Source organism: Bacillus sp. S/N-304-OC-R1, assembly GCF_019749375.1.
Classification (GTDB): domain Bacteria; phylum Bacillota; class Bacilli; order Bacillales; family Cytobacillaceae; genus Cytobacillus.
The window spans coordinates 115344-173014 of sequence record NZ_JACWFE010000004.1 but is presented as its reverse complement, the minus strand read 5'-3'; the positions used below and the strand labels follow the sequence as shown (position 1 = coordinate 173014).

The following is a 57671-nucleotide window of genomic DNA, read 5'->3' as shown; positions in this document are numbered from 1 at the left end:
TATTTTTATATCCATACTTTTAATATGGTGAAAGCCGTATTCAGGAAAAAAACACTTACTGTTACTTATATTTATTTAAAGAATAATGCACTGCTATATAAATCTTGTTAAACCCGGTCTTTATATGACTTTAGTTTTTCCATTACAGGATTTATTCCCCTTCCAAAATAATCGTGTAACTTACAATATTCTTTATACAAATCATTATATATGTTTACATTTTTTTCATTTGGAATAAATAAATCTTCAGGTGCTTTAGCCATTACCTTGGCAGCATCAAAAATAGTATCATATCCCCCATTATCCTGACCTGCAGCTACTGCCCCAAACATAGCGGCCCCAAGTGCTGATGCTTGAACAGTTTTACTTACTTTAATTTCTCGATTCAGTACATCCGCATAAATTTGCATTAATAATTTGTTTCTATGTGGAAGGCCTCCGCTCGCAATAATCTCATTAACTTTAATTCCTTTAACCTCAAATGCTTCAATTATTTTTCTTGTACCAAAAGCTGTTGCCTCTAGTAATGCACGATATACTTCATTTGGTTTCGTTGACAAAGAATAACCGATAATTACACCAGAAAGATTCCCATTAACAAGCACTGATCGATTTCCATTCCACCAATCCAATGCTAAAAGTCCAGAATCACCAGGTGATTCTGCTGAAGCTGTTCTTTCTAACCATTCATGTACAGTAATCCCCTCTTCCAAAGCCAATTTTTCAACTGTTTTTGGAACTGCATTTTCAGTATACCATGCAAATATATCACCTACTGCAGCTTGACCAGCCTCATATGCAAATAGCCCTGGAACAATTCCATCCTCAACAACACCTGAAACACCCTCAACCATTTCTTCACGTTCAGATAGAAGAAGATGACAGGTTGATGTACCCATAACCATTAGCAGCTTACCCGGTTTAGTGATACCAACAGCTGGTACTGATGCATGTGCATCAATAACACCAACGGCTACAGGGGTACCAGGTACTAATCCTAGTTTATCAGCCATTTCCCTTGTTAAGTAGCCCGCCCGCTGACCGATAGTTTTTACCTCTCCACGCATTTTGCTCTCACTAATCCCTCTTAAGTCTGGATGAAGTGCTTCAAAAAAAATTTCGTCAGGATATCCACTCTGTTTATCCCACATCGCTTTATAACCAATCATACAACTACTTCTTATCATCTTTCCTGTTAACTTATATGTAACCCAATCACATGCCTCTAAAAATATATCCGTTGCTTCATATACTTCAGGTGCTTTATTAACAATCTCTAGTATTTTAGTAAACATCCACTCAGATGAAATTTTTCCACCATACCTTGCAAGGAAAGGCTGATTTAGCTCTTGTGCTTTGCGATTTATCATATCTGCTTCCTCTTGTGCTGCGTGATGCTTCCATAATTTCGGCCAGCTATGCGGATTCCTACTCCAATCCGCTTTTAAACAAAGCGGTTCCCCACAATTATCTAGTGGCAGCATGGTACATGATGTAAAATCAATACCGATCCCAATGATATCACGTCCGTCCACGTCTGCTTGTTCCAAAACCTTAGGAATAGATTGATATAAGACTTCCAAAAAATCATCAGGGTGCTGCAGAGCCCAATCTTTTTGTAGCGTAATATCTGATTCAGGAAGTCGCTCACTTATGACTTTGTGTTTATATGGTGTAACATGAGTTGCAATCTCTTCACCAGTGGATACTTCTACTATGAGAACACGCCCTGATTCTGTTCCATAGTCAACACCAATTGAATATTTTCTCCCCAATGCCTATACCTCCTTAGTGGTTTTCCTAAAAAAGATTGGTCCTAAAAAGGACCAATTTTCAAAATTTCTATTTATATAATGGCCCATACTTTTGACATGCTCTATAATCTGCTCCTTGAAGATCCATAGAACCAAAAGCACTCCATGTGCTAGGTCTGAAAATACGTTCTTCCGACACATTATGCATAGAGACCGGAATCCGAAGCATAGATGCTAATGTAATTAATTCACTTCCAATATGTCCATAGCTTATGGCTGCATGATTTGAACCCCAGTTATTCATAACAGAATAAACGTCACGAAAGGGTCCGCTATCTGTTAAATTCGGAACAAACCATGTAGTTGGCCATGTAGGATTTGTTCTTTCATCTAATTGGTCATGAACTTCATTAGGTAACTCTACAGTAACCCCTTCTGCTAATTGTAAGACTGGCCCAAGACCATCTACAAGGTTGATTCTTGCTAATGTAACAGGCATTCCTCCTTTGGTCGTATAATCTGTTGAGAAGCCCCCACCTCTAAAAAAATCAACAGCTGCACACCATTTTGTTGCCTCTAGAGATTTCCGAACCTCCTCTTCTGTAATTTCCCAGAACGGTTTCATTACCGGGCAACCATCTTTCTCTTGTTGTCCAGTCCCATCCAATGTAGCTGGTCCGGAATTAATTAAATGAATAATACCATTCTTAGAAATTCCCGTTAACTCATGTCCTGTAGTACGTTTAACAGCTTCTGGACTCCAATAGGTACGAACATCGGCAAAGATCTGTGCTGAATTTGTAAGTAAATGACCGAATAGCATTGTGATTGCATTTAATGTATCATTTTCTGTTGCTAACATATATGGTTCTCTAATGCCATTCCAGTCAAATGATGATGTAAGAATTGCTTCCATAAAATCACCAGTTGGGAAATAATCCGTCCACGCACGCTGTCCTTGGAAACCAGCTGCAACCGCATTTCTTCCTAACGCCTCTTCTCCAAATCCTTTTTCTGCAAGTTTAGGATTTCCTACCATTAAGTCTCTCGCAATTAACGTCATCTTTACAATCGTCTCCCAGTCTTTTTCCTTTTGCTCGACTGAGCGTTTAAGTTCCGGAGGATTTACATCTCTTCCTTCATTACAATGCTCTTTAACCCATATTAAAGCTCTATTTAACTCTTCTTCATCATAAATTTTTAATTCCATTCTTTTTATAAATTCTGTCATATCAACATATTCATTTCGCATACCTAAATAGTTCTGAAAGAAACTTTCATCAACAATACAGCCAGCAATCCCCATTGAAACAGAGCCCATTGAAAGATATGATTTTCCTTTTATTAACGAAACTGCAAGTCCTGCTTTCGCAAACTGTAATATTTTCCCCTGTACATCCTCTGGTACTGTTGAATCATTCAAATCTTGTACGTCTTTACCGTATATGCTAAATACAGGGATTCCTTTTTGATTATGTGCCGATACTGCAGCTGCTAAGTAAACAGCCCCAGGTCTTTCCGTCCCATTAAATCCCCAAATTGCTTTAATTGTATGTGGATCCACGTCCATTGTTTCTGTGGGGTAACACCAGGATGGGGTAACTGTAATTGTAACTCCAACACCTTCTTTTTTGAATTTTGCTTGAGCTATCTCTGCTTCCATAACTCCACCAATTGTTGTATCTGCTATAACACATTCAACTCGTTCTCCGTTGGGATAACGTAAATTGTCGCCAATTAAGTCGGACACATTTCGTGCCATTTCCATTGTTATGTCTTCTAGGGACTCACGAATACCACCTCTTCGACCATCAATAACTGGTCTAATCCCTATCTTGGGCAAACTTCTCCATCTTGTGTCTATCATAATTGTCACCCCAGTCTAGTTAGTTTTTTCTAATGATACAAATTCTTTAACAATATGCTGAGTAAAAATATACAATTGTTCAACTTCTAAACGATTGGATTCAGTTAGTTGTGTATAATCCTGTACTCGGCAATTGATATTAATACCTTTACCTTCTAGACTGTGGTAATACTTCGCATTAGTTGGATATAATTGTTTTTCAATAACAGATGCAATTCCTAGGTAAGCCTGTAATTTTGTTGCTTTCTTTTCGTACTTTTGCCAATTATTAAACAACCAAGAGTATAGCTCGGGGTGAAAATTGGCCATAATTCCGCTATATCCACTCACACCTCTTTTTAATGAGTCAAGTAGTGTCGGAGCATTCGCATTAAATATTTTTAAATTAGAATTTTTACAGATTTCTAGTTTACGTTCCATATCTGCAACCTTACATGAAGTATCCTTTAAGAAGTAAAATCGTCCTGATTGAGCACACCATTTTGTTAGTTTCTCACTCAATAATCGCTTATAGGGGTATGGACATTCATATAATCCAAATTTAGTTTCAGGAAGTGCTTGTAGAAGTTTTTGAACATTTTCTATCCAGACATCATCTGATTCATCTTCCTTAGCAAGCCTATTTGTAACAATTACAACTGCGTCTACACCCGAGTTATCAATTGCTTGTAGTTCTATAATCTGATCTTCATTTTTATCGGATACATGACCCGATGCCACTACGGATACTCGTCGATTCACTTTTTCAACTACAAATGTTGATAGGTTAGTTCTTTCTTCTAAACTTAACTTGAACATTTCACTTGATTGACAAACTGCAAATAATCCATCAACTCCACGTTCTATATACCACTCAATTAATTCTTCTAGTGCTTTATAATCAATCTTGTCTTCTTGTGTAAAAGGGGTGATCATTGTAGGCCAAATGCCATTTGGAATATTTAACAAAGTAATTCATCTCCTTAAAATGAAAATACTTATACATTATTTTATTGAATTTGGTATGAATAATGTAATTTCTGGAATTAAGGTTACTAATAATAGGACAATTATCATAACAACTAACATCGGGGCTATTTCTTTAATAACTTCCATAAGTGGGGTTTCTCCCACTTTAGAAACAATAAAAAGCAGCATTCCAAATGGCGGTGTTGATAGGCCAATCATCATATTTAGAACGATCATTACACCAAAATGAACTAAGTCTATCCCTAGTGATTCTACTAATGGTAATACTATCGGAATGAATACTACCATGATTGTAGAAGTATCCATGACCATACCTAGTAGTAAGAATAAGAGATTAATTACCAACAATAGAACAATCTTATTTTCAGTAATATCAAGCATATAGGTTGCAATCATTCCGGGAATTTGTTCACTAGCAATAATATAAGAGAAGACAAAGGATGCACCGACAATTAAACATAAGCTTCCTGTCGTACTTACTGTGTCTACGAATAGTTTAAATAAACCTTTTCGTCCTAAAGTTCGGTACACGAAAAAGGAAATAATGAGAGCATAAAATGCTGATACAGCTCCAGCTTCTGTTGGAGTCATTACCCCCGCATATATTCCAACTAGCAAAATTACAGGGGTTAATAGTGCAGGGAAAGCCCTTAAAGTAACCCTTAGAAAATCTTTAAATTTATATCGGTCTCCAGTAGGGTAATTTCGCTTTCTTGCTAAAAAAGCTACGTAAATCATTAGTGCAATAGCTAATAATATTCCAGGAATTATACCTCCGAGGAATAATGCTCCAACCGATGCCCCTGAAAGCATTGCGTAAATAACTAAAGGAATGCTAGGTGGAAAAATTGGTCCAATCGTAGCTGAAGCAGCTGTGATTGCACTACTGAATCCTCGATCATAACCTTGTTTCCTCATAGCCTCTATTTCCATTTTCCCTAATCCAGATGCATCTGCTACTGCTGACCCTGTCATTCCCGAAAAAATCAAGGAAGCTGCTACGTTGACATGCCCCATCCCACCCTTATATCTTCCAACAATAGAATTAGCGAAAGAAAATACACGGTCAGTAATTAATCCACTATTCATTACATTGGCTGTAAATACAAATAAAGGAATAGCTATTAATACATATGAAGAATACAAATTATAAGCAACATTATCTACGACAATTCCTATATCAAGCCCACTAGCCATAAAATAATAGATACCAGCTGCCACCATTCCTAAAGCAATTGGAATTCTTAAAATAAATGTTAGTATAAAAACAAATAAAGGAATAAGCACCATAGCACTCATATGTTGTCACCACATTTCTTTTAAATATCTAACTTTGTATCTTTTTCAAATGACTCGTTAAATAGTAATTTTCTAATATCAATGATTAAATCGTAAATGCAGTGAAGTGCAGTTATAACGATAAAGATGATAAAAGGGAAAAAAGCAACATTGAAAGGAATTCTTAATACAGACGTTTTCTTTATAGCGAGGAATTGAATATAATCATAGATTGGGTAAATAGAAATGATAAATGCCACGGAAATTAGTAGATTCCCCAAAATACGAAACATTGCTTTTCCTTTTTCACCAACTAATTCATAAAAAATTGTAAATTCAACATGCTCCCCAGTATGCCTTGCATAGGATGCGCCTAAAAATATTGTCCATACAAAACATATTGTCGATACTTCATATGACCAGGTAATTGGTTGATTTAAAAAATAACGAAAAAATATTTGAAGAATAAATACTATAAACATTACTGTGAAGGTAGCAATCGGAACATAAAGTTCAAATAATTTCAAAATAAATGATCCAATTTTTTTAATCTTCATCCAACTCATCCTTTTTAACACCTGACCCAAAAAATGGGCCAGGTATTGAATTAGTCTGCCATATCTTGAACTTGTTTAAATAAATCCATATCCCAATTTGCTGTTATTTCTTTATTATTTAAGTATTGATCTAGAACATGTGAACTAAATGCCTCTAAATCAGGCTCGGTTACTGTTAAACCTTCTTGCTTAAAGAACTCTACTAATTCTTTTTCAGCTTGAATATTTGTTTCATCTGTTTTCTTCTGAGCTACAGCTATTGCATCATAAATTTTTTGTTGAAGTTCAGGTCCCATTTCTTTCCATAATTTCTCATTAATTGTCGGCCAAACTGTATCAATAATATGATTTGTTAAGCTTAATGATTTTGTAACCTCATAAAATTTTGCATTTTTTACTGTTGGCATTGGATTGTCTTGGCCATCTACAGTACCAGTATTTAAGGCCATATATAACTCTGTGAAAGCGATCGGTGTTGGGTTAGCACCTAAAGCTTGCCCTAAGAATAACCACGATGGACTGTCAGGCATACGTAGTTTAACACCTTTTAAATCATCAGGAGTTTTTACTTCTTTATTATCAACTAAGTTGATTTGTCTTGCTCCTAAATAGAAGGCACCTAAAGGTCTGACTCCTGTTTCCTTTGCAATTTGCTCAAAAATCTTTTTTCCAATTTCGCCATTATACACTTTTGTCATATGATTGTAGTCTTTGAACATATAACCAGCTGTAAACATTGAAACGGATGGAACAAGTTCAGCTAACCACGGAGGAGAAGTATATGCCATTTCTAAGTTACCTCTCATTAACGCTTGTAGCTCACTATCTTGGTTATAAAGTGCACCTGAATTGTGATTTTCTACTTTCACTTGACCATTCGTACTTTTTTCAATTTCTTCTTTAAAAATATCAATTGCTTTTGTATGGGCATCATTTGGAACACTTTGAGTTGAAAACTTAAGGGTATAGATCTTATCATTGCTCTCTTTTACTTCTTCTTTTGTATCATTTTTTTGTTCGTTATTTGCATTACCTTGTGATGCTGGCTCATTTGATTTTCCCGCACAACCCATTACCAAAAAAACAAGACCAATTAATAAAAAAATGAAAGTAATTTGTTTTTTCATAAATGACATTCCTCCTTGTTTTGTATTAGAAATGACAGATGAATAGATTGCTTAATTTTGTACAAACAAGTCTATTAACATTCCGCCATTAATAATTGATTTTAGGCTTAATTTTCTCATTGAACGGTCCACTCTCTCCCAATACCAAACGCTTTAATAAAACATTTCCCACTTTAGTACCTATGTTATAAGGGTCTTGAGTGATTGATACGATTCCAGGTGGATCTAATAATATTTCAACATCAGTTTCACCATAGGATGCCACATCGAAATCCCGGGGCACCTTAAATCCTTTTTGAAATAACCGACAAATAAACCCATAGGTCATCAAGTTATTGAATGAAATAATTGCCTTTGGACTTTCTTCCAAACCCAAAAAGTAATCCGCCGCATTTTGTCCACTAATTCCAGTAAAATCACCACAATAAATATTTTTATCATCAAAAGGAATATCGTAATCTGTAATCGCTCGCTTGAATCCAATAAAACGATCAGAACCTGTGCTAACGTGTAAGGAACCAACAATTGCCCCTATCTTTGTATGACCTTTTTGAATAAGTCTTTCAGTAAGCAGATAGGCTCCTTCAACATTATCCTCTTCAATTAAATCAAGATCTGATAATTTTTCATTAAACCTTCTGTCAACAAGAATAACAGGAGTACCAGAAGAATTTATTTGGTTAGCTAATACATTTTCGCTACCCGCTGTTCCTAACACAATCGCATCAACTCGTTTCTCAACAAGCAGCTTTAATAACTCATTTTCCTTTTCAACCTTCCCATCAGAGCTAGAAAAAAATAAATTGTAACCTGCATCCCATGTTTGATCTTCAATCCCCTTTGCAATTTTCATAAAATATGGGTTAGAGATATCAGGTATAATTACACCTATTGTATTTGTTTTACTTTGCTTTAAGCTTCTAGCCACTGCGTTAGGTTGATAGTTTAGTTTTTTGATAACATTCAGTACACGATCCTTTATTTCATCGCTTACATAACCAGTATTATTTAATACTCTTGAAACAGTTGCAGTTGATACACCGGATTCTCTAGCCACATCCTTAATGGTTACTTTTTCCATAGAATTCATTTAGTCTCTCCCTATGCATGTAAACGTTTACGTAATCGTTTACATATATTTATTCCAGTTTTAGCATATAAATGTCAATTTTATTTTATAAAATTTAGAATAGTCACAATATAAACATTCCAAAATATTAAATCCATTCGTATAAAACGGTTAGGTTTCTTTTGTGGAAAGGTTTTGTTAATCCCAAATTCATTCTGAAATTTTCATCATATTTTTTGTGTGTTCATTTATTCTTCACTTACTTTATTGTTTATTCAAAAAACATCTAACATCTAATACTATCCAAGCCTATTCTTTTATTAGCAAAATAGTTTTACTGATTGTATAGTAGATTTAATTAGTCTCTATGGCTCCTAAATAAATTCCAATAATACTAAATGAAAGGGTTTTCGAGATGAATCAATATGATAATGACGAAATCGAAGATCACTACGAAGAACCACCATTAGAGGATTTCTTGCCAAATGAAGAGGATGAGTGGTTAAGAGAAAAGCAGAAAAGGCGTCATTTAATTGTAAAAAGAATCATATCAGTTGGTGTAGCGATTGCGTTATTAGTCAGCATGCTTCAAATCTGGCCTCAGCTTTTTAATATTTCTTCTATAAATTTTTTAAAGAAATCTGCTGAGCTTTCAAAACAGGAGGAAATTATCAAATATAAAGAAGCTGTGGTTACGGTACAAGACCAGAATTCCAAAGGTACAGGATTTAATATATCTAAAAATGGGTTAATCATTACGAATTATCATGTTGTTAATAACATGTATCCCATTACGGTTACATTTCCGAACGGAGACATTTTTCAAGCAACCATTTTACAAGCTGATCCCGATAACGATCTTGCTTTCTTAGATATTAAAGCAGAAAACCTGCCTGTGCTATCCTTAAGTCAGCCAAATCAATGGTCTGTTTCTGATGGAATTTATGTGATTGGCAACCCCCTTTTACATAATCAAATTGCTATGGATGGAGAAATACTCCAGGGATCAGATAAGAATGGACTTCTTTTGCTATCAGCACCTATTTATAAAGGAAACAGCGGAAGTCCCGTCATTAACGGCGAAGGCCATGTTATTGGAGTTGTGTTTGCCATTTCTGTGCAGGATCAAACAGGTCTTGCTGTTCCGATAGAGAAGGTGCTGGAGAGATTACCTGAAGGATATTAAAAAAGGTGCCAGTCCCCCAGTAAACTAAAGTATTACCGTACCGAGGGACTCGCACCTATATTTAATTAAGAATAATAAAATACAATATGAGCCATTAAATAGACTAAATCCTATATTAGTCCATTGAATGGCTCATATTATTCTAGAAAAACCCTAAAGCAATTAATAATGTTTTAGTAGTTTCAGTAGTTTCTCCATCCATTGTATATTTAAATCAGATTGACTGAAAGCATATTCAGTAATAAATCTGACGGATTGCTTTGTTTTTTCATCGAGTACCTCGTGATGTTTATTGAATTCTTCAATATTCTGTGCTGCCTCTTTATATTGATTCCATCTCTTCTTTTCGCGCTGAATCGACTCTTCCAAAAACACAGATGCTTTTATCGGATCGATAAATTTCATAAGATAGATGGCTACATACAATTCTTTTATTGTAGTGCTTTTTTTAAAACTGTTGTAAATCTCCTGTTCCAGATGTTCCTTCCCCTCATTTGTGATAGAATATATCGTTTTATTCGGACGGTTCTCTATATGAACGGATTCAACAGCTTCTATATATCCTTTTTTAACTAAAGATTCTAAATTATAATAGAATTTTCCTTCACTAATTTTCACACCTGGTACTAAGTCGAGGAATTCTCTCTTCATCTTGTATGGATGACTATTTCCATTAACCAGAGATCCCAGTATATACAAAGAAATTGACAATTTGAGTTCTCCCTTCTAAAAATCTACTCGTATAGCCAGCTCCCTTTATCATATCAAAAAACAAGCTGGCTATACATTTCATTTTAACGAATAGAGTCACAGGAGCAGTTGATTCGATGTCGTTTAAGCTACTGCATTTGTCATCTTCTTATTTTTTGGGGAGCGGACTGCTACAAACATGTTTATTGCAAAAGCAACTAAACCGATTAAAGCCAAGTGCACTTCATAATTTGCTAATTGGCCTCCTCCGAAAAGAACCGTAAAGTCACCTTGAATACTATAATACATTGGTGAAATATAGCTGATGACTTTAAAAAATCCGTACATCATATCTCGATTCATGACGGCACCGCCAGCGATTGTTTGGGTTAATAACAATGGCAGGTTCACTAGCATTCCCGATTGCCCAAATAAGAACGTAAAAATCATTGTAAACTGAAGGGCAACAAACATCTCTAACGAATGGTGCATCCATAACTGAATAAAGGTTTCTCCTCCATATCCATGAACGAGATAAAGAATAGCAATCCCTATTATTGGAGCAATCAGTGCCATTAATGCAGACTTTAGTTGCAAGTTGCCAAACGTTTTCCATTTTCCGAACGTTTGACTCTCCGCTTTAAAGGCGCCTACTAGCATCATAGAAGCAATCATCGCTCCAATATAAGACACCATAGTCATGAACATCGGTGCCATCTGATTGTGCATTCCATTTGGCATTTTATTAATTGAAATTAAGTTGGCATTTAAGCTATTGCCAATAGATTTTGCTAATTGATCGGCCTGTTTTTCCGGAACATTAAGATTTGCTAGTATACCTTTTGCTTTATTGAATGAGAATTCTTCGCTAAGCTTTGAATCAATTTCAGATACAACCATCTTCACTGTGCTTGTTATTAAAGCAGGGTTAGATTCATTTAAATAATAATTAATAGTTGGAGGGGTTTTTCCGCTTTGCAAGTTCGATGAAAAATCATTCGGAATATGAATGATTAATTGTACTTCTCTATTATTTAACTCTTCTTTACTATCCTTTAATGATTGTCCTAAATCGATTGTCTTAAAAGGAAGTTGTTCCTTTAATTGTTCCGCGATTGTTTTTCCATATTGATTATCTTCATTAACAATTGATATATGCAGTTTGTCTATATTTTTAGGAACAGCGCTATAGCCGGGAATAAATAATCCTATCATAATAACTTGATAGAAAATAGCCATAAATATAGCCCCGGTGACTCCTTTATTTTTTAGAAACTTTTTGAAGCTCATTTCATCACCCTTACGTATTATTTACTCTGATTAGAGTACTTTTTTCAAAGTATAATATTACTGGGCTTCTCGCTTCTTGTCAATTTCTTTATTTGGATCATATTTAAAACTTATAGTGTTATTACTTCTAATAATCTATCTCCTAGTCGTTCCCCTTTTCCCTGTTTATCCATTCCGAACCATTTCACACAAATACGAATTTGGTAAAAGCAAGTAAATTGGAAGTTATATTATTTTTCATAATGTGATACCATGAAATAAAGTTTTTTCATTATCAATAATATATTTCACTCAACTTATTAAAATCAGGAGGATACATACATGATTCCCAGATCAAGGTTAGCTAAATTTATTTCCATAGTTACACTTTCTTTTGGCCTCTCCTTAGCCTGCCCTCTTCCTAGCACAAAAGCAGCAGCACCAGCCAAAAATAACCCAATCACAATCAAGATAAATGGAGATAAATTTCAGACCAAAGATCTCCCTTTTATTAATAAAGGCACTGTTTATTTGCCATTACGAGATATTGGGGAACTGCTTGGCACAGTTGTTTTCTGGAATTCTTCCAATAGAACAGTAACTATGACATATCCGAAACTAACCGTTCAGCTAACGTACGGTTCGATGAATGCAAAAATCAATGGGAAAACGGTGAAATTAACAGCACCGCTTCAAAATGTGAATAGCCGCATTTATATTCCATTACGATTTCTTTCGGAGTCTACTGGGGCCACTGTCGATTGGGATAACACTTCTAGGACAGTGAGCATTACACAAAATGGGGATGTTTATATTCAATCTTTTGGTGTCAATTCGACGACATGGCTAAACCGAAAGACTGGGGAGTTCTACTTTGCATATCCATTTGAACAAGCACCGACACTTGCTGGAACTATTAATAGTGATTTTAAAGGAAGTCTATCATTTGAGTTTGGTGAAACGGATAGAAATAATTTCGTTATTACGGTCTTGGACAATTTTGGAGAACCCCATATCGGATTTGATGCATATAATTTTCTAATTCACAGTAATAAAATCATAGACCAGAAGAAAGCTAGCTACTTCCAGCGCTATGAACGTAATAAGACTAATTATTATTTCCTTGATCCAAAAACAAATTTGTATGTGACTAACAGTTTACTTACAGATGGAAAAATCGTATCGGTATACAATAAAAATGGCGAGAAAGTGAAAGAATATAATCTCCCTGAATTGACAGGCAAAGATGAAAACTTTGCTGTTTTAGGGGCTTCTAATGATTATTTGATTGTACGCCCGAATCGGACTGGATTCTTGACACTAATTGACTTTAAAAATAATTCTGTTGTGGAACTATACGAAAAATTGTTAACTGGCAAGGATTTAGAATATGCGAAAACCAACGATATTCCCTATCGCGGTGATGAACTGAGATTCTCTTTTGCATCAAGTGATGAGAACGAGTTGTATTTTTATTACATCAGTCCATTTGATAGTAAGGATGAATATAAAAAACTTACTTATTATCGTGGGTCAAACTAGTTTCGAATAAAAATGCAAGTCCCTCAGTAAATTAGGATACTGAGGGACTTGCACTTATGCTTGAAAAAATCACACTAATATGTTGAAAGACTATAAGTGGGGGATGGACTTTGAATCCAATCCAAAAATAGAAATTATAGGTTTCTCTTTACTGTTTTGAAAATTCCTCAATAATTTCAGGAAATCTCCCTTTAAGATTTTCCATATATTCATCACTAAATAAACCCGTTCCACCCCGAATGATTTCTTCTAAATAGTGGGCTGGAGGCGGCAGCTCTGATTGTTTATTTACGACAATAAACGTTAATGCTTCTATAACTCTTTCATTCTCCATCTTTATTTCAACAATTGCCGGTCGATAGCAGCTTGTTTTCACACCCTCTCGAGCGTATAAATACGGAATAGCTTCAGAAGGAACTTGATAAACCTTACCTTCGACAACGCCTTGCCCCTCTACAATATCAGCGCGGCCTCCGTCATGTGCTTTATAAGTGAAGCCTAATGAATAACCTTCTAACATTCCTCGGCCAATTAGGTTTTGAAAATAATGACTGACATTAGCTATTTTAAAACGGGCATCGTCCATACAGCTTCCATATGCATAATAATAAAGTGTTTCTTCATTGAGATAACGATACACTTTCCAGTCACCAGAGCTAATTTCATTACTGTCCGGATCTATCGTATCCATAATATAAACGTATGCTTCATAGTCACCGTGGTCAGTATAAATTTTTTGAATAGCACGATCATATAGGTTGTTTTGACCTTCGCCATTATATCCTTCCAAATTATCTAAGTTTGCCAACTGCTGCCAGGTTATTTCATAAAGTTCACCATAAACGCGACCTTCACTATTTCTAATTAATGCTGGGTAATTTTTTCCTGTATCGAACATTATGCCTGCAGTCCATGCTTGTTGTGCAATGCACGTTGATCCCCTTAATAATTCATGGTTCCTCTCGTTCGCCCTCAAGGTTCCATATACAAAAACTAAATATTTCTGTTCCATTAAACCACTCTCTTTTCTTAAATTAGTTTAGAACTAAAGTACGTCCTCTCCCCCAATCGACCATAGATCCAGTAGACTCTGAGATAAATCGAAGCGGAACAAGAGTACGGCCATTTAGGATCGTTGGTGGAACCTCTAATTCAATATTTTTTCCATTCACAGTTGCACTCTTTGAATAAATGGTCATTACAATGGATGTATCAGATGAACTTGCCTGGATTATCTTGTTTTTCTGATCCCAATGAAGTGTTAATCCCGCCTTCTCAAAAAATGATTTTATCGGTACTAGCATTCTATTATTCTGAATAATCGGTTGATCCTGGACTAATGGTAAAAGCTCTTGATTAAAACTCGCTTTCAGTGTTGCGGTTGTACTTACTTGAACATTTGATATTTTAGATGAAAATTCCTTCATTAAATCAGTTGATATGTACATTTGATCATCTTTGATAAACATATCGGAATTCTTGTTATTTTCTTTACCATTAATATATAAATTTTTAGTAAATGGCATGATATTCAACGTTGTTCTCGTTTCAGTCTTTATAGGCTGTTTCGCTTTTATAGCTTTAACTAAGTTTATCGTATCTTTATAGCCGTGATCTTTTTCACCTCGTAGCAGGACAATAGTATAATTATTGCTGCCAATTGCTGCTGTGGTTACAAGATTATAACGCGCTTCACCTGTGTAACCTGTCTTTCCAGCCTTTATGGAATCTAAATAGAATGGATTCGCTGCCTGGATATGTTTATTCGTATTTTTCCATGTCTTTGTCATTGTCTTTCCATTCTTATCTTTATAATATGCTGTGTAAACTGGAGTACCGGCAATCTTTTTATATGCTTGATTTGCAGATGCTTCCCTTACAATGAGAGCAAGATCAGAAGCTGTTGTGTATAAATTAGGATGATGATATCCGTGTGAATTAGTATATGAAGTATTCATTGCCCCAAGCTCTTTTGCCCGTTTATTCATCATTTTAACAAATTGATCTTCTGAACCTCCAATATGTTCTGCAACAGCTACCGCAGCATCATTCCCTGAAGGTAGTATTAACGCATAAAGAAGCTGTTCAAGCGTCATTTGATCTCCCTGTTTTATTCCTGCTTTCGAGCTATCGAAAGGTATCTTTGAAACACTTGAACCAATCGTTACTACTTCATTTAAATTCCCGTTTTCAAGTGCAAGCAGCATCGTCATAATTTTTGTCGTGCTGGCAGGGAACAATTTTTTATGAGCATTTTTTGAAAAAACAGGGGTGCCAGGATTCCTATTATCAATAACGAATCCTGCATTTGCATTAATGAGTGGGTTAACTTGCAATGGATGTATGGTTTCAATTGATTCTTTCGGTAAAGCATTTGCATTTCCAGTTAGAGTTATCACTGGATCACCAGAAAAATAAATATTTTCATCGCTATCATCTATTGTTAAACCTAAAAGCTTTGAAACATCTAATATAGAAATATATGATTTCCCATTATATGAGATTAGTTTTCCTTCAGCTAACGTTTCTTTTCCTTTATGTGAAATAAAATATGGTTCCTCAAAACCTTGAATAACTATTGGATTACCCATTGCTTTCGTAGTTCCAGACGAAAAAAGAAAGATTCCTGCAACGATGAACGAGAAAATAAATCTGATTTTAGGCATTACTTTAAAGCTCCTTTCCAAAAAGCCTTTATTATCCAAATTAAATAATTTATCCTATATTATCATATTTCCAACTTTATTAACTAAATCATAATATTTTAATAGTGCTGGAAATTTTTATGAATTGACAGGGATTTTTTAAGAAGCATTTGGGGACTGGTTTTGATATATACAATCCCTTTATTATTTAGTACACCTATCAAAGGACAAGGCTATCATATTTCACTTTTGGCAAATATATAGTTTGAAAAATATCTGTTAATTTGATATTTCGAAATCAAATTAATAATAAAATTATATTGACATATTATTTTTCATTTGGTAAATTATCGTTAATATACAAATCAGTGACGAGAAAGAGTAAGATAAGCTCCCTGTTCTACAGAGAATCGGTATTGGGTGAGAGCCGATGTACAGAACTTAACTGAAAATCATCTCCGAGATGCAAAGCTGAAATTTAGTAAGCTTTGACGGGTTTCCGCCGTTACCATGGATCACGTATGATTGTACGTTGACTTAAGAGCCGTATTTTTTTTGATGATCTTTACGGAATTAGGGTGGTATCGCGAGCACAAACTCGTCCCTTCTATAGGGACGAGTTTTTTTATTTTAATATAAAATTAAAAGGAGAGAGTTAAATGAAAAAGTTAGACACATTATTTATTGGGCTTATGTTGTTTTCAATGTTTTTTGGTGCCGGAAACCTGATTTTCCCACCAGTTTTAGGATCTCAATCTGGTACTGCTTTTTGGTTTGCCATGGGAGGATTTATTTTAACAGCTGTTGGTCTTCCGTTTGCTGTCCTTTTTGCCGTATCTCTTGTAAAAGATGGAGCTACAACTATCGGGAATCGTGTACATCCTGTATTCAGTACGATTTTCATGGTGGTTGTCTACTTATCAATTGGACCTTTTCTTGCCATTCCTAGAAACGCCAATGTTGCGTATGAGATGGGTGTAAAGCCATTTTTACTCGAAAATTGGAGCGATTCCGTTTCCTTGCTTGTATTTTCTGGAGTATTCTTCGCTTTAGTTTATGTAGTCAGTTTAAACCCTTCTAAAATGGAAAAATATATGGGCCGCTTCATCACGCCTGTTTTACTTTTGTCAATGGTTGTTCTATGTACAATCGGATTTATGAAATTAGATGCGCCACTAAGTGCACCAACTGCAGATTACCAGTCTGGCGCTTTCTCGAAAGGTTTTATTGAAGGCTATAATACAATGGATGCACTTGCTGCATTGGCATTTGGAATCGTTATTTTAAACTCTATTAAGAAAAAAGGAATAACCGATCGAAAACAATTAACTGGCTTTACTTTGAAAGCGGGAGTAGTCGCGGGTGTATTACTTTCATTAGTATATGTAAGCATCGGATTAATCGGGGGAAAAATGTCAGGAACCTCTTCCTATGAAACAGGTACAGATCTTTTAACAGCGGCTTCTACCCTATTATTAGGTTCTAACGGAAAGGCTTTTCTAGGATTAATATTTACTCTCGCCTGCTTTACAACGGTTGTTGGATTAACAACTGCATGCGGACAATACTTTTCCAATCTCATGGCGAAGGCAAGCTATCAATCTATCGTGTTAGCTGTAACCCTAATTGGATTTACACTTTCAAATCTTGGCTTAAATCAAATACTTAAATTTTCTGTGCCTTTCCTTGTAACAGCTTATCCATTAACGATCGTGCTGATTGCCCTCACCTTCTTTAATCGTTTCTTTAAAAATTCAAAAAAAGTATACGGAAGCACAATGTTATTTACAGGAATTTTTGCTGTTATTGGAGGATTAAAAACATTTGGTCTGGATTTAGGTCATATTGAAACTGTAAGAAACTTCCTTCCATTCGCTTCAGTTGGATTAGATTGGGTCTTGCCGGCATTCGTTGGTGCTGGAATTGGGATACTCCTAAGCGAGTTTGAAAAGAAAGTGGAATCTTCAAAAACTGTAGAGATAGAAGGTTCATAAAATCCTATTTACTGTAACTTCAAAAACGTTAGGATGTCTGGGCTAAGAGATATGGACAGGTGCAGCTACAGGAGACAAAGGAGAAATATGGAGACAAAGGGTCAATGATCGAAGATGCCATTACCTCCTTAATCCAGGCCAAGCATTCAATGGCCCATGTGAAGACAGCAAAAGACTTTGCTCCTTCAACAGCCTTCGGACAAGCTCATAATGCCTTAGAATATGTATTGAATACGTACGTTGATGAATAATAATCCGGTTTAATGTTTAATCTAAGCAAAAAAGGGTACCTGCTCTAAAATCTGGGCAGGTACCAAATACAAGTTACTTGCAAATAAAGTGCTGTGTTAACAACTAGCTTTTCTTCTAAGAAATAAAGGGAAATTTTTTATTTGACGAGTATTCACATCTCTATTTCCATATCACACAAAGCACCATGTTTCACATATTTAATCAGTTTTGATGACTCCATCTGAACAATTTGTCTCCCGAGGTTATTTTGGAACCAGTTATCCTCCCTGATTCTATTATCATCAGCGGGACATAACGTAAAATTAATCCAGGAAGGCATATAAGTTTTTAAAGTGAGATGTAATCTTCTCATATGATAAGCGGACGTGACGACTAAAATCCTTTCCATTTTATATAATTTGAATTCTCTATCAAGGACTAGCATGGAAGCTAGAACATTTTCTAGTGTGTGTACGGATTGATCTTCGATTAATATATCTTTTTCAGGAACACCTAATGCGATTGCTGCGTTTTTCAGTTCAACGGCTTCTGAAAATGCATTCCCCTCCCACTTTACTCCACCAGAAAACAATATTTTGCTGGCTCTTCCTTGATTATATAATTCTACTGCTTTTGGTAAACGGTATTGTATGGCCTTGCTGCTGCCGGCTACAAATATACAATCACCATTTTTTTGATCATCTTCAATGTTTGAGAACAAAAGCCTTGTCATTTGATCATCAGAAAGTTTTACATCGTCTAATTCAGATATATACATTTGGCACCCCCTTTTTCATTTTGGGCAACCAGGCTTTTAAGAAATACTATTTATATTCATTATATTCTAAACAAATGAATGCATAAACCATGGCAAAAGTGGATTGTAAATTGTTTTATCATCGCATTGCAAACACTAGCTTTTAATAATATTATTTAATTTCTTTATAAAAGCCAAAAGGCTGCCTTATTTGGATATTTCAATCCAAAAAGACAGCCTTTTGTAACTTTCTACCACCGAGCCGTTAACATTTTCCGCCTCGTGTAAAATTCAACCCCGTCTGTTCCGTTTGCATGCAGATCCCCATAGAAGGAATTTTTCCAGCCGGAGAATGGGAAGAATGCCATTGGTGCTGGAACACCGATGTTAACTCCTAGCATGCCGACTTCAATATTTTCTCTGAAATAGCGGACATCACTGCCGTCTTGCGTGTATAAGCAGGCACCGTTGCCAAAGTCAGACTTGTTTGTTAGGGCAACCGCTTCTTCTAAGCTTTTCACTCTAACAATCGAGAGTACCGGAGCAAAGATTTCATCCTTCCAAATTTTCATGGATGAGTTTACATTATCAAAGATGGTCGGACCGATGAAATAGCCATTTTCATGCTGGTCCATGTCCAAACGGCCATCTCTAACCAGTGCGGCTCCCTCTTTGACACCACTTTCAATATAGCCAATTGTCCGCTCCCTATGCTCTTGGCGAATGACGGGACCAAGGAATACTTCATCCTCTAAGCCGTTCCCCATTTTAATTTCATCTGCAGCTTCTTTTAACTTTTCAATTAATGGTTCTGCCACCTCATCAACTGCAACAACAACAGAGCAGGCCATACATCTTTCACCGGCAGACCCATAGGCTGCACCAATGATTTCTTTCACTGCAATGTCTAAATCAGCACTTGGCATGACGATAGAGTGGTTTTTGGCACCGGCTAGCGCTTGAACACGTTTGCCATTCCCTGCAGCCGTTTTATACACATATTCTGCAACAGGCTGAGAGCCAACGAATGAAATAGCAGGAACATCTTCATGGCTAAGAAGACCATTCACGACATCATGGGCACCGTGAACGATATTTAATACACCATCAGGCAGACCAGCTTCTTGAAAAAGCTCAGCTAAGCGATTTGCTAGAAGCGGTGTTCTCTCTGATGGCTTTAAGATAAATGTATTTCCGCATGCAATGGCAAGCGGGAACATCCAGCATGGCACCATCATTGGAAAGTTAAATGGGGTAATTCCACCAACAACTCCTACTGGATAGCGATACATGCCTGATTCCATATTGGTTGCAATATCTGGCAGCTGTCTTCCCATCATTAAGGAAGGTGCACCTGCCGCAAACTCTACACACTCGATTCCTCGCTGTACTTCTCCTTGTGCTTCTTTGAAGCTTTTTCCATTTTCAAGCGTGACAAGCTTAGCAAGCTCATCCCAATGATCGACTAGCAATTGCTGATATTTGAATAAAACTCGTGCTCTCCTTGGTACTGGTGTTTTGCTCCATGTTTGAAAAGCTTCTTTAGCCGCTTTCACTGCATCTTGAACATCTTCTTGCGATGAAATCGGGACCTTTGCCAGCTCTTCTCCTGTAGCAGGGTTAGGAACTGATTGATAATGCTCTGTCTTCGCTTCCACCCAAACTCCGTTAATAAAATTCTTAATGACTTCTGTTGTAATCGCAGTCATCCTCTTTCCCTCCTCGTTTCATTGGACATTTATATTGATATTGTATTGATAGTTAAAACACTTTCGGTAAAGTTCCTCTAATTCACGATGAGTTGGAATCCTCGGATTATTGCCGGGGCTTCCACTTGCAATCGCATCACTTGCCATTTTACTAATGGCCTGTTGAAAGGCTGCCTCCTCGATTCCCCATCCTTTTAAATTCGGAATGTTTAAGGCTACACACAATTCTTTAACAGATGCTACAGCGAAATGGGCACCTTCCTCATTGGACATTCCCACTGAGTCCCCGGCAAAAATTCTCCCGAGATCTGCTAGGCGGTCAATACACGCCTCTTTACTGTATTCGAGAACGGCTGGCAGCAGCATGGCATTTGAATAGCCGTGCGGAACATGGAATAAGGCACCAATCGGTCTGGACATTCCATGCACTAGACAGACAGATGCATTCGAGAACGCCATTCCGGCTTGAAGCGAGCCTAGCGACATCGCCTCTCTTGCACTTAGATCGTCCCCATTCTCGTAAGCATTTTTAATATTTTTCACAATGAGATTCATAGCTGATAGAGCGAGGGTATCAGTCATCGGATGTGATCGCCTTGAAAGGTAAGCTTCAATAGCATGGCTTAAGGCGTCCACGCCTGTTGCCGCAGTAATACTCTTTGGTGATGAACAAGTCAGAAATGGATCAACAATCGCAGCTGCAGGCATGAAGGCAGGCTGTTTGATCATCATCTTGACGTCATTCCTTGTATTTGTAATGACTGTCGCATCAGTTGCCTCTGAGCCTGTTCCTGCCGTTGTTGGAATCGCAATATGCGGAATGGGTGGATTTGCGGCAATCTTTTTACCGCCCATATAGTCGCCAATATATCCGCCGTTCACAGCTAGAACGACAATAGCCTTTGCTGTATCTATACAGCTGCCGCCGCCAAGAGAAATGACCACATCACATTTTTCTTTAACGAAAATTTCTAATGATTCAGACACATATAGATCTGTCGGTTCTGTAGCTACACCCAAATATGCAACGCTTTCCACTCCATGAAGCTGGAGGATTCCTCTGCACTTACTGACATAGCCTAACTGCTCCATCATGTTATCACTTATGATGAGAGCCTTTTTTCCTCTTAATGCAGCTTCTTCGCCTACTTTTTCAAAAGATCCACTGCCATAAATAATGGTTTGCGGAGTTCTGAATACAGCTTGTTTTTCCAATGGCTTCACTCTCCTTCAATATATTTATTTATCTTGCAAGGAGCGTGCCAATTGAAAAACAGCATTGTATTAGAAAATATTGTTAATGATTTGTAGTTTTCATCCTACATATGTAGATTTTATGTAGTATAGTCACTACATATTAAAGCTATTGAATCCGATATTTTTTTAACTTTTGATATAAAGTTGTTCGATGAATGCCTAGAAGTTGGGCTGCCTTGGATTTATTGCCGCCTGCTTCTTTTAAAATTTTTGTAATCAATTCTATTTCTCTCTGCTCTCCAAGATTTTTAGCCTCTAGCAGTACGGAACACTTCTCACGGACGACAAAGTTAGGGTCATTGTCTTCCTTTTGCTCCGTCATAACTTCTTGCAAATGACTTTGATTTATGAATCCGCCATCGATTAGTGTGACCAATCTTTCAATCATATTCACCATTTCACGAATGTTGCCACGCCACTTATATTGCATAAGGAAAGAAACAGCCTCTGAAGTTAGTGTTTTCTTAGGAATTCCATATTTAACGCTAACGCTTGATAAATAATAGCCTAGTAGAATAGGAATATCCTGTTTTCGTTCCCTTAATGGCGGAATATGCAGGTGGATAATGTTTAACCGATAATAGAGATCCTCTCTAAATTGACCTTTCCTAACCAGATCCAATAGATTTCTATTCGTCGCAGCAATGATCCGAGCATGTATTTGATACTTCTCTACACTGCCAACACGCTCTGCCTCTTTTTCCTGAAGAACTCGTAGCAGCTTAGTTTGCATCGATAGCGGCATTTCTCCAATCTCATCTAAAAAGATTGTCCCATTTTTCGCTAGCTCAAATTTCCCTTGCTTTCCTCCTCTTTTCGCTCCTGTAAACGCCCCTTCCTCATAGCCAAATAGCTCTGATTCAAAAAGAGGCTCTGGGATCGCACCACAATTAATACTAATAAAAGGGCCACTTGAATAAGGGCTTAAATGATGAATGCTTTTCGCAAACATCTCTTTACCAGTTCCACTTTCACCAGTAATTAAGACCGTCGCTGATGTTCTCGCTGCCCTTCGTGCTAGTCGTTTAACCTCTGCAATTCCATCACTCACACCAAGTATCTGGTCCAGTGTGACTTCACATTCCGCTTCAGCCTTAAAGGAGGATTGATTGTATGATGGATCTTCAATATGATTCTTTTGCAAAGTTTCATAGAGTTTATAAACTTCCGTAACTCCTTCAAAAATTAGCATGCCTATAGCACCAGCCACTTTTCCATTATTCCAAATTGGAATGCGGTGGACGACCATATCCTGACCTTGAATATTTTGAATGACACCACGCTCAGGTATCGCCGTTTTGACTGTGACATGGAGATTCGTATTATCAATCACCTCTGTCACATGCCTGCCAATTGCATCCTTACGAGGTATACCTGTAAACCGGCTATATGCCTCATTAAATTCTAAAAGTATTCCATTTTCATCAACTACTGCGATTCCCTCATAGGCACTTTCTAAAATAATTCGTAAAACTTCTGCTGAGTTTTGCTTCTTCTGAAGCTTATGTATCATTTGAAATAATGCATCCATTGCATCTCTAGCCGTCAGAATGCCAACAACTTTACCGTGTTCATTCACAACTGGGAGCAGATCATATGGATACGCGGCAGCACTAAATACGGAATCCGTTGGCTTTACTGCAGCAACATCGTCTATAAGCGCGCTCCCTACATAAGCGTCGCCATTTCCTCCCTGTAAAAAATCAGCTAATATTTTTCTCGTTGTTACCATTCCGATGAATCGCTCACTCTCATCAATCACCGGCAGCTCATTTACGTTCAACTTTTTTAATATTTCACCTGCCTCCCTTACCGTATTACTCGCTAAAATACATTGTAGACATGGTTTCATCCAATTCCTGACATGAAAAAGCTCTTCTGCAAATTCAGGCTCATTATATTCATTGATCAATTGTTTTACAGACATGTGGAAGCCTCCCTGATAGATAAGATTGGCATTCGATTATTTATTTTATGACTTCTCTATTAATCCTAAATCATATTCACACACCGTATAAACCTTCTGTCATATATATTTTGTCTTAATAACATTCTAACCCTTTTTTTAGATAAATTGGAATAATGTTTCAATTAAACAATTAATCATAGTGGCCAGCAGAATAAATCATATAGCAAAAAAACAGAGGACAGCTAACCTAATTCAAGGCACTGTCCTCTTTAAGATCCATAATTAATTTTTAAGCCAATCATTAAAAAATTTCCGATAGCCTTCCTTCATAACGGTTGCAGAAAAGGCTTCGAATGCATAATCACGATTATCTTTGGAAGCTTTGATTGGAACAGAAGCCGCCATATTAACAAGCTCAAACCAGTTTTTTTCATTACCGGAAAAGGAATGCTTGGCACTAATATGATCATAACAAGGATGCTCAGGCTTAACGACAATTTTCCCCATTGCTAGGGCTTCCGTCAGCGGCATCGCAAATGTATCAAAACGCGAGCAGCTCCAATATACCTTTGCCGAATTCATTAAGCTGAAAATTTCATCCTGTGATAGTGCGAATTGCAGCTTAATATTACTTGGAATATCATACTTTTTCATAGTTTCCCTGTAGCGCTCTCCGCCAAAAACCATATACACTTCCTTATCCGGATTTTTTCTTGCATATTCAAGTACCAAATCCGGTCGCCGATTTTCCTCATCACGGCCAATCCAAAGAATACGATTATCTATAACCTGACTTGGATCATAATGTTTCTTAGCAAGCGTTTCGTTGAAGCCAATTGGAATAACAGTCACATCCTGAACGCCAAAATGGCGGGCCATTTCCCTTTTCAAAAATTCTGTCTGCACAATCGCTTTATCGACAATTTGGTAAAATGGCTTCATCATTTCATAGCCTGTTAATGCTGGATCTGGAAAGCTATGAGGAAATAAAACACTTTTTTCTAAAAACATTTTTAAGTATGTAAATCCTGAAACGGTGTAGATGACATGCTCAATTTTTTGCGAATGAATTTGATCTAATACGATGTCATAGTTTACGAGATCGCCTTTTTCATGCTCATATCCAGGTAACCAATCGTATCCGCTGACATGCCGTTCAGGTGAGATAAAAACAATTTCAACACCTAGCTCCTCTCCGATCGCTTTAAGACGGTCCGCGAAGACGCGAGGGCCTTGTGCCTCGGTAAATTGGATTTTCCTCATAACGAGTCCAACTTTTGTCATAGTAAAACCTCCATTTGTCTGATATAAGATCCTGTTTTAACTCTTCTCCACATTGAATCAAATTTGTTATCGTTTCAGACATTTGCCCAATTAATTGCGTTTTTGGCCATTTTGATGCGTTTCTTTCTAAATCTCCCTGGATTAAAAGCATCATCCATAACGAAAAGGCTGAGGAGAACAAGAAATACTCCTGTTTAAAAGAAAATTTTTCTTCTTGTGGTAAATTTGTTTTTATAAAATAATGTTCAAGAAGCAGATTACGCAGCCCCTTGTTCATTCCTTTTGGAAAATCCGGATGAGAAATATCCAGGAAGTGATACAAATCCCAATACGGGGAATTTATATGGGCATGCTCCCAGTCGATAATGACTACTCTCTTTCCCGTCTGTCCATAATTCCCTTGGTGCAAATCACCATGGGAAAGGACCTTTTTGTTTGAAAAACGATGGTTTTCTAGCATGCTGAAAATAGTATCTAACATTTTTTCAGCAATGCCATACTGAACCGAAATGTCCTGTAATTTCTGTTTAAGTATAAAAAGGTGCTGAACCATTTCTTCAATGAATGGTTTTGGCCCCTTCAATGGCTCGCTCATAAAATTTTCTACCGGGATGGAATGCCAATTGGCCATTAAATCAATCACCTTGTAAGCAATATCCTCATTAAACCGATGTGATATTTTTCCTAAATCTTCAAAAATAATCCAATTATTATCTGTATGTTCATCTATAGAATATGCCATAATTTTTGGAAAAATCGGCGGCAGCTTAGCTAGCAAATGATTATGTATCCAGACTTCTTTGCCAATTTGTGATGAATTCGTTAGAGGTTTAAATATATAGCTTTCTCGAGAATTCATAAAGAACCGCTCTACAAATCGACCATTCATCCCCTGATAGATTTCTTCTTTTCTGTATATCGCCTTCTGATTCAATGTACCATTTGGCCATACTACTGAGGTAAACAAATGATGACCTCCTGCTCATTAGATGTTGAATAGTACTATATGTCTATTGTTTTATTGTAGCATGAAATATTTATAAGGAAAGTGTTTGAAATTCGGTGTATTTTTTACAAAAGAAAAGCGCATACGCCTTGTTCACCCCCGACAAGCACAAGACGAGTCTCACGGAAAGGTGTACTGTTCCTTTCTGGGAGGATTGGCTTGTGACCTCGAGGGGGTAGGCGCTGGAGCTAGACATTTCTCAAACTCAAAAATGTTATTCTTTCATATTTCATAAAAAATAGCCTCCCCAAAAGAGAAGACCATCCTTCCTGCTCACTATTTTCCTGCTGGTACAGTAATAAGAAAAGTCGTTCCTTTTCCTTTTTCACTGTCCACATGAATTTTGCCATTTAATTTGCTGATCGTACTATAGACCATCAGCATTCCTAGACCAGTCCCTTCTTTTTTCGTAGAATAATACGGTCTCCCTAATTGTGAAATCTCTTCCTCAGTCATCCCAATTCCCGTATCCTTAATTTGTATTTCAATGGCCTTCTTTTTCTCCGTAACATCAATGGCAAGAGTTCCGCCTGTATCTTTCATCGCTTCAATCGCGTTTTTATATAGATTAATCAAGCATTGCTGAACTTGATTATTATCGTATGTAACCTTCTTCTTATTATGATAGTCCAATTCGATATTGACCTGATGCATATTGGCATACGGGATCAAGATATTTCTTGCATATTCAATTTCATTTTTGAGATTTGAAGTTACCATGTTCTGACTTTGCGGTCTCGAAAACGCTAGAAATTCGCTAACAATTCCTTCAGCCCGTTTTAATTCATTTAAAGATATGTCAATATACCGTTTATCCTCCTGGGAAATGCTCTTTGATTCTTGCAGAAGCTGCAGAAATCCGTTCGTGACGGTAAGCGGATTTCTAATTTCATGTGCGACACTCGCAGCTAAATCACTCATGACTTCAAATTTCTCAGACTGAAATAATAATTCACGCTCCTGTCTGTTCGCAATGATTTGCTCAATCAAAATCATAATAATGAACATCACGAACGCATGAGTCAGGATCGTGTGGTATGCCATCGTCCAGTATTCATCATTCAATGCCGGTAAAAAGGCAATAAGGGTTATAAGATAGAAGATCATTGTCATAACCGCAGCAGAGACAGCACACAAAATTCGTTTCTTTGGAGACTGTTTCAAAAACCATTTATTGAATAATGGGACAACGATAAAAATAATCGTCGAGAAAGCAAGGGATTGAAGAGAACCATGCCCGCCGATATAGAATCGATATAGATTTAACACAATATACAGTATCGACGTATACTTATATCCTGAGAAAAGAGCAAAAATAATAAATGGAATATAACGCAGATCTACATTATAGCCAATTTCTAATACAATCGGGTACTTCATGCAAAGCAACATCGAAATCATGCTTAATATGATTAAGATGGCCTTATAGTATGTAATAAATCGTTTTTCGAAAAACAATAAAAAAAATAAGACCGGTAATAATAGAATAAGGATATTGATCAAAAAAGTCTCTAGCAAGTTGTACCACCTTTTACTTATGAAATAAAAAACTATGATCATCATTATAGCAATATTTACGACACAAGTTTAAAAATTTCTTTCTTGAGGTCAAAAAAAAGACAGCTATTCATTATAGTCTGTCCTCACTTATTTATTTTGTTCTATTTTAAAAACATCTTTATTTTTTTCAAGCCATTTTTCACGTTAGGGTAGCGAAAAGGAATATCGAATAACGTTGTTTGTTTTAGGACACTCTTTTTGTGTGAAAATGTGTCAAAGCTGCCTTTGCCATGATAAGCACCAATACCGCTGCTTTTCACACCTCCGAAAGGAAGATACGGTGAAGCAAAATGATAGACGGTATCGTTTATACATCCTCCGCCGAATGAAACTCGGTTTAATACTTCCTGTTGAATCTTTTCATCCTCTGTAAATAGATAGAGTGACAATGGATGGGGATGATTGTGAATGCCATCGATGACTTCAGATAGTTCTTTAAACTCCATTACAGGAAGAATCGGTCCAAAGATTTCATCCTTCATAATGGGATCATTCCATGTAATTTTCGTTAATATGGTTGGCTCGATCATGAGAGAATCCTTGTTAGTGCTTCCACCAATTACAATTTCTCCATTGCTAAGGAAGGAACTTAAGCGATTGAAATGCTTCTCGTTTACAATTCGAGTGAAATCTTGGTTATTGAGCGGATTCTGTCCATATAATTCTGTTATGGATTCCTGTAAATGGCTGAGGAATTCTTTCTTTATGTCATTATGTACATATAAATAATCAGGGGCTATACAGGTTTGGCCCGCATTTATGAATTTTCCCCACGCGATTCGTTTAGCAGCCAGCTTTATATTCGCATCTTTGTATACAATACACGGGCTTTTTCCGCCGAGTTCTAATGTAATCGGTGTTAGATTTTTCGCCGCTGCCTCCATAATTACCTTTCCAACAGGTACACTCCCGGTAAAAAAGATGTAATCCACCTTTTCACTTAGCAGCGCTTGACTCGTCTCTACCCCTCCCTGCACGACGGCTACATACTCTTCTGGAAAAATTTCAGCGATGAGCTTTGCTAATAATTGAGACGTAACCGGTGTTAATTCGGATGGTTTGATAATTGCGCAATTTCCTGCCGCAATCGCCCCAATTAACGGAGCAATCGCCAGCTGAAAAGGATAATTCCATGGAGAAATAATTAAAGCCACTCCGTAAGGTTCAGAATAAATATAGCTTGTCGAACCAATATGGGTTATAGGTGTTTTCACTTTTTCCGGCTTTGCCCATTTACGTAAATGTTTAAGGGCATTTTTTGTTTCCTCCAGCATTACACCAATTTCCGTAGTATACGCATCAAATTCAGATTTATTAAGATCTGCCTTCAGTGCTATCATTAAATCCCGTTCATAATTTTTGATGGCGTTTCTTAATTTTGTTAGAACTTCAATTCGAAATCCAACATCCTTTGTTTGATCTGTTTTAAAAAATCTTTGTTGTTTTTCAATAATGGTGCGAATATGTTCCAATGATTTCCCTCCCTGCCTTCTGTTCCATCGTATCTTCATTTTCACCTAAGTCAATCACATCTGCCAATTCAGCCAAACACTGATGAGCGGCTTCACCATAATAGTCTAATACATATGGCATAATAATGGCATTTGCGAGACCATGTGGAACCGAATAGAAGCCGCCTAGCGTATGAGCAATCGCATGAACATAACCAACATAGGCACGGGTAAAAGCAAGCCCCGCCAAATAAGCAGCTTTTTGCATATTCGTGCGAGCAATAATGTTCTCCCCGTTGGAATAGGCCTCATAAAGATTTTCAAATATTAGCTTAACCGCTTCTTTAGCGTATTGCTCAGTTTCTTCGGTATTGCTCTTTCCAATATAAGCTTCGACCGCATGAGTTAAGGCATCCATGCCTGTCGTTGCGGTTAGATGAGGCGGCAGATTAACGGTTATAAGCGGATCAAGAACCGCATATTGCGGAATAAGCGACATGTCATTTATCGCATACTTTTCAAGAGTGGCACTGTCAGACACAACGGAAACAACAGTCGCTTCACTTCCGGTTCCAGCCGTGGTCGGTACGGCAAACAAAGGCAGGATCGGTCTCCTGATTTTCAGCTCGCCTCTCATTTGCGGAATCGTTTTGTTTGGCCTTGCTTCACGCGCTCCCACTCCCTTGGCACAATCGATTGCTGATCCACCACCTAATGCGATGATTCCCTTTGAATTACTATTTTTATATAGTATGAGCGCTTCCTCTATATTTGCTATCGTAGGATTGGGAACAGTTTTGTCATAGATTATATAGTCTATTTTCTCTTGCTGGAGACCTTCTAGTAACGGAATCATTAGCCCTAATGAGGAAATCTGTTTATCCGTAACGATGAGGACACTGCTAATCCCTTTACTTTTTATAAGTGCTGGAAGTTTACTCAGGCTTTTTTCTCCCTCTAATAATTCAGGTTGACGCCAGGGTAGCATTCGAGAAACGATACGGAACGCCCCCTGGTAGACTCTGCAATACCAGTAAAACATATCATCATCACCTATTTTCAGTGTTTTGGATCAGGCGTAATTTCTTTACTATATTTATTCATTCTAATCGGGGGGAAATCCTGTTTTTAGGGCAACTTTGAGAGGGGGGTGTTTTGTTTTTACAATTATTTTTATACTTGATGTACCTTTCTCAGTTTTCCTTGTCTAAAGGACAGCTTTCTCATATTTCATCTGTACAATGGTCTTTTAAACTCGGCTAGTGGACAACTTTCTCGGTTTTCATCTGTACTTTGGTCTTTTAAACTGATCTAGTGGACAACTTTTTCTTTTCTCACCCGTATCATAGTCTTTTAAACTGATCTAATGGACAACTTTCTCTTTTTTCTCCTGTACTATGGTCTTTTAAACTGATCTAGTGGACAACTTTTTCTTTTCTCACCCGTATCATGGTCTTTTAAACTGATCTAGTGGACAACTTTTTCATTTCTCACCCGTATCATGGTCTTTTAAACTGATCTAGTGGACAACTTTCTCTTTTTTCTCCTGTACTACGGTCTTTTAAACTGATCTAGTGGACAACTTTTTCATTTCTCACCCGTATCATGGTCTTTTAAACTGATCTAGTGGACAACTTTTTCATTTTTCACTCGTACTATGGTCTTTTAAACTGATCTAATGGACAACTTTTTCATTTTTCACTCGTACTATGGTCTTTTAAACTAATCTAAAAGTCTACTTTCTCATATTTTACTTTCATATGGTCTTTTGAAGTGTATTTTGAGGAAATTCTTTCAATAAATTAACTTTCAATGTCTATTAATTTTGTATTGGCCTTAAAATATAGTATTTACACTATTTCTTCTATTAATCTTTCTTCCCGATAAAATAACTATGTCTCCCTCCCCCGACCATGGTATATTCTTTCTGCAAAATTCTCCTGATACTTCGTTTCGAACGAACACCGCCGCACCATTCATAAATCACTAATGTCGTGATCTTCTTCTCTGGAAACAGCAGCTCAAACTCTTCTATATTTCTCAAAATGGACGAGGCTGTTTTCTCCTGCTCCCCGCATTGACGACACATAAAGTATTCACCTCTGCTTTCTTCCATAAAGGAATGACAATAACGGCATGGGATTCCTTTTCTCAGTTCTTCCCAGCGATAGCTTGGAGTTCTTTTGTAAGGGGATTTAGGAATATGAAGGGTGACTAGCTTTTCGGCGAGACTCATGTGGCTAGCGTTAATTTGGGATTTACCGGAATTAAGTCTTTGAATGAAGCGCGGCAGCTGTGGGAGATAAATAATTGGCAGATTTCGAGGTGCTTGGTATAAGAAGAATTCAGGGTTAATGAAGCAAACGAAGGATTCTATCGAAGTTTTGAAACCTAAATCTTTTAGCAGTCTTCTTAGCAGTGATTCACTCCGATTTATTTGAATCATCGGGTTATTTATTTCTTTATTGGAAGCAGTGAACCAGAGGTCTCCTTCCAAGTAATGATCTCCCTCATTATTTTTAATTTCAAAAATATACATCGTCTCAGGAGAAATGACCAGAGTGTCAATTTGAAACAACGTACTATTGCTTTCCAGCAGCAAATCATTGAGAATAAGCCAATCATCTGGAATTTTCTTCATCCATTCGTCAAATTGCAGCTCCCCCTTATAACCTTTTTCTGAATGAGCTAATTGATTTCTATCTGCTTCTGATAAATTCATTCTTTTGTTCAAATATCTTAATTCCGTCAATTCCTCTGGTTCACGACGTTTTTTAAAATTCATTCTCCTCACCTTTTCATCATTAATTTTATAAGTCAGGCGAAAATCTCGCATCTACCTATCCTCAACAACAAATCCATCCATTTCACTAAAAGAAATCCACAATGTCTTAAAAATAAACACCGTTGAATGACTATCAATGACAAATGGCAGGCCGTCAATAATCAAGTGAATATCGTTCTCCCTTGCCCCATCCAGGGACAATTTAAACTCAACACTGCCTCAACAATCGCCTGTAGGATACGATTTTAAGCGAATTGAAACTTTTTCAGTGTCCACCGTTTCTTTTAATTTATCGACTGCCCCTGCAGATAATTTTATCGATAGCTGTTCCAATTTATATCCCCCTTTAAATGTTAACCTAAATAAAAATAAGTTGACAAAAGAATTTTCAACACATTAAAATTAAACTACAAAACTATTAATTGTTGGAGATGACTTATGAAAAATAAAGAGATTACATACGTTGCTTTATTTGCTGCTATTATGGGAGCTCTAGGAGTAGTTCCACCTATCTTTTTATCATTCACACCTGTGCCGATCACTTTGCAAACACTTGGTGTTCTACTAGCTGGCGGAATTTTGGGTGCTAGACTTGGCGGAATCAGTCTAACTTTATTCTTGCTGTTAGTTGCTGCAGGGGTTCCGTTATTATCCGGAGGCCGCGGCGGTATTGGAGTATTCTTTGGGCCAAGCGCAGGCTACTTAATTTCGTATCCTATTACCGCATTTTGCTTAGGATATTTATTGTCGAAATTCAAGAATTTAAAGCTACAGCATGTATTGCTTGTTAATCTTACTGTTGGTATATTCTTAATATACTTAATTGGTATCCCTGTTCAAGCCTTTATGATGGACATTACCGTTCCAGCCGCTATAAAATTAAGTTTAGTATATATTCCCGGGGATACGATAAAAGCGATTATCGCTTCCTTATTAGTATACAGGCTACGAAAGCATCCTGTCTTTAAACAAAGAATAGCTAATACAACGGAGACACTTTAATATGTGTCTCTTTTTTACATAATGGATCTATGAAAGAAGGAGATATTTTGAATCTTATTACAGATTACTATGAGAAGCATGCTAAAGACTTTCCAGAAAAAATAGCGATTCAAACAGCTTCCTGTAAAATTAGCTACCAAAATTGGGCTGAGCGAATAAAGAAAACAGCAAATTGGCTTGAGTCTCTCAATCTGCCAAAAAAGACAGTCGGCATTCTCCTCCCAAATGGAATTCCTTTTCTGCAAATTTTCGCTGGAGCTGCAAGTGCTGGCTGGACAGCTGTTCCCCTGGATATGAAGTGGAAGGAAGCTGAATTAGAAAAACGCCTGTTGCTAGCAGCACCATCACTCATCATTACGATTGATGAACTCGTACCTTCTATTAAATATGCAAATGTTCGAACATGGGATAGCTGCAGCAATGAAATCAATCAAATGAATACCATATTTCAAAAACCAATAGGAAATCCGCCATTTTACATGGGTTTTACCTCAGGCACAACAGGAAACCCAAAAGCATTTATCCGCTCACATGAATCCTGGATTGAAAGCTTTACGTGCAATCGAATAGATTTCAACCTAAAAGAATCCGAGCATGTTCTCATACCAGGCGCCTTAATTCATTCGCACTTTCTCTACGGTGCAATTAGTACACTTGCCTTAGGCGGAACCGTATATTTACTGGAGAAATTCTCGCCATTACAAGTATTAGATCTTTTACAAACAAAAACGATCAGTACTATTTTTGTTGTACCAACAATGATTGAAGCTCTACTTCAATTAAATTATAAAATCGATGCACCTTTTACGATTCTATCTTCTGGAGCGAAATGGACTGAGCATTCAAAGAAAAAAATCATAGATATGTTCCCACAAATAGAGTTATTCGAATTTTACGGAGCAAGCGAGCTTAGCTTTGTTTCCTATTTATCTACTAGTCTAGGGATGGACAAAGCGGGCTCCGTCGGCAAACCTTGTACGGGAGTGGAAGTTCAAATTCGGAAAGCGGATAATCAGATTGCTCAGCCCCAAGAAACTGGAAAAATATTTGTTAGAAGCAAATTGATTTTTACAGGATATTTAGACCCTGAAACACACGCAATTCAAACCATTCAAGATGAAAATGGATGGGCTACTGTTAATGATATGGGGTATTTAGATGAGGATGGCTTCCTTTATATAGCTGGCCGTGAGAATAATATGATTATCTATGGAGGCATTAATATTTTTCCTGAGGAAGTCGAAACCATCCTCGCTCTCCATCCGGATGTTGAGGAAGTGGCTGTCATTGGTGTTTCCAATTCCTACTGGGGACAAATCGTTACAGCAGTTATCAAAGGTCATGCAGAGAAGCTAGAGTTGAAGCGATTGTGTAAACGCCACTTATCCGCCTACAAAACTCCGCGAAAGTGGTATTTTCTAGATGAACTCCCTTATACAACAAGCGGTAAAATAGCCAGATCAGAATTAAAGGAAATGATAGAAAGGAAGGAAGGTGAAAAGCGATTAAACGTGCAGTGATTGTCCAAGCAAAAAGAACCCCGATTGGGAAAAAGAATGGGATTTTTAAAGATGATGATCCGTCCAAGCTTGCTGCTCCAGTCCTTCGTACATTAGCTAACGGTATAGAAGAAAAAGTTAATGATGTCATCTTAGGCAATGTTGTCGGTCCTGGCGGAAATATTGCACGGGTCTCTGCTTTAGAGGCAGGGCTCCCCCTTTCTGTTCCGGGTCTCACGATAGACCGTCAATGCAGTGCTGGTCTAGAAGCGATTAGAATGGGGTGTTATTTTATACAAGGAGGAGCAGGTACCTGCTATATTGCGGGTGGTGTAGAAAGTACAAGCACTTCACCTTTTCCTCAAAGAGCCCGCTTCTCTCCAGAACACATTGGCGATCCAGGTATGGGAATTGCCGCAGAATATGTTGCCCAAAAATTCGAAATTTCTAGGGAAGAGCAAGATCAATATGCCAGACTTAGTTATGAAAGAAGCTGGGAAGCTTTTCAAAAAGGGAGATTTAGCGAGGAAATTATCCCCATCGACGAAATTCACGATGACGAAGAATTTTTAAGGAAAAGAAATATTGATGCACTATTAAATAGAGCTCGGCCGATTTTTATGAAAGAAAATGGGACAGTGACTGCCGCGAATAGCTGTGGAATTCATGATGGTGCTGCTGCCGTTATGATCATGGAGGAAAATACGGCTGCACAGTATGGATTCAAACCAGTGCTCCGCTTTGTCGATAGTGAAGTTACAGGTGTACATCCGAATTTCCCTGGCTATTCTCCAGTCCCGGCTATTCAAGCTCTGCTTAAGAGACAATCGCTTACTATCGATGATATTGATTTAATAGAAATAAATGAGGCTTTTGCTTCTAAAGTCATTGCTTGTGCAAGAGAGCTTTCTATCCCCTATCAAAGGCTTAATTCTTGTGGAGGTGCGCTGACAATGGGTCATCCTTATGGTGCATCCGGCGCGATCATGATGACAAGACTATTTTATGAGGTGCAAAGGCATCCTGATATTAGATATGTTCTAGCTTCCATAGGAAGTGGCGGCGGAATCGGCGTGGCAGCACTATTTGAGGTGATTGTATGATTTCAGAAGAAATCGAAGTTGTATTTTCTAAGGAAGATGTTCAGCAATTTGTGCAAATTCTTGGTGATCCTAATCCTATTTATCAATCAATAGAAGGAGCAAAATCAAGTGGACTTCCGACGATTCCTCTCCCTCCTGCAATGCCGGCAATCACCTATAAATGGATAACGGCGCCTTGGGAGTTGAAGCCTCCTGTTATCCATCGAAAACAGGAATGCAGAATTGAGCAGCCGATGTTTATTGACCAAAAATACAAAGCTGTTGTAACACTAGATCGAAATGATGTTCGTGGCGAGAATACTTTTGTTCAGCAATCACTAAAAATATTTGATCTTGAAGGAAAGCTTTATTTTCAAGGAATATCACATTTGATTGCAGGCGGTGTGAAATGAAATCCGTTACTTTTAAAATAACCCAACAGGATATAGAACAATATGCCCTGCTTTCCGGAGATTTCAACCCTATTCATTTAGATAAGGAAGCGGCAAATTCCCATGGGTTTCCTGACAAAATCGCACATGGAATGATGACTATGGCGAAGGTATGGAGCGTGATTTCTCAGGAAGCAACCCTTTCTCATTCAGTACCACTAATATATGACATGACTTTTAGTGCACCGGTCTATATTAATGATGAAGTAACCATTACTTTTATGGAACAGTATCCTACCCTTCGTTATGAAGGAAAATGCAAAAGTAAAATCGTAGCTAAAGGAAAAATTATTTTAAATGAAAAATAATAAAGGCTGCACATCTTGGCAGCCTTTCACTTTATGAAATACTCTTCAGTTCTTGGGTTAACCGCATAAATTCGTCTTTGTTTCTTTCCATTAATGCGTGGTCAATTAGAGATTTTAATTGTTCTTTTCGAAATGTCTGCAAGGCGTTGTTTAAAAATTGTTCAGCAAGAATCTCATCCATATTCTCGTCCAGTTGCTCAGGTGAATTAAGTAAGTGTTTTTCCATTCCTATCAACTCCTTGACCTTTTTTCTATTTTAGCAGGAATATTTAGATAATTCAATCTCTTTGTTCGAAAAAGTCTTGTCCAATTTATGGATAAAAAAAGATGGCATGGGGAATATAAGGAAGATCAAGATAATTACCTTCTAGGGATGTGTAAATATGAATCTTTACATCAATATGGAGTTTGAAATGAAGAGCTGCTTCATTCCTAATCTGGCTAAATCACAGTCGCTTAAAGTAGTAGAGGTTACTCCTGCCAGTGTGATTGTTCAAATGTATAATCCTGATTGCCGGGGTGTTTTTCCATTGGACAGCTTCCAATACTGGATTAAAAAAGGTTCACTGATCGAAAAGGAAGAGCAGCAAAAGAAAACGTCATGACAATAGGAAAGAGACATCCCGCAAGAGATGTCTCTTTCCTTATCGTTTTTATACGCCGACTTTTTCATTTACCATCATTTTAATCATGCCTTCAACTAGTGCAGGCACTTCTTCAAATGCACTCTTCATATGAACGCGTTCTGTTCGTTTGTGGGCGTCCTTGCCAAATGGACCGACATTTAGAACTGGAGCATCCAATTCCTTCATGCCTTCAAAAGGAATGCTGTATGATTCCCCCCATACTGGTGTATTGGTTACAAACGCTGTCCAGCCTTCCCCTTCGTCCTTATAATTCACATAGCTCAAGTCACAAATGCCATTGAAATAGTGAATTTGATGAACAGGCAAATCAAATTTCTCTTGGCCCTGCTCTTTCACGTAATCAATACATTTATGAACAAGCTCATTATCCGATGAATTAATGGCCGGATAATATGGAGGTGCGTATAGTAGCACCATCGCTGGTGTAAGCTCTTGGCATTGAATAATTAGCGCATCTGCAATGCGGAAGGACTTTTCACGATCATCCCAATCTTCGATAGCCAAAATATTCTTCTTTATTTCCTCAACTCGAGCATGCCCAATTTTGGTTGTTGCATGTTTCAATAGTTCTTCATAGCGCAGAACTCGAACTTCTCCAACAGGAGTAACTCCTTGGGACGAGCATACTTTTTTGTAGGCATCATTACATGCCTGAGCTGCTTCTTGTGCGATTCCTTCGAATACATCCATGATTTCGGAGGCATTCTTTTTCATTAAAAATACATTATATAGAGCAGCAGCACGATATGGAGTCTGTGTAGAATATTCTAGCTTCAAATCTTTTTGCTGCAGTGTAACTGGAACTGGTGTTTTCTCCCCTAATACTGTTTCCTGAAGAGCTGTATTCCACTCCATATGCTGTGTTAAAAATGATGCAATATAAGGTGCTGTGATTCCGCTCAATGGTTCACCTACATGCGTTTCCTTTCCGTAGAAAAGTGCGGATGGCATGATTTTCCCAATCGTACCAGAGTACACATAATATTTACGGTCGCCAGGTTCCTGTGAAAATACAGGTTCTCCATTAAGGAAAAGCTTATAAGTTAAACTATGCTCATCTCGTAAGTCAAGCAGTTTATGAACAGCTGCACGCATACCTGAGGAGTTAACCTCTTCATCCGGAACTGTTAGCAAGATTAGATTAATCGGCCATTGTTCGATCGATGCCTTTTCAATTAAACTCATATGCATCACAAGCCCCATCTTCATATCCATCGTTCCGCGGCCGAATAAGTACTCCCCTGATAATAAATCTTGTTTCGCATCTTCTGGCAGATCATTTAATCGATCATGAAGAAGTTCAGTCAATTGTTCAGGCTGATAAGCAAGTGGTTCAATATCTCCGTATTCTTCCGTATTAACTGTATCAAAATGGCTAATTAAGACGATTGTTTCACTTGCTTCTGGGTGCTTATATAAAGCCGTAAGGAAACGGCGTCCTAAATCGGCATCATCTAATTGTAAGTGACCAGGATTCTTTATAAAATAGTCTAGTTCCTGCAGTTTTGCCTTTAGTTTAACTGGAAATTCACGTTCACCTTCTGTGAGAGTCATGCTCTTCCAGCTGACAACCTCGCATAATAGTTCTCTTAATGCCTTTGGATCTCCCCATCTAAGTTGTGTCATTGTCCATAACTCCTTCTTACTTCCTATTTATTCAAAATATTACAAAATATTTACTTATATTATACAACAGGAAACTTTCAATACAAGCCTATTCCTAAGCAGCATTGTCTGAACCTGACTCAGGAACTGCCTTTTTTTCGAGTTTAAATCGATAGAATAATATACAGCCTACTAAGAATGCAATTCCGATTAATAGACCTACAAGCTGTGTCGGGTCAAAGGCGAGGAATACAAGAATTGAAAAACAAAATACGATACATATGATCGGAACAACTGGATAGAATCGTACTTTGAACTTTAGATCTTCTACTTTTCCACCGGCCTTAATATATTTCCGTCTGAACATAAGCTGTGATAGTGCAATTCCCATCCATGAAATCGTAACGGAAATTCCGGCAATCGACATGAGTAATACGAAAACTGTGTCAGCAGCTGCTACACTTGTTAATAGCGATAAAAGAGAGAAAACCATCGTAAACACTAGTGCAGCAAATGGAACCTTGCGCTTAGATAGTTTACTAAAACGTCGTGGAGCCATTCCTTCGTTTGCCATCGCCCATAATAGACGTGTGGAGGCATATAAACAAGAGTTACCTACAGACAAAATGGCTGTTAAAATAACAAAGTTCATAATATCAGGTGCAAACGGTATGCCTGCTAAATCCATCAGTGTAACAAATGGACTTTCTAGTAATCCTAATTCAGATGATGGGAAAATGGCAGATAATACAACGATAGAAGAAATGTAGAAAATGACAATTCTAAAAAGGACATTTCGGATCGCACGAGGAATATTCTTTTCAGGCTCTTCACTTTCTCCAGCTGCAATCCCAATCAGCTCTGATCCTTGGTAGGAAAAAATAACGTTCATCATTGTAACGAAGAGAATGGCTATACCGGCTGGAAATAGTCCAGATTGAGCTAAATGATCGAAATGTGGAGCAGGACGATCTGCTAATGGAATGAATCCAAAGATTGCACCAAATCCGATAATAATGAAAAAAATAACCGCAACTACTTTAATTCCAGCAAACCAATATTCCGCTTCTGCAAATCCTCTCGTTGTTAATGCATTTAGGGCAAACAATAGCAAGATAAAAACTGCACACCATATCCAAACAGATATGTGTGGAAACCAGCGCTGCATGACGATGCCGGCAGCCGTAAATTCAACTCCTGCAGTTGTTGCTGACCCGATAAAATACATCCAGCCTAGAGCAAAGCCTGCTGAAGGACTAATAAATTTACTGGCGTATGTTTGGAAAGATCCAGTTACTGGCATATAAACCGCTAGTTCCCCTAAACAAACCATTACCATGTATAAAATAAGTCCTCCGAATAAATATCCAATTAATGCACCGCCTGGACCTGCCTGATTAATCGTATACCCTGCATTTAAAAACAGTCCAGTTCCGATTACTCCTCCAAGAGATAGCATAAATAAATGCCGTCTCTTCATGGAACGATTTAACTGGTTATCTTGTAATTCTTGATTGGCCATATCACTCACACCCTTCTATCCACTATCCCAATTTTTTGTATTTACATAGTTGACTTCAAATGATAACCCTTACAAAAATTCCATCATGGTGCAAGCTCTTAGGTGCCGAGAAGCTGAATGCGGAAATAAGATATTATTCCTACTCAGCTTCCCTTGAATATTGATGCATTTGTTTAAGTTTAGAATCGTAATGATAAGCAGCTTAACCCGCCATCTAACTTGCGGAACTCTGACATTTCAAGTTCGATTGTTTCATAGCCAGCATCGTTAATTAGTTTCTTTGTTTGTGGGAAACCAGCTGGAATAATTACATAGTCATTTACTTGTATACAGTTTGCTGCATATGTTTCTTCAGCTGGAACGATGATTTTGTCATAAGATGCAAAATCCGGATGATCAATGAACTCGCCAGCTACAACCATTTTATTGTTCCCTAAGTAGGCAATTCCTGTTTTTAAGTGGAAAAATTCTTTAAGCGGAACAATAGTAGCTTTGTAGTTTTCGGACTCTAAGATCTCTTTTAACTGTTCTGCACCTTCTTGATTTGTACGTTCTGAAATACCGATATAGAAATGATCATCAGCCTGCAGGACGTCACCGCCATCAAGTAAACCTGGTGATTTAATATAATAAATTTTATCGTAGAAGCCTTTAATAGCTGGCTCCATTTCAACGATTTCTCTATTTCTTGAATCTGCGCCAGGATTAGAGATCACAGCGAATTCAGCTGTTAATACGGCTGTGTCCTCAACGAAAGTTGAATCTGGGAAATCGTTGTTTTTAGGCATTACATGAACTTCAACATTACACTTTTTAAGTGCTTCGATATAAGCTGCATGCTGTTCTAAAGTCTTTTCATAAATAGGTGTTCCTAAATCTGAAGTTGTTAATCCGTTAATATAAGTATCTCCAGGTGTTTTAACAATTGTATTTTTGAACATTTCATTTCCTCCTAATATTTGTATCTATGAAAATAGTATGAATTTTTTAATTACGAACTACCGGACAAGTAAGGCAAGTTGGACCGCCTGTACCTAAGTAAGAGATTTCACGACCTTGATATTCATATACAGTAGCACCAGCCGCAAGTAATTGCTCCTTTGTTGATGGGTTTCCAGCAGGTATTACACAAACTCTCGGTGCTAGAGCTAATACATTACAGCCTAGGGTTAAATACTCTTCTTCTGGAACTTCTACAAATTGAATGCCTTTCTCTACTAAAAGCTGTCTCATAAATACAGGCATTAATCTTGAATACACAACAGCTAAATCTGAATCTACCATGCTGATAAATGACATTAAGTGCAGACATTCATTTTCTCCTTGATCGTGCGGAAGCTGGACAACAATAAATTCGTCTACTAAATCTTTTGTCATTTCTTTAATTTGGCGAATGGCCTCATCATTTGTTCGATAACCTCTTCCAACAAGTATTGTCCGGTCATCAAGCCACACAATATCTCCGCCGTCAGCTACCGCATCCCCCGTTAGTTCGCCAATAATTGGAATGTTTTTCTCTTGAAGAAATTGTTTATAAATAACTGCTTCATTTTGACGCAGTTTTTTTCCTGATTTCAATATCATTGCACCTTTACCTGTGAACTTAACAGGATCATGGGCATAAAGAGAATCTAATCCGACTTCATCTGAAGCTGGTAAAAATTCAATTGTATCCACATGTTTACGAAGAATAGAAAGGAACTCTTCATATTCCTTTTGAGCTTCAGCAAAGTTTGGCTCTTCTAAATAATTAAATCTTTCCCATTCTTTATTTAAGTGTTCCTGGCTCTTAAAAGCCTCATTGGGATGTTTTACAATAACAGTTCGCAGTTGTTTGTACATTGATTGACAATAATCCACCCGAACTCCTCCTTTTCCATCTATCGGAATCTAATTCCTCTGAAAGGAATTTTATACTTATGATATTATAATAGATATTTTTGCGTGTCAATATTTTTCGAATTGATGGAATCTTTTCATTTAGCAATTTTTATATATAATAGAATTATAAAATGGAATGGGAGATAAATTTATGCAAACGATAGACCGCGCAATGCAGGTAACGAAGGCTTTAGCCAACAGCCCAGATAAAATGTGGTTATCCATTACTGACTTATCAAAAGAATGCGATCTGCCTGCAAGTACGATGCACCGGCTTTTACAAGCAATGAAAAAACATGGGCTTGTTCAGCAAGACCCTGATTCTAAACTCTATTCTTTAGGCAACACATGGCTAGAGTATGGCTTACAGCTATATGATAGTTTCGATTTTGTTAACTTAATTCGTCCTGAAATGGAAAGGCTTATGATTGAGGTTGAAGAAAGCATCTATTACAGCAAGTGCATTGGCCTCGAATCCATCATTGTTGAAAGAATTGACTGCCCTACTAATCCGATTCGGATTAATGACCAATTAGGGATTCGGATCCCGATGAATATCGGGGCAGCTAATAAAGCAATGCTTGCTTATATGCCTAAAGAGGAAATGCAGAAAATTGTTCAAGCAATCATCGCAGAGGAAGAGAAACAAAAATTCTTAAATGTTCTTCAGCAAACAAGGACGCAAGGATATGGATTTAGCAATGGTGAAAGAACAGAAGGAACATCATCTGTTGCTGCGCCGATCTTTAACCAGTGGAATGACTTAATTGGCGCAATCAGCATTGGTTATGTTAACTTCAATTTAACGCAAGAGAGACAGGATTATTTAATTAAAAAGGTAATAGAAACTGCAAAACATATATCGGTAAAATTAGGTTCTAGACGATAAGGCTTATTTAAAAGCCAGTCCAATTTTTTAAAAATAATTGGACTGGCTTTTGCATTTATCGAAAAAACTCTCCAAAAGTTTGGAGAGTTCTAAATCCTAATTTCTATTAAGAAGCTTTCTTTTCTAATTGCTCGTTATGATTGATTTTTCTTCCTCTAACCCATGCAACCACAACTGCAGCCATTAATGCAAAGCCTAGGTAACCAGTGATTGGATATAGTGTTCCTACTAGTTTCGTGAAGCCTACAAAGCTTGCAGCAAATCCTGCTAAACCAACGACAGTTACAAAGCCTTTAAACTTTGGTGTTCCAGGCTTCAATACACGTACTGAGAAGCCATAAAGCATCCCTACTGCCGTGTTGAAAATCATCGCTAATAGAACAATAGACATAATAATTCCGATAATAGGAGAAATTTCATTTGCTAAGTAAAGCATTGGAATATCAAGACTTCCAACTGCGTCAAGTCTAGTAAACATCCCTAGGTTAATTAAGATTAGCATTAATCCTAATCCTAATCCGCCTAAAATTCCGCCCATTCCTGCAATCTTAGCATTTTTCGTTGTTCCGCCCATAACAGCAAGCATTGGAATACCACATACGATGTTAAATGATACATACAAAAGCCCTGAAACAAACCAGTTAGATGCTGCTGATTTTTGTCCTTCAGAAATTGCTTGAAGCTCTGCAAAGCTTGTATCCATCGTAAATAGTGAATACGCAGCAATAATAAGTACTAATGCAATTAATACAGGTGTTGCAGCAGCAATAATGTTAATTACTCTTTCAACATTGAATAAACAAGCAAAGATTGTTAGCGCTACCATAATCAAGCTGCCAACGAAACTTGGAATACCAAACTGCTGCTGGAAGGTTGCTCCTGCACCGGCAAACATGATCACGGCAACTCCGAATAAGAAGAATGTAATGATGACATCTACTGCAATTCCAAGATATTTTCCACAAATACTATACACAACATCTTTATGTGAATGTGTTTGTAATCTGCTTCCGATTTGAGTAATTTGCATTCCTAAAAATGCAAATAGAAATGTCGCTACAGCAGCACCTGCGAATCCAATAACTCCAAAGCTCGTAAAGAACTGCAAAACTTCTTGTCCAGAAGCAAACCCAGCACCAACAATCGTACCAATATATGCCCCTGCAAGTTGAATACTTTTTTTCATAAAAGCCCCCATTAAATTGAATTTTTTGATAATTTATTTTAAAGGAGAGGAAGCCATGCAATGGTACTTCTCTCCTTGTAAAATCATTAAGAAAAAGTTTTTTCACTAACAGTAAATTGTTTAATCGTCTCCCTATTCGGTGAATACCCGATTCCAGGAACGTCTGGAACTGTAATATAGCCATCTTTCACAACTACTTCTGGATCGATAATATCCTTGTCCCAATAGCGCGAAGATCCAGCTGTGTCTCCTGGCAGGATGAAATTATCTAACGTTGTCAGAGCAACATTATGTGCTCGTCCAATACCTGATTCAAGCATTCCACCGCACCAGACAGGAATATTATGCTGCTGGCAAAGGTCGTGGATTTTCTTTGATTCCGTTAACCCACCTACGCGGCCAATCTTGATGTTAATAATTTTGCAGCTTCCTAATTCAATTGCTTTACGAGTATCTTCATAAGAATGAATACTTTCATCTAAGCAAACTGGTGTATTAATTTGTTTTTGAAGTGTAGCATGATCAATAATATCGTCAGATGCTAAAGGCTGTTCAATCATCATTAGATCAAACTCATCCAAAGCGCGTAATTGGTCAATATCTTCTAAACGGTATGCTGAATTGGCATCTGCCATTAAAGGCACATGAGGGAAATGCTTACGGACTTCTCTCATGACATCAACGTCCCAGCCTGGCTTGATTTTGACTTTCATGCGTTTATAGCCCTCTGTTACATATCCGTCAATTAATTTGAGAAGATCGTCCACTGTATTCTGAATGCCAATACTAATACCGACTTCAATTTTTGTTTTTTCGCCGCCCAGTGCTTTTGCTAAAGAAATGCCTTTTTCCTGTGAATACAGATCCCAAATCGCTCCCTCAACAGTTGATTTCGCCATATTATTTTTGCGAATATAGGAGAACATGTCAGAAACTTCATCTGGATGCTTAATATCTTTGTTTAATATCGCTGGAATCAGGAAATCCTCAAGCATATGCCAATTTGTTTTTAGTGTTTCTTCGTTATACCAAGGAGAATGGAAAGCAACAGATTCTCCCCACCCGCTATTTCCATTTTCATCTTTTGCTTCGAGTAAAATGAACTCTCGGTCCTGCATCGTCCCAAAGCTTGTTGTAAATGGAGATTTCATTCTCATTTTTAAATGTCTTAATGTAATTTCTTTAATCTTCATAATTGGTATCCACCTTTTCTACTTGTTAATTCTCAATTGCTGCACTTTAACGAGCACATAAAAATGCACTGGTTCTCCGTCTGTTTTTTGTAAAGAAACAGCTGCATAGCCTGCTTTAAAAAGCTCTTGAAAAATTCTTCTCGTCTTCATGCGCCAATCTAAAGCTAGTTCACTGTCAGCTTTTTTTAATTCCTGAATATTGACAGGCACTGGCACAAGCAATGGCTGATTGTATTGAGAATATTGCTGTAAACCGTGTTCGATATCCCCTAATTTAGGCATTCCACTGCTAGTCAGCGCCCAGCTGAAAAGTTCGATGCCTTCCTTAGATTGAATTTCATCTAAGCCTTTGCTGTTCTCAACATGCTCGCTATTAATCCACCAATCTATCTTAAAGCGGTCAGATGGCAAGCCTTTATTAAGCCCATCATCCATTTCTCCATAGCAATTCTCAAAATAGGTGGAGCAGATTCCACGAAGCTTATTCATATTCAAGTAGGCATTACGTGTTTCTAATGGATCAAAAGTCCATATGATTTGGTCATAGCCTAATTCTGCGGCAACTCTTTTTTGTTCTTCCTTTAATTTTGCACCAATTCCTTGATCCTGATACTCGGGGTGGATTCCGAGCATATGGGAGCATAGATAGGTTTGCTTTTTATCAAATCCGGCAAATCCATAGCTGAAGCCAACGAGCTTCTCCTGATGGAAAGCACCTAACATAATTCCGCCATTTTTGGCAGCTGTCACAGTTTGATGAATTGGAATTGCACTCATCTTCCAAACCTCTTCCTCTAACTGTTGAACAAGCTTCATTTCATTGCTGCTGTGTAAAGTACGTATTTCAAGACTTTCATTCATGTTCATTCACCTTCTTGTTGTCTCTCAAGTGTGTTTATAATGGTTTTCGTTAGAATTTCTATTCCTGAGAATATAGCTTCACGATTAAATGTCATGTTAGGATGATGAAGTCCAGGTGTTAATCCGCATCCAAGACCTAGCATTGTCGCTTTAACGCTTGGCTTTCTTAAAGTATAAAAGTGAAAATCTTCCCCACCAGATGAAATGACCGGTTCTTTTGATCCTTTTTCACCTAACGTATCCCGTATCGCTTGTTTCATATATTGTACTGCTTCTAAATTAACCTCAGCTGCAGCTACATTTGCTTTTGTTTCAAAAGTTATGTCTACTCCATAAAGTGAACTTACACCTTTAAAAATATTTTCAACCTTCTTCGTTAGTTCTTCCATTACTTTATTCGTTTGTGCTCTTAAATCAAGACTGAAGACTGCTTTTCCAGGAATAATATTCCCTGAATCTCCCCCAGCATGAAATTTAGTCATTTTCGCTGTATACGGAACCATTGGATCTAAATGAATTCCCTTTATCTCATTTACAATGGCTGCTCCAATTTCGATCGCATTTTGACCAAGATGTGGTCTTGCACCATGTGCATCCTCACCAATAATTTCGCCTGTCATGAACTTGGCAGCTCCATGATAGATCGCTGGTACAGCACAGCCATCCTCAAGCTCCTGAATCGGTCTTAAATGAACCCCATAAAGAAAATCAACATCGTCGACAACCTTCTTCTCCACCATTTTCAACGCACCAGTTCCTTTTTCTTCGGCTGGCTGAAAAATAAACTTAAACTTACCTTTTTCTAGCATATTTAAGTTTTTCAGAAGGAGCATTGCTCCAATAACCATTGTCATATGAGCATCGTGACCACATGAGTGATTTGCTTTATAGATGCCATTTACTTCCTGCCAAAGCGCATCCATATCTGTTCGTAATCCGATACAGAAATCCCCGCTTCCAGCCTCCACTACTAGACCTGTACAATCATCAAAGGTTTGCACATTAAACCCTTGCTCCTGTAAAAACGATTGAATAAATTCAGTCGTTTTGAACTCTTCCCAGCTTACTTCAGGGTTCTGATGAAAGTGATCAAATAGGGACTCAATTGTGGGTCTTAGCTGAGCAATTTCCCTTTTCATATCGCATCTCCTCCATCTACAAAGAAATCATCCTTAAATAATTCTTCATATTGTTCTTTACGTTTTTCAAAATGATTTGAATTTTTGACTGTTACCCCGGCTACAACTGCGTTTAAAAAAGAAAATAGAGCAGTTGTTGTATCAATTGAAGATTTCTTAAATGGAAATATTGGAAATAACATATCGGAAAATTCACTTACTGGTGCATTCGGGGAATCTGTAATCCCAACAATATATGCTCCTTGCTTTTTTGCCAGCCGGCCAATTTTAATCGTTTCTTTTAAATAGCGATGAAACGAAATGGCAATCATAACAGATTGGTTATTCATTCCACTTAGAGTAAATACAATATCGTCTGTGTCAGACCTAACTATTTTTACGCGATCCTTAACGAGTCCAAGTGTAAATGACAACCAGTTTGCTGCAGGAAAAGATGTTCCTAATCCTGAAATATAAATCGCATCTGCCTTAACAATCTGATCAACTAATTGGTTTAATTGATCTTCATTGATAAGTGCCATCATTTCCTTAATTTGTTCCCTATCCTTTTCCATCACTTTGGCAAAAAAGTTAGGCTCCTCTGCTAATTGCAGCTTGGTAGAATGATATTCCCCAAGACTGCTTTCCTGAAATAGCAGCTGTTCACGAACTTTCTTTTGCAAATCGGAATAACCAGAAAGATTAATCGCATAACAAAAACGTATCACTGTCGTTTCACTAACTCCTGCTTTGGTACCGATTTCATTTGCAGACTTCATAGCAAAATCCTTCGGCATTTCGAGCAAATAGTTAGCCACTTTTTGCTGCCCCTTTGATAGTTCATTGTATTTATAAAGGATAATTTTCTTTAATTCCATGGAAATCTCCCTTTGAAATGAAGCGTAGGCTTTAAGTTGGTTTAATCAGTGAAGTTTACACTTCATTTTCATCACGTTAATAAAATAACACATTTCGACAAATGATACAATCATTTTTCAGAAAATTCTTCATAGAGGAACTGTTAGCCATAATAAAAAGTTTCATAACTTTATAGAAAAGTGCTGATTCTTCAAAACAATCCATGAAAAATGACGCAGCAATAAATTAATTCAATATTTGTCCATTTCAAAAAGGATTACATTTGCATACTTTGTACTAATTAATATAAAGGTGGTGAAAGGTATGGAATCTCATGGTCATGGAGGAATGAGAAGCGGCTTTGCTTTAATTGTTGTTCTTTTTATCCTCTTAATAATTATTGGTGCATCTTACATGGGTTATTAACCTATGAAACCAATTGATTACAGTACCCAGATTAAGCACCTAGAATTGGCTGTTCAATCACTAGGAATCTTAATCTGGGTTCCTATTCACAAGTGCCTAGTTTCCTACATATAGTATTAAAAAGTGGAGTTGGTCATCATGGTGAAATGGATCGATGTTTCAACATCAAAGCATCAATTAAAACTTTTTAATGGAAACAGACTTTTAAAAACTTACCCGATTGCCGTGGGAAAAATATTGTCACCAACACCTACAGGAACATATACGATTATCAACAAGCAGCCTAATCCCGGTGGACCATTCGGAGTGCTTTGGATGGGGCTATCAAAACCTCATTACGGCATTCATGGAACAAATAATCCAGCTTCAATCGGTAGGTTTGTTTCGCATGGATGTATTCGAATGTTTAATCACGATGTACTAGAATTATCGTCTTTAGTTCCAATTGGTATTGAGGTTTTTATTCATAAATGAAAGCAAAAATAAAAAAATGCAGCCTGATTACAGGATGCATGTCATTCATTTTATTTTGGAAAGATGATCGATATAATTTTATTCATATCCATACCAGATTCCACTTCGTAAATACCTGGACGCAATTCGTTCGCAAGCCCTCGCTTTTCTACTTCCTTTGAAAATGCATTGGCATTATCGATTATTTTCGCTCTTACAAGACTTCTTCCAACATCAATGCTGGTCATGCCCGAAGATACATTTAGTACAGTTCTATAGACTACTTTTTCTTTTTCAGTATTTTCTTTTTTACTGTCCTTTTGACTGTCTTTTTTCTCTTCTTTGTCTTTCGCTTTTTCATCAGCTAGCTGATTCCACTCTTTTTCAGTATAAATTACATAGCCTTTAGCTGTAAGCAAATCCTTCATTTCTTCATTTGAAAGTTTTTCAGCTGGCTTGCTAGCTGGCGTCGCATCAGCAGAACTGCTAAAGTAAACAAACCCACATAAGCTTGCCGCAACAAGTAATCCCCCGGCAAAGCTGCGCATCTCTTTAGATGTCATTGGCAACCTTGCTCCTTTCATCCTTCTGTTTAACATAGGAAGCAAGCATGCGTTCGACCTCGGCCTGATCTATCTGTTTCTCTGACGAAATACTCTCTACAGAATACCCACGCTTTTGTAAGTCAATCATATCACGCAGCAACTGTCTTTTTTCATAAGGAACCGAACTCGTTCCTTCCTTAGCAGTGATGTCAGCATCAATTTCCAGATTTCTAATTTGCTGCTGGAGCTGATACACCTCTTCCATTAAAGTGAAGGTAAGTTGATCTATCTGCTGCTCTAGTCTAGTTGAATTTTGCCCCGATTTATAAAACGATAAAATGAGCAGCACGACTGCTGCAAGGAACAAAATGGCTATTGCCCATCCCATCATTCTATTCCTCCCTTACCTAAATGATGATCTTGCATTTTAATATTATACATCATGCAGACTAGATTTCTATTTAAATCTGCAAAACAGATCAATTGTCATAAGTCTGTTACAAAATAAGGAGAAGATAGAATATTTTATTACCCTGCTTATAGCTGTATTCCTACCTAAAAAGAAGGATTGTTTTGCAATTCTATCCAATATTCTGTCTGTTCTAGCAATCCTGCTAATTGAAAAAGAAGATCTTCTTTACCCTTTGCAGCCATTATTTGTACTCCAACCGGTAATCCATCCTCTGTCATATGAAGCGGAACCGACATCGCTGGTTGTCCTGTTAGATTTGCCAGCTGGGTATAAGGAGTTCTCATTAAATTTTTCTGTGCAAGCTGATCAACAATGCCAGCTTTCTTCAATAGATTTCCCATTTTTAATTTCCCAATTATATTGATCAGCATTTTTTCTGTTTGGGAAGGATCAAGCTCGCCAATTTTTGCAGGTGGAAATGCTGTTGTCGGTGTAATATAAAAGTCATAAGTCTCATGGAATTCTTCCATTTTAAAAGCTGCTTTATCCCATTCCTTTAGACTTAGCACAAATTCCTCCGCAGAGGTAGCTTTTCCTAGGAGCCCTAATAGCCAAGTTGTTTGTTCTACATCACTAGAATTGGCTTTTCGGCCGAGCACTTCTTCTAATGAGGCTATTAATGCTGCGGTTTCACCGAAATACATCGTTAAATAGCTGTTAGTGATTTTGTTTCCGTCCACTGGTGCATCTGCTTCTTCTATTCTATAACCCAATGATTCTAGGATTTTAACTGTTTTCAAAACGGCTTCCTTACATTCATGATGCACCTCTGTTCCAATTGGAGACGAGATAGAAAATGCGAATGTAACATCATTTTTTAAAGGTGTGCTTGCTGCTGTCAGATAGCTTCCTTGATATGGCGGTGCATGAAAAGCTGCTGTTTTTTCCATAATTGATAGTTCATCTAGCATGGCTGCACTGTCACGTACAGATTTTGTTAGTACATGATCAACTGAAGCTCCCTGCCAGCTTCTCCCATGCTTTGGACCAACAGGTGTCCTACCCCTAGTCGGCTTTAACCCAAATAAACCGCAGTATGCAGCAGGGATTCTTATTGAACCTCCTCCATCATTGGCACCTGCAATCGGCACCATTCCTGATGCAACTGCCACAGCTGATCCGCCGCTCGATCCTCCTGGCGTAAAGTTAACATTCCAAGGATTTTTAGCAGCCCCATAGTATTTAGGTTCCGTAACTGCTACTAAACCAAATTCAGGTACATTCGTATATCCTAATAGAAGTGCGCCTGTGCGTCTTAATTGGCTTACGTATATAGAATCTGCTTTCGCCCGGTAACGAGAAAATCCTTTCGAACCGAGAGTAAGCGGCTCCCCTTCAGCTTCTTGTGCAATATCTTTTATCAGCATAGGCACACCAGCAAATGTTCCTTTCAATTCGGATTCTGCAGACTTAAGTGCTTTATCATACATTTTATGAATGACAGCATTAAGCTTTGGATTTTTCAATTCAATAGACTTAATTGCTGCCTCTGCGAGCTCTTTCGGATGCACTTCCTTTTTCGCAACTAATTCAGCAAGTCCCAAACCGTCATAATTCTGATAATTAATCATTATCGCTTCCTCACCCCTCTTAACTGTTCCTTTTCCAAAAACCATTTATTTCCACTATTATTTATATTGTAATAATGTCCAATTTAGCTCTGCAATACTAATAAAAAAACATCCAGGCTACGTAATAGACTCTGGATGTTTGAGTTATAAATGAATTAAAGCAGACTATATTAATATTTCAAAATACAACAATTTTATTGAAACCTACTTTTCATTTTTTCTGACTAATGCTTTTTGCAGAACGACCAATTCTTCTGCCAATTCTTCTATTCGTTTTAAAATTTCTTCGTCACGAATTTCATTCTGCTCATTGAAATGCGAATTATTCAAATACACATAACTAGGGGCAACATATGACCGATAATACCCTGCTATTGGTTTTATTTGATTTTCAATCACAAGGTAATGCTGATAGGTTCCCCCGTTTGCTGCGAATCCCATTACTTTATGCCTAAATACAGATGGAGGCAGCAAATCAAATATATTTTTTAGCGGGGCTGGAATGGATGCATTGAAAATGGGAAAACCAATGACATAGAAATCAGCCTCAATTACTCTCTTCATGATCTTCTTCGTATCTTCATTATATAAATCTGGATTTCTGCCATCACAAAATTCCATATGATATTTTCTTAAATCAAGCAATTCTGTTTCAATTTCCGGATATCTGTCTTTGATTTCTTTAAGAACTGTATCTACTAAAACAGCGGTTTTTGAACCAATAATCGTACCAGAAATCCCTAAAATCTTCATTAATATTTAAACTCCTTTCCCGTGTATTTCCTCGAAATCCACCATCTATTGTAAGTGTACGTGTTCTAACAATATGTTATGCACTGCGATAAAAAGATCACATGTATAAAAAGATCCAATTATTAAAACAATAAGGGAAAAAGTAAGTGGAGGTGATGAATAATATGGGGCTTATGAAATCATTCAATGACTGGAGAGCTGCAAGGTATGAAAATCATGTTTCGCAAATGAAAGAGATGAACAAATGTCCTGATTGCTATGGAAGAGGCTTTATGCCTTACCCAGCAAATGAATTTGCGTTCTATGGCAATTTACTTGATTGTCCTGGCTGCAATGGAAGCGGAGCATATGAAGATTGGACTGAACTCGAATAATTTAACCAGGGAGCATTCATCTATTTCTAGACATGCCCCCTGCCTCTATTTACTTATTCATCAGCTTCCTCGCCCGCTCTACTTCTTTGGATTGGCAATGTATTCCAAAAACTAGTATCTGCACTTTCAATAGAACCATCGGCTATAGCTCTTACGGTCGCGTTTAATGTCGTAATCGTTTGCTTAATTAGGTAGCCATTACTCTTTTGCCCAATCGCATAAGATTCAATGTAATGATCCGACATTCCGCGCATTTCAAATAATAACGTAGAAATATTATAATCAGCTGCGATTCCATTTCGGCCTATATTATTAGTTGATCCACCATCATATTTTCCAAGATGGCCCCAGCCAGTCGGCTCAATAGTATGATAGACGACCGAACCTAGTTTCTTAGATCCCTCTAATACTTCAGGCTTTACATTAGGCGTTGTCGGATAAAGAATAGATCCAGAAACAAGCTGCCCTTCCGTTTCACTTAATGTACCTTGATGATGTAAATCAATCATGTAATCAATTTTATACTTTTGTAAAACATTTTCATGCAATGCTCTAGCCTCTGGCTCCATTTTGCTTAACGCTTTATCATGTTCACAGTTCAAATCTACATAGTTTGCATTATAGCGTGTTAAATGGCGATCTCCATCAGCTAAATAGTTATCTAAGGAGAAGTTAACATCCCCCATTGCTCCATCAGCATTTAGCATCGGAATGATGAGAACGTTTACATTTTCAAGAATACCTTTTGTTTTGCCAGTTCCTAAATGTTTAATAAATTCAAGAGCTCCTTCTGTAGTAAGCTGTTCATTTCCGTGCTGCTGAGTTAGGAATAAAATCGTTGGATTATTCATTGCAACTTGCTAAATTTTTTAATAAGGAAGATAGGATATAAGCATTAAGATCTCGAAGTATGAATCAATAATTTTTGTCGAATACTGTGGAATTCACCATTCCTTAGTATGATAAAAAGTTTTACCCCCATTATTTTTTACATAATAAGTAGTTAAACTTTCAATATTTTTCAGCAAGGGAAGATCAAAATATTTTTCTGCTCAGATTGAAGTTCATACATTAATTACTAAATAGTGGCCATAATATGGAGAGATTACACGCAAAGGTGGCTGTAATAACTCTGGTTCAGGCGCTGGATAGTCTGCCTATTAATCTCTAACTAAAAATTTTTCTAGTAACACATGTAAGTCCTTAGACATCTAAATAGTTTTGTGGTATTATTTAGATGTCTAAATAATACATTGCAGTTTTTAACAACAAGGAGGAAATCAGAATGGGAAGATTAGATAATAAAGTAGCAATTGTGACTGGTGGGGCTTCAGGTATCGGCGAATATATGGTAGATCTTTTTAGCAAAGAAGGCGCAACTGTTATTGCAGCTGATATCAATCAAGAAGCATTAGAAAGAGCAAGCCAAAAAGAAAATGTCCATGGCTTAAAGTTAGATGTTTCTAATGAAGAAGATTGGAAGCAATTATTACAAGACGTAAAAGAGCGTTTCGGCCGTATCGATATTCTAGTAAATAATGCTGGTATTTCTTCTGAAAAGCCAATGAAAGACGTTACTATGGATGACTGGCAAAAACTATCTGCTATTAACGGCTTTGGAACATTCCTTGGCTTAAAACATGTATTCCCTTACATGGAAGAGCAAAAGTCAGGTGCTATTGTAAATATTTCTTCTTATACAGCTCAAATTGGTATGGGTGTAAATCCTTATGCAGCATCTAAAGGATCTGTTCGCGCTATTTCTAAAGCGGCTGCCGTTCAATTTGGCCGTTCTGGCATTCGTGTAAATACTTTATTCCCAGGTGTTATTGAAACACCGATGACAAAAGGATTGCAATCTTCTCAAGCAGCAGTTGAGCAGCTTATTGCAATGACTCCACTTAAACGTTTAGGACAACCAGCTGATATTGCAAACGCTGCTCTATTCCTTGTATCTGATGAAGCTTCTTATATTTCCGGAGCTGAATTAACGATAGACGGCGGTTATTCTGCTCAGTAATATTTTTACTCGCTCGTTTAAACATTTAAAAGCCTCTCTCTTATTAGAAGAGGCTTTTCTTATTATATGATATGATTAATTTTGAAAGGAGCGGAAATATGGAAAATCAGACAATATTTGAACTTATTCATATCATGGAAAAAGCAACTAATAATATGATAATTAAATGGAATCAAATGTTTAATGAGAATATTGGCATTTCCCATGTATTAGTCCTCAGTCATCTCAAAGAGCATGGCAAAAGCCGCCCATCAGACATTGCGGACCGATTAGGCTTTGCTCCCCCATCCATTACACATTTATCAGAAAAATTAATTAAACAAAAACTGGCAATCCGATTAAGAGATGAAAAGGACAAACGAATCCTTTACTTAGACATTACGGATGAGGGAAAAAAAATATTAAAAAAAGCACATGAAGAAGGCGTCACGCTGCGAAAACAGCTTTTTGAACGTTTAACCGAAGAGGAGCGCCAACAGCTTCTTGCCATCTATATAAAATTAAATGAAGGCTGGTAACAGCTTTCATTGCTTTTTCCTTTTTATTGGACAACTTTACACTGAATTTCCCTTTTCTTGTCCGATAATCTCTTTTATTGGACAGCTTTCACCGGTTTTCCGCTTTTCCTGTCCGATAAACTCTTTTATTGGACAGGTTCTATCGGTTTTCCATTTTTCCTGTCCGATAAACTCTTTTATTGGACAGCTTCTACCGGTTTCCGCTTTTCCTGTCCGATAAACTCTTTTATTGGACAGGTTCTATCGGTTTTCCATTTTTCTTGTCCGATAAACTCTTTTATTGGACAGATTTCACCTGCTTTCCCTTTTCTTGTCCGATAAACTCTTTTATTGGACAGCTTCTACCGGTTTCCGCTTTTCCTGTCCGATAAACTCTTTTATTGGACAGGTTCTATCGGTTTTCCATTTTTCTTGTCCGATAAACTCTTTTATTGGACAGATTTCACCTGTTTTCCACTTTTCTTGTCCGATAAACTCTTTTATTGGACAGCTTTCACCGGTTTTCCACTTTTCTTGTCCGATAAACTCTTTATTGGACAGCTTTCACCGGTTTTCCATTTTTCTTGTCCAATATCTTCCTTTATCTCTCTAGCTTTCCCGTATTATTCACCAAATAGACTCTCTACAATTTTTCCATTTCTCCCTGTAGTTGTTTCGGCCTGGGATAGTGAATTCATAATGGCTTCCTCGGCAGCTTCTGCAGCGGCTGCAAAGATTGTATTAAAAATCGGCTGATCTTCTCGAATATGCTTCGCGATTTCAAAGTTTTCTTGAGAAAAATGGGATACTCTATTGGCTGTTGAAAAAGCAATGACGATATCTCCACTCCCATGGCTAAAATGACTACCTGATCTTCCAAGACCAATACCGCAGCGTTTCGCTACTCTTTGCAGCTGCCGATCACTTAGAGGAATATCTGTTGCTAAAATGATTATAATCGATCCATCAGCTGGCTTAGTCACACTTTCCTTTTCCGATTGAAGATCAGGGTATTTATTAAAAGGAAATTCTTCTCTCGAGCCAAAGTTTGATAAAACGAGACAGCCCACTATGTAATCTTTGTTTTCATTTTCATCAGCGATAATCCTCGATGAACTTCCGATACCTCCTTTATAGCCAAAACAAACCATTCCCTTACCTGCTCCAACCGCACCTTCCTCAGCTTGATCTGTTGTCGCATTCGTGATCGCTTCAATCGCATGTTTAGAATGAACAGGAAATTTTCGAATTGAATTTAGAACTCCATCATTACATTCACCGACTACAATATTTATCGTCCCGGTTGTATCTCCTATTTCCGGATTCATCTCCAGCATGTATTCTAATGTACCTTGAGTTACAGCAGGAACTCCAAACGTATTTGTCAGCATAATTGGCGATTCAATGATCCCAAGTTCATTTACTTGAACGAGACCGGTTGATTTTCCAAAGCCATTTATTACATAACTAGCAGCAACAACCTTATCAGTAAATAAGTTGCCGCCATGTGGAAGGATGGCTGTAACACCTGTACATGCATAGTCTTCCCCTTCTAATGGATAATCCAGTGTGACATGACCAACCTTTACACCTTCCACATCCGTAATGCAATTTTTCTTTCCTGGTTTTAATGAACCTATTTTATATCCGCGTTCTCTTATCTTTTTGCCCATATATCCTCCAAAGTCTTCTCATTTTTTCTATCATCATAACAAATGGCAAAGGAAGCTGTCATACTTTCCATCTCATTTTATTGCTAGTCTTATTAAACTATTTTATGATAGTAAATACGAATAAACATTTTCTAATAATCTATTAATTCTTTCTATAAAGGAGAATGATAATGCCTTCTTTTGTTCATGAACGCAATGGTATTTTTCCCTCTGTCTGCCCGCTGGATTGTCCAGATCAATGTGGACTGCTACTACATAAAGAGGATGGGAAAATTGTAAAGGTTGAAGGAGATCCAAATCACCCTGTCACAAAAGGAAATATTTGCAATAAGGTTCGGAATATGACAGCACGTATAAACGACGAACAGCGATTGAAATATCCATTAAAGCGAATTGGCCGAAAAGGCGAAGGAAAATTTGAAAGAATAGGCTGGGATGAAGCGATCCAAACGATCACTTCCCGCTGGAAGGAACTTATTGCATCAGATGGTCCTGAAAGCATTATGCCATATAGCTTTTATGGCAATATGGGCAATTTAACAGCAGAAAGCATGGATCGCCGTTTCTTCCATCGTCTTGGCGCTACCCAGCTTGACCGCACAATTTGTCAGGCTGCTGGAACTGCTGGTTATAAGTACACAATGGGTGGAAGCTTTGGCATTGACCCGGAAGATACTGTTCACTCTAAACTAATCATCTTTTGGGGTGTGAATGCGGTAAGCACAAACATGCATCAGGTGGCACTTGCACAAAAAGCTCGAAAAAATGGTGCGAAAATCGTCGTCATTGATGTCCATAAAAATCAAACTGGCCGTCTTGCTGATTGGTTTATTCCCATTTTACCTGGTACAGATACAGCGCTTGCTCTTGGAATCATGCATATTTTGT

At 37.5% G+C, this 57671-nt stretch carries 53 protein-coding genes, 1 pseudogene and 1 other annotated feature (1 of these 55 only partly in view); of the genes and pseudogenes, 17 read left to right on the top strand and 37 right to left on the bottom strand.

Annotation, left to right across the window (positions count from 1 at the left end; genetic code table 11):
- Window positions 1–107: 107 nt before the first annotated feature.
- The 7 genes from H0173_RS05935 to H0173_RS05905 all read right to left on the bottom strand — a co-directional run bounded on the left by H0173_RS05935 (window position 108) and on the right by H0173_RS05905 (window position 8642).
- The gene (locus tag H0173_RS05935) at window positions 108–1775 is read right to left on the bottom strand and encodes a ribulokinase (RefSeq protein ID WP_221845430.1); all 1668 of its coding nucleotides are present in this window, start codon (window positions 1773–1775) and stop codon (window positions 108–110) included.
- A gap of 67 nt (window positions 1776–1842) precedes the next feature.
- Entirely contained in the window at window positions 1843–3621 is a 1779-nt protein-coding gene (locus H0173_RS05930; protein ID WP_221845429.1) for an L-fucose isomerase, read from the bottom strand.
- Window positions 3622–3636: 15 nt separating this feature from the next.
- Window positions 3637–4569 carry a dihydrodipicolinate synthase family protein gene (locus H0173_RS05925; protein WP_260631046.1) on the bottom strand — a complete coding sequence of 311 codons (933 nt, stop codon included), beginning with the start codon at window positions 4567–4569 and terminating at the stop codon, window positions 3637–3639.
- Window positions 4570–4605: 36 nt separating this feature from the next.
- On the bottom strand, window positions 4606–5889 hold the full coding sequence (locus tag H0173_RS05920) for a TRAP transporter large permease (RefSeq protein WP_221845428.1): 1284 nt from the start codon (window positions 5887–5889) through the stop codon (window positions 4606–4608).
- 20 nt (window positions 5890–5909) lie between these two features.
- Window positions 5910–6425 carry a TRAP transporter small permease gene (locus tag H0173_RS05915; protein ID WP_221845427.1) on the bottom strand — a complete coding sequence of 172 codons (516 nt, stop codon included), beginning with the start codon at window positions 6423–6425 and terminating at the stop codon, window positions 5910–5912.
- A 50-nt stretch (window positions 6426–6475) separates the two neighbouring features.
- Entirely contained in the window at window positions 6476–7552 is a 1077-nt protein-coding gene (locus tag H0173_RS05910) for a sialic acid TRAP transporter substrate-binding protein SiaP (RefSeq protein ID WP_221845426.1), read from the bottom strand.
- Window positions 7553–7640: 88 nt separating this feature from the next.
- The gene (locus tag H0173_RS05905; protein WP_260631045.1) at window positions 7641–8642 is read right to left on the bottom strand and encodes a LacI family DNA-binding transcriptional regulator; all 1002 of its coding nucleotides are present in this window, start codon (window positions 8640–8642) and stop codon (window positions 7641–7643) included.
- 394 nt (window positions 8643–9036) lie between these two features.
- Between H0173_RS05905 and H0173_RS05900 the strand changes: the two genes are divergently transcribed.
- Entirely contained in the window at window positions 9037–9807 is a 771-nt protein-coding gene (locus H0173_RS05900; RefSeq protein ID WP_221845425.1) for a S1C family serine protease, read from the top strand.
- A 162-nt stretch (window positions 9808–9969) separates the two neighbouring features.
- Here H0173_RS05900 and H0173_RS05895 read toward each other — a convergent pair whose 3' ends face one another.
- Both H0173_RS05895 and H0173_RS05890 read right to left on the bottom strand, forming a co-directional pair.
- Window positions 9970–10518: a PadR family transcriptional regulator gene (locus H0173_RS05895; RefSeq protein ID WP_221845424.1), complete on the bottom strand. Its 549-nt coding sequence runs from the start codon at window positions 10516–10518 to the stop codon at window positions 9970–9972.
- Window positions 10519–10641: 123 nt separating this feature from the next.
- Entirely contained in the window at window positions 10642–11736 is a 1095-nt protein-coding gene (locus H0173_RS05890) for a YhgE/Pip domain-containing protein (protein ID WP_221845423.1), read from the bottom strand.
- Window positions 11737–12108: 372 nt separating this feature from the next.
- Here H0173_RS05890 and H0173_RS05885 point away from each other — a divergent pair, with 372 nt between their 5' ends.
- Window positions 12109–13308, top strand: coding sequence for a copper amine oxidase N-terminal domain-containing protein (locus H0173_RS05885; RefSeq protein ID WP_221845422.1), 1200 nt, complete (start codon window positions 12109–12111; stop codon window positions 13306–13308).
- Between the two features lie 148 nt (window positions 13309–13456).
- Here H0173_RS05885 and H0173_RS05880 read toward each other — a convergent pair whose 3' ends face one another.
- Complete coding sequence (locus tag H0173_RS05880; RefSeq protein WP_221845421.1) at window positions 13457–14320, bottom strand: gamma-glutamylcyclotransferase family protein; 864 nt, start codon at window positions 14318–14320, stop codon at window positions 13457–13459.
- A gap of 22 nt (window positions 14321–14342) precedes the next feature.
- A complete protein-coding gene (locus H0173_RS05875) occupies window positions 14343–15974 on the bottom strand; it encodes a stalk domain-containing protein (protein ID WP_221845420.1) in 1632 nt (543 codons plus the stop codon).
- Between the two features lie 338 nt (window positions 15975–16312).
- Window positions 16313–16562 (top strand) — a binding site (T-box leader).
- Between the two features lie 50 nt (window positions 16563–16612).
- Between H0173_RS05875 and brnQ the strand changes: the two genes are divergently transcribed.
- Together brnQ and H0173_RS05865 are read left to right on the top strand one after the other, a co-directional pair.
- On the top strand, window positions 16613–17947 hold the full coding sequence (brnQ, locus tag H0173_RS05870; RefSeq protein ID WP_221845419.1) for a branched-chain amino acid transport system II carrier protein: 1335 nt from the start codon (window positions 16613–16615) through the stop codon (window positions 17945–17947).
- A 59-nt stretch (window positions 17948–18006) separates the two neighbouring features.
- Window positions 18007–18198: a hypothetical protein gene (locus tag H0173_RS05865; protein ID WP_221845418.1), complete on the top strand. Its 192-nt coding sequence runs from the start codon at window positions 18007–18009 to the stop codon at window positions 18196–18198.
- A gap of 152 nt (window positions 18199–18350) precedes the next feature.
- Here H0173_RS05865 and H0173_RS05860 read toward each other — a convergent pair whose 3' ends face one another.
- The 10 genes from H0173_RS05860 to H0173_RS05815 form a co-directional block, all read right to left on the bottom strand.
- Entirely contained in the window at window positions 18351–18956 is a 606-nt protein-coding gene (locus H0173_RS05860; RefSeq protein WP_221845417.1) for a YdcF family protein, read from the bottom strand.
- A 230-nt stretch (window positions 18957–19186) separates the two neighbouring features.
- Entirely contained in the window at window positions 19187–20644 is a 1458-nt protein-coding gene (locus H0173_RS05855) for a CoA-acylating methylmalonate-semialdehyde dehydrogenase (protein ID WP_221845416.1), read from the bottom strand.
- 18 nt (window positions 20645–20662) lie between these two features.
- Window positions 20663–21859, bottom strand: a complete 1197-nt coding sequence (locus tag H0173_RS05850) for an iron-containing alcohol dehydrogenase (RefSeq protein ID WP_221845415.1) — start codon at window positions 21857–21859, stop codon at window positions 20663–20665.
- Window positions 21860–22007: 148 nt separating this feature from the next.
- Window positions 22008–23828 (bottom strand): sigma-54-dependent Fis family transcriptional regulator, encoded by a 1821-nt coding sequence (locus tag H0173_RS05845; protein WP_221845414.1) that lies wholly within the window; start codon window positions 23826–23828, stop codon window positions 22008–22010.
- Between the two features lie 264 nt (window positions 23829–24092).
- Entirely contained in the window at window positions 24093–25094 is a 1002-nt protein-coding gene (locus H0173_RS05840) for a glycosyltransferase (RefSeq protein WP_221845413.1), read from the bottom strand.
- Entirely contained in the window at window positions 25015–26061 is a 1047-nt protein-coding gene (locus H0173_RS05835) for an aminoglycoside phosphotransferase family protein (protein ID WP_221845412.1), read from the bottom strand. The genes H0173_RS05840 and H0173_RS05835 overlap by 80 nt, the downstream gene beginning before the upstream one ends.
- 315 nt (window positions 26062–26376) lie before the next feature.
- Window positions 26377–27618, bottom strand: a complete 1242-nt coding sequence (locus H0173_RS05830) for an ATP-binding protein (protein ID WP_221845411.1) — start codon at window positions 27616–27618, stop codon at window positions 26377–26379.
- 143 nt (window positions 27619–27761) lie between these two features.
- A complete protein-coding gene (locus H0173_RS05825; RefSeq protein WP_221845410.1) occupies window positions 27762–29132 on the bottom strand; it encodes an aldehyde dehydrogenase in 1371 nt (456 codons plus the stop codon).
- Entirely contained in the window at window positions 29107–30153 is a 1047-nt protein-coding gene (locus tag H0173_RS05820) for an iron-containing alcohol dehydrogenase (RefSeq protein ID WP_221845409.1), read from the bottom strand. The genes H0173_RS05825 and H0173_RS05820 overlap by 26 nt, the downstream gene beginning before the upstream one ends.
- 825 nt (window positions 30154–30978) lie before the next feature.
- Window positions 30979–31896: a nuclease-related domain-containing protein gene (locus H0173_RS05815; protein WP_221845408.1), complete on the bottom strand. Its 918-nt coding sequence runs from the start codon at window positions 31894–31896 to the stop codon at window positions 30979–30981.
- Between the two features lie 438 nt (window positions 31897–32334).
- On the opposite strand from H0173_RS05815, the gene H0173_RS05810 reads away from it, so the two are divergent.
- From H0173_RS05810 to H0173_RS05790, 5 genes are read left to right on the top strand one after another with little or no spacing between them, the layout of a single operon-like run.
- Entirely contained in the window at window positions 32335–32898 is a 564-nt protein-coding gene (locus tag H0173_RS05810) for a biotin transporter BioY (protein ID WP_221845407.1), read from the top strand.
- 47 nt (window positions 32899–32945) lie between these two features.
- Window positions 32946–34418: an AMP-binding protein gene (locus H0173_RS05805; protein ID WP_260631044.1), complete on the top strand. Its 1473-nt coding sequence runs from the start codon at window positions 32946–32948 to the stop codon at window positions 34416–34418.
- Window positions 34403–35500, top strand: coding sequence for an acetyl-CoA C-acyltransferase (locus H0173_RS05800; RefSeq protein WP_221845675.1), 1098 nt, complete (start codon window positions 34403–34405; stop codon window positions 35498–35500). Before H0173_RS05805 ends, H0173_RS05800 begins: the two co-directional genes overlap by 16 nt.
- Window positions 35497–35892 (top strand): MaoC family dehydratase, encoded by a 396-nt coding sequence (locus H0173_RS05795; protein WP_221845405.1) that lies wholly within the window; start codon window positions 35497–35499, stop codon window positions 35890–35892. The genes H0173_RS05800 and H0173_RS05795 overlap by 4 nt, the downstream gene beginning before the upstream one ends.
- Entirely contained in the window at window positions 35889–36239 is a 351-nt protein-coding gene (locus H0173_RS05790) for a MaoC/PaaZ C-terminal domain-containing protein (RefSeq protein ID WP_221845404.1), read from the top strand. Before H0173_RS05795 ends, H0173_RS05790 begins: the two co-directional genes overlap by 4 nt.
- A 31-nt stretch (window positions 36240–36270) precedes the next feature.
- Here H0173_RS05790 and H0173_RS05785 read toward each other — a convergent pair whose 3' ends face one another.
- Window positions 36271–36465, bottom strand: a complete 195-nt coding sequence (locus H0173_RS05785; RefSeq protein WP_221845403.1) for an IDEAL domain-containing protein — start codon at window positions 36463–36465, stop codon at window positions 36271–36273.
- Between the two features lie 157 nt (window positions 36466–36622).
- On the opposite strand from H0173_RS05785, the gene H0173_RS05780 reads away from it, so the two are divergent.
- Window positions 36623–36844, top strand: a complete 222-nt coding sequence (locus H0173_RS05780) for a hypothetical protein (protein WP_221845402.1) — start codon at window positions 36623–36625, stop codon at window positions 36842–36844.
- A 48-nt stretch (window positions 36845–36892) separates the two neighbouring features.
- On the opposite strand, the gene H0173_RS05775 is transcribed toward H0173_RS05780, so the two are convergent.
- From H0173_RS05775 to H0173_RS05760, 4 genes are all read right to left on the bottom strand, one after another.
- Window positions 36893–38512, bottom strand: coding sequence for a M20/M25/M40 family metallo-hydrolase (locus H0173_RS05775; protein WP_221845401.1), 1620 nt, complete (start codon window positions 38510–38512; stop codon window positions 36893–36895).
- A 94-nt stretch (window positions 38513–38606) separates the two neighbouring features.
- On the bottom strand, window positions 38607–40013 hold the full coding sequence (locus tag H0173_RS05770; protein ID WP_221845400.1) for an amino acid permease: 1407 nt from the start codon (window positions 40011–40013) through the stop codon (window positions 38607–38609).
- A 179-nt stretch (window positions 40014–40192) separates the two neighbouring features.
- Window positions 40193–40954 (bottom strand): dimethylarginine dimethylaminohydrolase family protein, encoded by a 762-nt coding sequence (locus H0173_RS05765; protein WP_221845399.1) that lies wholly within the window; start codon window positions 40952–40954, stop codon window positions 40193–40195.
- Window positions 40955–41000: 46 nt separating this feature from the next.
- Window positions 41001–41855, bottom strand: a complete 855-nt coding sequence (locus H0173_RS05760; RefSeq protein WP_221845674.1) for a dimethylarginine dimethylaminohydrolase family protein — start codon at window positions 41853–41855, stop codon at window positions 41001–41003.
- Between the two features lie 190 nt (window positions 41856–42045).
- Between H0173_RS05760 and H0173_RS05755 the strand changes: the two genes are divergently transcribed.
- Window positions 42046–42783, top strand: coding sequence for an IclR family transcriptional regulator (locus H0173_RS05755; protein ID WP_221845398.1), 738 nt, complete (start codon window positions 42046–42048; stop codon window positions 42781–42783).
- Window positions 42784–42889: 106 nt separating this feature from the next.
- Here the strand turns inward: H0173_RS05755 and H0173_RS05750 are convergent, their stop codons facing one another.
- From H0173_RS05750 to H0173_RS05730, 5 genes are all read right to left on the bottom strand, one after another.
- Entirely contained in the window at window positions 42890–43969 is a 1080-nt protein-coding gene (locus tag H0173_RS05750; protein ID WP_221845397.1) for a YkvI family membrane protein, read from the bottom strand.
- Window positions 43970–44055: 86 nt separating this feature from the next.
- On the bottom strand, window positions 44056–45162 hold the full coding sequence (menC, locus tag H0173_RS05745) for an o-succinylbenzoate synthase (protein WP_221845396.1): 1107 nt from the start codon (window positions 45160–45162) through the stop codon (window positions 44056–44058).
- 18 nt (window positions 45163–45180) lie between these two features.
- The gene (locus tag H0173_RS05740; protein ID WP_221845395.1) at window positions 45181–46023 is read right to left on the bottom strand and encodes a GNAT family N-acetyltransferase; all 843 of its coding nucleotides are present in this window, start codon (window positions 46021–46023) and stop codon (window positions 45181–45183) included.
- 2 nt (window positions 46024–46025) lie between these two features.
- Window positions 46026–47162 carry a M20 peptidase aminoacylase family protein gene (locus H0173_RS05735; protein ID WP_221845394.1) on the bottom strand — a complete coding sequence of 379 codons (1137 nt, stop codon included), beginning with the start codon at window positions 47160–47162 and terminating at the stop codon, window positions 46026–46028.
- Window positions 47159–48019 carry a MurR/RpiR family transcriptional regulator gene (locus H0173_RS05730; RefSeq protein WP_221845393.1) on the bottom strand — a complete coding sequence of 287 codons (861 nt, stop codon included), beginning with the start codon at window positions 48017–48019 and terminating at the stop codon, window positions 47159–47161. The genes H0173_RS05735 and H0173_RS05730 overlap by 4 nt, the downstream gene beginning before the upstream one ends.
- A gap of 304 nt (window positions 48020–48323) precedes the next feature.
- Between H0173_RS05730 and H0173_RS05725 the strand changes: the two genes are divergently transcribed.
- Window positions 48324–48425: a YjcZ family sporulation protein gene (locus tag H0173_RS05725; protein ID WP_221845392.1), complete on the top strand. Its 102-nt coding sequence runs from the start codon at window positions 48324–48326 to the stop codon at window positions 48423–48425.
- A gap of 138 nt (window positions 48426–48563) precedes the next feature.
- A complete protein-coding gene (locus tag H0173_RS05720) occupies window positions 48564–48899 on the top strand; it encodes a L,D-transpeptidase (protein ID WP_221845391.1) in 336 nt (111 codons plus the stop codon).
- A gap of 50 nt (window positions 48900–48949) precedes the next feature.
- Here the strand turns inward: H0173_RS05720 and H0173_RS05715 are convergent, their stop codons facing one another.
- The 4 genes from H0173_RS05715 to H0173_RS05700 form a co-directional block, all read right to left on the bottom strand.
- Window positions 48950–49441: a hypothetical protein gene (locus H0173_RS05715; RefSeq protein ID WP_221845390.1), complete on the bottom strand. Its 492-nt coding sequence runs from the start codon at window positions 49439–49441 to the stop codon at window positions 48950–48952.
- A complete protein-coding gene (locus H0173_RS05710) occupies window positions 49431–49811 on the bottom strand; it encodes a hypothetical protein (protein WP_221845389.1) in 381 nt (126 codons plus the stop codon). Before H0173_RS05710 ends, H0173_RS05715 begins: the two co-directional genes overlap by 11 nt.
- A gap of 167 nt (window positions 49812–49978) precedes the next feature.
- Complete coding sequence (locus tag H0173_RS05705) at window positions 49979–51466, bottom strand: amidase (protein ID WP_221845388.1); 1488 nt, start codon at window positions 51464–51466, stop codon at window positions 49979–49981.
- A 204-nt stretch (window positions 51467–51670) separates the two neighbouring features.
- Entirely contained in the window at window positions 51671–52219 is a 549-nt protein-coding gene (locus tag H0173_RS05700) for an NADPH-dependent FMN reductase (protein ID WP_221845387.1), read from the bottom strand.
- Between the two features lie 164 nt (window positions 52220–52383).
- Here H0173_RS05700 and H0173_RS05695 point away from each other — a divergent pair, with 164 nt between their 5' ends.
- Complete coding sequence (locus H0173_RS05695) at window positions 52384–52593, top strand: methionine aminopeptidase (RefSeq protein WP_221845386.1); 210 nt, start codon at window positions 52384–52386, stop codon at window positions 52591–52593.
- Between the two features lie 53 nt (window positions 52594–52646).
- On the opposite strand, the pseudogene H0173_RS05690 reads toward H0173_RS05695, so the two are convergent.
- A pseudogene (locus H0173_RS05690) lies at window positions 52647–53441 on the bottom strand (M14 family zinc carboxypeptidase); the annotation flags it as partial.
- A 437-nt stretch (window positions 53442–53878) separates the two neighbouring features.
- Here H0173_RS05690 and H0173_RS05685 point away from each other — a divergent pair.
- Entirely contained in the window at window positions 53879–54613 is a 735-nt protein-coding gene (locus tag H0173_RS05685) for an SDR family NAD(P)-dependent oxidoreductase (RefSeq protein WP_221845385.1), read from the top strand.
- A gap of 98 nt (window positions 54614–54711) precedes the next feature.
- Window positions 54712–55131, top strand: a complete 420-nt coding sequence (locus H0173_RS05680) for a MarR family winged helix-turn-helix transcriptional regulator (RefSeq protein WP_221845384.1) — start codon at window positions 54712–54714, stop codon at window positions 55129–55131.
- A 602-nt stretch (window positions 55132–55733) separates the two neighbouring features.
- Here H0173_RS05680 and H0173_RS05675 read toward each other — a convergent pair.
- Complete coding sequence (locus H0173_RS05675) at window positions 55734–56783, bottom strand: DmpA family aminopeptidase (RefSeq protein WP_221845383.1); 1050 nt, start codon at window positions 56781–56783, stop codon at window positions 55734–55736.
- Window positions 56784–56953: 170 nt separating this feature from the next.
- Between H0173_RS05675 and H0173_RS05670 the strand changes: the two genes are divergently transcribed.
- Window positions 56954–57671: the 5' end (the start) of a molybdopterin oxidoreductase family protein gene (locus tag H0173_RS05670; protein ID WP_221845382.1), read on the top strand. Its footprint extends 1331 nt past the window's final position; only the first 718 of its 2049 coding nucleotides appear in the window; its start codon is at window positions 56954–56956; its stop codon lies off the right edge, out of view.

Excerpts from the sequence above, each read along its gene's own strand:
- H0173_RS05675 (WP_221845383.1), bottom strand. The coding sequence starts at position 56,783 with ATGGGCAAAAAGATAAGAGAACGCGGATATAAAATAGGTTCATTAAAA.
- H0173_RS05770 (WP_221845400.1), bottom strand. The coding sequence starts at position 40,013 with ATGGCCAATCAAGAATTACAAGATAACCAGTTAAATCGTTCCATGAAG.
- H0173_RS05680 (WP_221845384.1), top strand. The coding sequence starts at position 54,712 with ATGGAAAATCAGACAATATTTGAACTTATTCATATCATGGAAAAAGCA.
- brnQ (WP_221845419.1), top strand. The coding sequence starts at position 16,613 with ATGAAAAAGTTAGACACATTATTTATTGGGCTTATGTTGTTTTCAATG.
- H0173_RS05750 (WP_221845397.1), bottom strand. The coding sequence starts at position 43,969 with ATGAAAAAAAGTATTCAACTTGCAGGGGCATATATTGGTACGATTGTT.
- H0173_RS05875 (WP_221845420.1), bottom strand. The coding sequence starts at position 15,974 with ATGCCTAAAATCAGATTTATTTTCTCGTTCATCGTTGCAGGAATCTTT.
- H0173_RS05790 (WP_221845404.1), top strand. The coding sequence starts at position 35,889 with ATGAAATCCGTTACTTTTAAAATAACCCAACAGGATATAGAACAATAT.
- H0173_RS05725 (WP_221845392.1), top strand. The coding sequence starts at position 48,324 with ATGGAATCTCATGGTCATGGAGGAATGAGAAGCGGCTTTGCTTTAATT.
- H0173_RS05705 (WP_221845388.1), bottom strand. The coding sequence starts at position 51,466 with ATGATTAATTATCAGAATTATGACGGTTTGGGACTTGCTGAATTAGTT.
- H0173_RS05720 (WP_221845391.1), top strand. The coding sequence starts at position 48,564 with ATGGTGAAATGGATCGATGTTTCAACATCAAAGCATCAATTAAAACTT.
- H0173_RS05685 (WP_221845385.1), top strand. The coding sequence starts at position 53,879 with ATGGGAAGATTAGATAATAAAGTAGCAATTGTGACTGGTGGGGCTTCA.
- H0173_RS05695 (WP_221845386.1), top strand. The coding sequence starts at position 52,384 with ATGGGGCTTATGAAATCATTCAATGACTGGAGAGCTGCAAGGTATGAA.
- H0173_RS05900 (WP_221845425.1), top strand. The coding sequence starts at position 9,037 with ATGAATCAATATGATAATGACGAAATCGAAGATCACTACGAAGAACCA.
- H0173_RS05755 (WP_221845398.1), top strand. The coding sequence starts at position 42,046 with ATGCAAACGATAGACCGCGCAATGCAGGTAACGAAGGCTTTAGCCAAC.
- H0173_RS05855 (WP_221845416.1), bottom strand. The coding sequence starts at position 20,644 with ATGACTGCGATTACAACAGAAGTCATTAAGAATTTTATTAACGGAGTT.
- H0173_RS05860 (WP_221845417.1), bottom strand. The coding sequence starts at position 18,956 with ATGTATATATCTGAATTAGACGATGTAAAACTTTCTGATGATCAAATG.
- H0173_RS05810 (WP_221845407.1), top strand. The coding sequence starts at position 32,335 with ATGAAAAATAAAGAGATTACATACGTTGCTTTATTTGCTGCTATTATG.
- H0173_RS05915 (WP_221845427.1), bottom strand. The coding sequence starts at position 6,425 with ATGAAGATTAAAAAAATTGGATCATTTATTTTGAAATTATTTGAACTT.
- H0173_RS05840 (WP_221845413.1), bottom strand. The coding sequence starts at position 25,094 with ATGACAAAAGTTGGACTCGTTATGAGGAAAATCCAATTTACCGAGGCA.
- H0173_RS05780 (WP_221845402.1), top strand. The coding sequence starts at position 36,623 with ATGAATCTTTACATCAATATGGAGTTTGAAATGAAGAGCTGCTTCATT.
- H0173_RS05820 (WP_221845409.1), bottom strand. The coding sequence starts at position 30,153 with ATGTTTTACTGGTATTGCAGAGTCTACCAGGGGGCGTTCCGTATCGTT.
- H0173_RS05930 (WP_221845429.1), bottom strand. The coding sequence starts at position 3,621 with ATGATAGACACAAGATGGAGAAGTTTGCCCAAGATAGGGATTAGACCA.
- H0173_RS05765 (WP_221845399.1), bottom strand. The coding sequence starts at position 40,954 with ATGTTCAAAAATACAATTGTTAAAACACCTGGAGATACTTATATTAAC.
- H0173_RS05910 (WP_221845426.1), bottom strand. The coding sequence starts at position 7,552 with ATGAAAAAACAAATTACTTTCATTTTTTTATTAATTGGTCTTGTTTTT.
- H0173_RS05700 (WP_221845387.1), bottom strand. The coding sequence starts at position 52,219 with ATGAAGATTTTAGGGATTTCTGGTACGATTATTGGTTCAAAAACCGCT.
- H0173_RS05880 (WP_221845421.1), bottom strand. The coding sequence starts at position 14,320 with ATGGAACAGAAATATTTAGTTTTTGTATATGGAACCTTGAGGGCGAAC.
- H0173_RS05710 (WP_221845389.1), bottom strand. The coding sequence starts at position 49,811 with ATGGGATGGGCAATAGCCATTTTGTTCCTTGCAGCAGTCGTGCTGCTC.
- H0173_RS05885 (WP_221845422.1), top strand. The coding sequence starts at position 12,109 with ATGATTCCCAGATCAAGGTTAGCTAAATTTATTTCCATAGTTACACTT.
- menC (WP_221845396.1), bottom strand. The coding sequence starts at position 45,162 with ATGAAGATTAAAGAAATTACATTAAGACATTTAAAAATGAGAATGAAA.
- H0173_RS05890 (WP_221845423.1), bottom strand. The coding sequence starts at position 11,736 with ATGGCTATTTTCTATCAAGTTATTATGATAGGATTATTTATTCCCGGC.
- H0173_RS05785 (WP_221845403.1), bottom strand. The coding sequence starts at position 36,465 with ATGGAAAAACACTTACTTAATTCACCTGAGCAACTGGACGAGAATATG.
- H0173_RS05715 (WP_221845390.1), bottom strand. The coding sequence starts at position 49,441 with ATGACATCTAAAGAGATGCGCAGCTTTGCCGGGGGATTACTTGTTGCG.
- H0173_RS05775 (WP_221845401.1), bottom strand. The coding sequence starts at position 38,512 with ATGACACAACTTAGATGGGGAGATCCAAAGGCATTAAGAGAACTATTA.
- H0173_RS05795 (WP_221845405.1), top strand. The coding sequence starts at position 35,497 with ATGATTTCAGAAGAAATCGAAGTTGTATTTTCTAAGGAAGATGTTCAG.
- H0173_RS05735 (WP_221845394.1), bottom strand. The coding sequence starts at position 47,162 with ATGAAAAGGGAAATTGCTCAGCTAAGACCCACAATTGAGTCCCTATTT.
- H0173_RS05920 (WP_221845428.1), bottom strand. The coding sequence starts at position 5,889 with ATGAGTGCTATGGTGCTTATTCCTTTATTTGTTTTTATACTAACATTT.
- H0173_RS05815 (WP_221845408.1), bottom strand. The coding sequence starts at position 31,896 with ATGAATTTTAAAAAACGTCGTGAACCAGAGGAATTGACGGAATTAAGA.
- H0173_RS05740 (WP_221845395.1), bottom strand. The coding sequence starts at position 46,023 with ATGAATGAAAGTCTTGAAATACGTACTTTACACAGCAGCAATGAAATG.
- H0173_RS05730 (WP_221845393.1), bottom strand. The coding sequence starts at position 48,019 with ATGGAATTAAAGAAAATTATCCTTTATAAATACAATGAACTATCAAAG.
- H0173_RS05845 (WP_221845414.1), bottom strand. The coding sequence starts at position 23,828 with ATGTCTGTAAAACAATTGATCAATGAATATAATGAGCCTGAATTTGCA.
- H0173_RS05760 (WP_221845674.1), bottom strand. The coding sequence starts at position 41,855 with ATGTACAAACAACTGCGAACTGTTATTGTAAAACATCCCAATGAGGCT.
- H0173_RS05905 (WP_260631045.1), bottom strand. The coding sequence starts at position 8,642 with ATGAATTCTATGGAAAAAGTAACCATTAAGGATGTGGCTAGAGAATCC.